General features: G+C 58.0%; 60 protein-coding genes and 4 pseudogenes (1 of these 64 running past the window's edge). 26 read left to right on the forward strand and 38 right to left on the reverse strand.

Annotated features, from left to right (window positions below; translation table 11 throughout):
* From AC245Y_RS33340 to AC245Y_RS33370, 7 genes are all read right to left on the reverse strand, one after another.
* Positions 1–1,457: the 5' portion of an FdhF/YdeP family oxidoreductase gene (locus AC245Y_RS33340; RefSeq protein WP_017997402.1), read on the reverse strand. It extends 946 nt beyond the left edge of the window; 1,457 of the gene's 2,403 nt are visible here — the first part of the coding sequence; its start codon is at positions 1,455–1,457; the stop codon falls past the left edge of the window.
* Positions 1,458–1,584: 127 nt separating this feature from the next.
* Positions 1,585–2,547: an alpha/beta hydrolase gene (locus AC245Y_RS33345; protein WP_017997401.1), complete on the reverse strand. Its 963-nt coding sequence runs from the start codon at positions 2,545–2,547 to the stop codon at positions 1,585–1,587.
* Positions 2,548–2,772: 225 nt separating this feature from the next.
* Positions 2,773–3,948: a zinc-dependent alcohol dehydrogenase gene (locus AC245Y_RS33350; protein WP_003555371.1), complete on the reverse strand. Its 1,176-nt coding sequence runs from the start codon at positions 3,946–3,948 to the stop codon at positions 2,773–2,775.
* A 19-nt stretch (positions 3,949–3,967) separates the two neighbouring features.
* A complete protein-coding gene (locus AC245Y_RS33355) occupies positions 3,968–4,318 on the reverse strand; it encodes an SPW repeat domain-containing protein (protein ID WP_003555372.1) in 351 nt (116 codons plus the stop codon).
* Positions 4,319–4,488: 170 nt separating this feature from the next.
* Entirely contained in the window at positions 4,489–5,016 is a 528-nt protein-coding gene (locus AC245Y_RS33360; RefSeq protein ID WP_017997399.1) for a sigma-70 family RNA polymerase sigma factor, read from the reverse strand.
* Between the two features lie 128 nt (positions 5,017–5,144).
* Positions 5,145–5,528: a succinate dehydrogenase, hydrophobic membrane anchor protein gene (gene sdhD / locus AC245Y_RS33365; protein WP_017997398.1), complete on the reverse strand. Its 384-nt coding sequence runs from the start codon at positions 5,526–5,528 to the stop codon at positions 5,145–5,147.
* A gap of 430 nt (positions 5,529–5,958) precedes the next feature.
* Positions 5,959–6,843: an MBL fold metallo-hydrolase gene (locus AC245Y_RS33370; protein WP_017997396.1), complete on the reverse strand. Its 885-nt coding sequence runs from the start codon at positions 6,841–6,843 to the stop codon at positions 5,959–5,961.
* A gap of 320 nt (positions 6,844–7,163) precedes the next feature.
* On the opposite strand from AC245Y_RS33370, the gene AC245Y_RS33375 reads away from it, so the two are divergent.
* The 5 genes from AC245Y_RS33375 to AC245Y_RS33395 all read left to right on the forward strand — a co-directional run bounded on the left by AC245Y_RS33375 (position 7,164) and on the right by AC245Y_RS33395 (position 8,860).
* Positions 7,164–7,424 carry a DUF982 domain-containing protein gene (locus tag AC245Y_RS33375; RefSeq protein WP_003555376.1) on the forward strand — a complete coding sequence of 87 codons (261 nt, stop codon included), beginning with the start codon at positions 7,164–7,166 and terminating at the stop codon, positions 7,422–7,424.
* Positions 7,421–7,903 (forward strand): DUF2243 domain-containing protein, encoded by a 483-nt coding sequence (locus tag AC245Y_RS33380; RefSeq protein WP_003555378.1) that lies wholly within the window; start codon positions 7,421–7,423, stop codon positions 7,901–7,903. The genes AC245Y_RS33375 and AC245Y_RS33380 overlap by 4 nt, the downstream gene beginning before the upstream one ends.
* Positions 7,896–8,057, forward strand: a complete 162-nt coding sequence (locus AC245Y_RS33385) for a hypothetical protein (protein ID WP_003555379.1) — start codon at positions 7,896–7,898, stop codon at positions 8,055–8,057. Before AC245Y_RS33380 ends, AC245Y_RS33385 begins: the two co-directional genes overlap by 8 nt.
* 49 nt (positions 8,058–8,106) lie before the next feature.
* Positions 8,107–8,472, forward strand: coding sequence for an FAD-dependent oxidoreductase (locus AC245Y_RS33390; RefSeq protein WP_026157728.1), 366 nt, complete (start codon positions 8,107–8,109; stop codon positions 8,470–8,472).
* Positions 8,473–8,641: 169 nt separating this feature from the next.
* Positions 8,642–8,860 (forward strand): hypothetical protein, encoded by a 219-nt coding sequence (locus AC245Y_RS33395; RefSeq protein WP_244432295.1) that lies wholly within the window; start codon positions 8,642–8,644, stop codon positions 8,858–8,860.
* Between the two features lie 717 nt (positions 8,861–9,577).
* Here AC245Y_RS33395 and AC245Y_RS33400 read toward each other — a convergent pair.
* Complete coding sequence (locus AC245Y_RS33400) at positions 9,578–9,919, reverse strand: hypothetical protein (protein ID WP_080518618.1); 342 nt, start codon at positions 9,917–9,919, stop codon at positions 9,578–9,580.
* Between the two features lie 873 nt (positions 9,920–10,792).
* Here AC245Y_RS33400 and AC245Y_RS33405 point away from each other — a divergent pair.
* The 3 genes from AC245Y_RS33405 to AC245Y_RS33415 all read left to right on the forward strand — a co-directional run bounded on the left by AC245Y_RS33405 (position 10,793) and on the right by AC245Y_RS33415 (position 12,585).
* Entirely contained in the window at positions 10,793–11,032 is a 240-nt protein-coding gene (locus AC245Y_RS33405) for a phospholipase D-like domain-containing protein (protein WP_017997392.1), read from the forward strand.
* Between the two features lie 457 nt (positions 11,033–11,489).
* Positions 11,490–12,017 carry a NuoB/complex I 20 kDa subunit family protein gene (locus tag AC245Y_RS33410; protein ID WP_017997391.1) on the forward strand — a complete coding sequence of 176 codons (528 nt, stop codon included), beginning with the start codon at positions 11,490–11,492 and terminating at the stop codon, positions 12,015–12,017.
* A gap of 325 nt (positions 12,018–12,342) precedes the next feature.
* Complete coding sequence (locus AC245Y_RS33415; RefSeq protein ID WP_026157725.1) at positions 12,343–12,585, forward strand: alpha-crystallin domain-containing protein; 243 nt, start codon at positions 12,343–12,345, stop codon at positions 12,583–12,585.
* Positions 12,586–13,094: 509 nt separating this feature from the next.
* Here the strand turns inward: AC245Y_RS33415 and AC245Y_RS33420 are convergent.
* The 4 genes from AC245Y_RS33420 to AC245Y_RS33435 form a co-directional block, all read right to left on the reverse strand.
* A complete protein-coding gene (locus AC245Y_RS33420) occupies positions 13,095–13,922 on the reverse strand; it encodes a manganese catalase family protein (protein WP_017997390.1) in 828 nt (275 codons plus the stop codon).
* A 494-nt stretch (positions 13,923–14,416) separates the two neighbouring features.
* A complete protein-coding gene (locus AC245Y_RS33425) occupies positions 14,417–14,692 on the reverse strand; it encodes a DUF2934 domain-containing protein (protein ID WP_080635505.1) in 276 nt (91 codons plus the stop codon).
* 195 nt (positions 14,693–14,887) lie between these two features.
* Entirely contained in the window at positions 14,888–15,400 is a 513-nt protein-coding gene (locus AC245Y_RS33430) for a ferritin-like domain-containing protein (protein ID WP_017997389.1), read from the reverse strand.
* A gap of 359 nt (positions 15,401–15,759) precedes the next feature.
* On the reverse strand, positions 15,760–16,290 hold the full coding sequence (locus AC245Y_RS33435) for a hypothetical protein (RefSeq protein WP_003555386.1): 531 nt from the start codon (positions 16,288–16,290) through the stop codon (positions 15,760–15,762).
* Positions 16,291–16,590: 300 nt separating this feature from the next.
* Here AC245Y_RS33435 and cphA point away from each other — a divergent pair, with 300 nt between their 5' ends.
* From cphA to AC245Y_RS33450, 3 genes are read left to right on the forward strand one after another with little or no spacing between them, the layout of a single operon-like run.
* A complete protein-coding gene (gene cphA, locus AC245Y_RS33440; protein WP_017997388.1) occupies positions 16,591–19,374 on the forward strand; it encodes a cyanophycin synthetase in 2,784 nt (927 codons plus the stop codon).
* A complete protein-coding gene (locus AC245Y_RS33445) occupies positions 19,374–20,246 on the forward strand; it encodes an isoaspartyl peptidase/L-asparaginase family protein (protein WP_026157723.1) in 873 nt (290 codons plus the stop codon). Before cphA ends, AC245Y_RS33445 begins: the two co-directional genes overlap by 1 nt.
* Positions 20,239–21,084 (forward strand): cyanophycinase, encoded by an 846-nt coding sequence (locus tag AC245Y_RS33450; RefSeq protein ID WP_003555390.1) that lies wholly within the window; start codon positions 20,239–20,241, stop codon positions 21,082–21,084. The genes AC245Y_RS33445 and AC245Y_RS33450 overlap by 8 nt, the downstream gene beginning before the upstream one ends.
* A gap of 222 nt (positions 21,085–21,306) precedes the next feature.
* Here the strand turns inward: AC245Y_RS33450 and AC245Y_RS33455 are convergent.
* A pseudogene (locus AC245Y_RS33455) lies at positions 21,307–22,481 on the reverse strand (NADH-quinone oxidoreductase subunit D).
* Positions 22,482–22,507: 26 nt separating this feature from the next.
* Positions 22,508–23,125: an NADH-quinone oxidoreductase subunit C gene (locus tag AC245Y_RS33460; RefSeq protein ID WP_003555392.1), complete on the reverse strand. Its 618-nt coding sequence runs from the start codon at positions 23,123–23,125 to the stop codon at positions 22,508–22,510.
* Between the two features lie 257 nt (positions 23,126–23,382).
* Between AC245Y_RS33460 and AC245Y_RS33465 the strand changes: the two are divergent.
* Together AC245Y_RS33465 and AC245Y_RS33470 are read left to right on the forward strand one after the other, a co-directional pair.
* A pseudogene (locus AC245Y_RS33465) lies at positions 23,383–23,508 on the forward strand (damage-inducible mutagenesis protein); the annotation flags it as partial.
* A gap of 84 nt (positions 23,509–23,592) precedes the next feature.
* A pseudogene (locus tag AC245Y_RS33470) lies at positions 23,593–23,947 on the forward strand (DNA polymerase Y family protein); the annotation flags it as partial.
* Positions 23,948–24,618: 671 nt separating this feature from the next.
* Here AC245Y_RS33470 and AC245Y_RS33475 read toward each other — a convergent pair.
* The 6 genes from AC245Y_RS33475 to AC245Y_RS33500 all read right to left on the reverse strand — a co-directional run bounded on the left by AC245Y_RS33475 (position 24,619) and on the right by AC245Y_RS33500 (position 32,050).
* Positions 24,619–26,418, reverse strand: a complete 1,800-nt coding sequence (locus AC245Y_RS33475; RefSeq protein ID WP_017997384.1) for a hypothetical protein — start codon at positions 26,416–26,418, stop codon at positions 24,619–24,621.
* On the reverse strand, positions 26,415–27,974 hold the full coding sequence (locus AC245Y_RS33480) for a hypothetical protein (protein ID WP_003555396.1): 1,560 nt from the start codon (positions 27,972–27,974) through the stop codon (positions 26,415–26,417). The genes AC245Y_RS33475 and AC245Y_RS33480 overlap by 4 nt, the downstream gene beginning before the upstream one ends.
* A 103-nt stretch (positions 27,975–28,077) precedes the next feature.
* Entirely contained in the window at positions 28,078–28,827 is a 750-nt protein-coding gene (locus tag AC245Y_RS33485) for an SDR family oxidoreductase (RefSeq protein ID WP_003555398.1), read from the reverse strand.
* Positions 28,824–30,146, reverse strand: coding sequence for an FAD-binding oxidoreductase (locus AC245Y_RS33490; protein WP_026157722.1), 1,323 nt, complete (start codon positions 30,144–30,146; stop codon positions 28,824–28,826). Before AC245Y_RS33490 ends, AC245Y_RS33485 begins: the two co-directional genes overlap by 4 nt.
* Positions 30,147–30,153: 7 nt before the next feature.
* Entirely contained in the window at positions 30,154–30,585 is a 432-nt protein-coding gene (locus AC245Y_RS33495) for a GtrA family protein (RefSeq protein WP_003555401.1), read from the reverse strand.
* A 10-nt stretch (positions 30,586–30,595) separates the two neighbouring features.
* A complete protein-coding gene (locus AC245Y_RS33500; RefSeq protein ID WP_017997382.1) occupies positions 30,596–32,050 on the reverse strand; it encodes a UbiA family prenyltransferase in 1,455 nt (484 codons plus the stop codon).
* 382 nt (positions 32,051–32,432) lie between these two features.
* Between AC245Y_RS33500 and AC245Y_RS33505 the strand changes: the two genes are divergently transcribed.
* A complete protein-coding gene (locus AC245Y_RS33505) occupies positions 32,433–32,636 on the forward strand; it encodes a hypothetical protein (RefSeq protein ID WP_003555403.1) in 204 nt (67 codons plus the stop codon).
* A gap of 152 nt (positions 32,637–32,788) precedes the next feature.
* Here the strand turns inward: AC245Y_RS33505 and AC245Y_RS33510 are convergent, their stop codons facing one another.
* The 4 genes and pseudogenes from AC245Y_RS33510 to AC245Y_RS33525 all read right to left on the reverse strand — a co-directional run bounded on the left by AC245Y_RS33510 (position 32,789) and on the right by AC245Y_RS33525 (position 35,579).
* Positions 32,789–33,244 carry a hypothetical protein gene (locus AC245Y_RS33510; protein ID WP_012760451.1) on the reverse strand — a complete coding sequence of 152 codons (456 nt, stop codon included), beginning with the start codon at positions 33,242–33,244 and terminating at the stop codon, positions 32,789–32,791.
* A gap of 349 nt (positions 33,245–33,593) precedes the next feature.
* Positions 33,594–34,404, reverse strand: a pseudogene (locus AC245Y_RS33515) (mechanosensitive ion channel family protein).
* A 309-nt stretch (positions 34,405–34,713) separates the two neighbouring features.
* The gene (locus AC245Y_RS33520; protein WP_017997379.1) at positions 34,714–34,962 is read right to left on the reverse strand and encodes a hypothetical protein; all 249 of its coding nucleotides are present in this window, start codon (positions 34,960–34,962) and stop codon (positions 34,714–34,716) included.
* Positions 34,963–35,330: 368 nt separating this feature from the next.
* The gene (locus AC245Y_RS33525) at positions 35,331–35,579 is read right to left on the reverse strand and encodes a hypothetical protein (protein ID WP_003555407.1); all 249 of its coding nucleotides are present in this window, start codon (positions 35,577–35,579) and stop codon (positions 35,331–35,333) included.
* Between the two features lie 504 nt (positions 35,580–36,083).
* On the opposite strand from AC245Y_RS33525, the gene AC245Y_RS33530 reads away from it, so the two are divergent.
* Positions 36,084–36,398: a DUF6894 family protein gene (locus AC245Y_RS33530; RefSeq protein ID WP_409934801.1), complete on the forward strand. Its 315-nt coding sequence runs from the start codon at positions 36,084–36,086 to the stop codon at positions 36,396–36,398.
* 417 nt (positions 36,399–36,815) lie between these two features.
* On the opposite strand, the gene AC245Y_RS33535 is transcribed toward AC245Y_RS33530, so the two are convergent.
* From AC245Y_RS33535 to AC245Y_RS33545, 3 genes are read right to left on the reverse strand one after another with little or no spacing between them, the layout of a single operon-like run.
* Entirely contained in the window at positions 36,816–37,004 is a 189-nt protein-coding gene (locus tag AC245Y_RS33535; RefSeq protein ID WP_080635504.1) for a hypothetical protein, read from the reverse strand.
* An 11-nt stretch (positions 37,005–37,015) separates the two neighbouring features.
* Entirely contained in the window at positions 37,016–37,195 is a 180-nt protein-coding gene (locus tag AC245Y_RS33540; protein ID WP_003555411.1) for a hypothetical protein, read from the reverse strand.
* A gap of 9 nt (positions 37,196–37,204) precedes the next feature.
* Positions 37,205–37,420, reverse strand: a complete 216-nt coding sequence (locus AC245Y_RS33545; RefSeq protein ID WP_003555412.1) for a hypothetical protein — start codon at positions 37,418–37,420, stop codon at positions 37,205–37,207.
* 345 nt (positions 37,421–37,765) lie between these two features.
* On the opposite strand from AC245Y_RS33545, the gene AC245Y_RS33550 reads away from it, so the two are divergent.
* Positions 37,766–37,960 (forward strand): hypothetical protein, encoded by a 195-nt coding sequence (locus tag AC245Y_RS33550; RefSeq protein WP_003555413.1) that lies wholly within the window; start codon positions 37,766–37,768, stop codon positions 37,958–37,960.
* Between the two features lie 270 nt (positions 37,961–38,230).
* On the opposite strand, the gene AC245Y_RS33555 is transcribed toward AC245Y_RS33550, so the two are convergent.
* A complete protein-coding gene (locus AC245Y_RS33555; RefSeq protein ID WP_012760448.1) occupies positions 38,231–39,238 on the reverse strand; it encodes an SDR family oxidoreductase in 1,008 nt (335 codons plus the stop codon).
* Positions 39,239–39,556: 318 nt separating this feature from the next.
* On the opposite strand from AC245Y_RS33555, the gene AC245Y_RS33560 reads away from it, so the two are divergent.
* The 5 genes from AC245Y_RS33560 to AC245Y_RS33580 all read left to right on the forward strand — a co-directional run bounded on the left by AC245Y_RS33560 (position 39,557) and on the right by AC245Y_RS33580 (position 42,885).
* Positions 39,557–40,543, forward strand: coding sequence for an SIR2 family protein (locus tag AC245Y_RS33560; RefSeq protein ID WP_012760447.1), 987 nt, complete (start codon positions 39,557–39,559; stop codon positions 40,541–40,543).
* Between the two features lie 141 nt (positions 40,544–40,684).
* On the forward strand, positions 40,685–40,978 hold the full coding sequence (locus AC245Y_RS33565) for a DUF4267 domain-containing protein (protein WP_017997376.1): 294 nt from the start codon (positions 40,685–40,687) through the stop codon (positions 40,976–40,978).
* A gap of 91 nt (positions 40,979–41,069) precedes the next feature.
* The gene (locus AC245Y_RS33570; protein WP_003555418.1) at positions 41,070–41,468 is read left to right on the forward strand and encodes an alpha-amylase family glycosyl hydrolase; all 399 of its coding nucleotides are present in this window, start codon (positions 41,070–41,072) and stop codon (positions 41,466–41,468) included.
* Complete coding sequence (locus AC245Y_RS33575; protein ID WP_003555419.1) at positions 41,455–41,718, forward strand: hypothetical protein; 264 nt, start codon at positions 41,455–41,457, stop codon at positions 41,716–41,718. The genes AC245Y_RS33570 and AC245Y_RS33575 overlap by 14 nt, the downstream gene beginning before the upstream one ends.
* Before the next feature lie 750 nt (positions 41,719–42,468).
* Positions 42,469–42,885: a response regulator gene (locus tag AC245Y_RS33580; protein ID WP_003555420.1), complete on the forward strand. Its 417-nt coding sequence runs from the start codon at positions 42,469–42,471 to the stop codon at positions 42,883–42,885.
* 131 nt (positions 42,886–43,016) lie between these two features.
* On the opposite strand, the gene AC245Y_RS33585 is transcribed toward AC245Y_RS33580, so the two are convergent.
* The 3 genes from AC245Y_RS33585 to AC245Y_RS33595 all read right to left on the reverse strand — a co-directional run bounded on the left by AC245Y_RS33585 (position 43,017) and on the right by AC245Y_RS33595 (position 43,980).
* Positions 43,017–43,148 (reverse strand): hypothetical protein, encoded by a 132-nt coding sequence (locus AC245Y_RS33585; RefSeq protein ID WP_017997374.1) that lies wholly within the window; start codon positions 43,146–43,148, stop codon positions 43,017–43,019.
* A gap of 79 nt (positions 43,149–43,227) precedes the next feature.
* Positions 43,228–43,515, reverse strand: a complete 288-nt coding sequence (locus tag AC245Y_RS33590; protein ID WP_041935868.1) for a patatin-like phospholipase family protein — start codon at positions 43,513–43,515, stop codon at positions 43,228–43,230.
* Positions 43,516–43,638: 123 nt separating this feature from the next.
* Entirely contained in the window at positions 43,639–43,980 is a 342-nt protein-coding gene (locus AC245Y_RS33595) for a patatin-like phospholipase family protein (RefSeq protein WP_210162551.1), read from the reverse strand.
* A 341-nt stretch (positions 43,981–44,321) separates the two neighbouring features.
* On the opposite strand from AC245Y_RS33595, the gene AC245Y_RS33600 reads away from it, so the two are divergent.
* The 4 genes from AC245Y_RS33600 (at position 44,322) to AC245Y_RS33615 (ending at position 46,353) form a co-directional block, all read left to right on the forward strand.
* On the forward strand, positions 44,322–44,630 hold the full coding sequence (locus AC245Y_RS33600; RefSeq protein WP_017997371.1) for a DUF2934 domain-containing protein: 309 nt from the start codon (positions 44,322–44,324) through the stop codon (positions 44,628–44,630).
* 14 nt (positions 44,631–44,644) lie between these two features.
* On the forward strand, positions 44,645–44,884 hold the full coding sequence (locus tag AC245Y_RS33605; protein WP_080635502.1) for an SDR family NAD(P)-dependent oxidoreductase: 240 nt from the start codon (positions 44,645–44,647) through the stop codon (positions 44,882–44,884).
* The gene (locus AC245Y_RS33610) at positions 44,871–45,287 is read left to right on the forward strand and encodes an SDR family NAD(P)-dependent oxidoreductase (protein WP_080635501.1); all 417 of its coding nucleotides are present in this window, start codon (positions 44,871–44,873) and stop codon (positions 45,285–45,287) included. The genes AC245Y_RS33605 and AC245Y_RS33610 overlap by 14 nt, the downstream gene beginning before the upstream one ends.
* Before the next feature lie 220 nt (positions 45,288–45,507).
* Entirely contained in the window at positions 45,508–46,353 is an 846-nt protein-coding gene (locus AC245Y_RS33615) for an alpha/beta fold hydrolase (protein WP_245274077.1), read from the forward strand.
* 17 nt (positions 46,354–46,370) lie between these two features.
* On the opposite strand, the gene AC245Y_RS33620 is transcribed toward AC245Y_RS33615, so the two are convergent.
* Together AC245Y_RS33620 and AC245Y_RS33625 are read right to left on the reverse strand one after the other, a co-directional pair.
* Positions 46,371–46,592 carry a hypothetical protein gene (locus AC245Y_RS33620; protein ID WP_012760442.1) on the reverse strand — a complete coding sequence of 74 codons (222 nt, stop codon included), beginning with the start codon at positions 46,590–46,592 and terminating at the stop codon, positions 46,371–46,373.
* The gene (locus AC245Y_RS33625; RefSeq protein ID WP_020487162.1) at positions 46,589–47,302 is read right to left on the reverse strand and encodes a Crp/Fnr family transcriptional regulator; all 714 of its coding nucleotides are present in this window, start codon (positions 47,300–47,302) and stop codon (positions 46,589–46,591) included. The genes AC245Y_RS33620 and AC245Y_RS33625 overlap by 4 nt, the downstream gene beginning before the upstream one ends.
* 214 nt (positions 47,303–47,516) lie before the next feature.
* Here AC245Y_RS33625 and AC245Y_RS33630 point away from each other — a divergent pair, with 214 nt between their 5' ends.
* Positions 47,517–47,756: a DUF6894 family protein gene (locus AC245Y_RS33630; protein WP_003555424.1), complete on the forward strand. Its 240-nt coding sequence runs from the start codon at positions 47,517–47,519 to the stop codon at positions 47,754–47,756.
* 30 nt (positions 47,757–47,786) lie between these two features.
* On the opposite strand, the gene AC245Y_RS33635 is transcribed toward AC245Y_RS33630, so the two are convergent.
* The 5 genes from AC245Y_RS33635 to AC245Y_RS33655 all read right to left on the reverse strand — a co-directional run bounded on the left by AC245Y_RS33635 (position 47,787) and on the right by AC245Y_RS33655 (position 54,657).
* Positions 47,787–48,512, reverse strand: a complete 726-nt coding sequence (locus AC245Y_RS33635; protein WP_017997367.1) for a Crp/Fnr family transcriptional regulator — start codon at positions 48,510–48,512, stop codon at positions 47,787–47,789.
* 31 nt (positions 48,513–48,543) lie between these two features.
* A complete protein-coding gene (locus AC245Y_RS33640; protein ID WP_003555426.1) occupies positions 48,544–48,840 on the reverse strand; it encodes a DUF6894 family protein in 297 nt (98 codons plus the stop codon).
* A gap of 227 nt (positions 48,841–49,067) precedes the next feature.
* Positions 49,068–51,194 carry an ATP-binding protein gene (locus AC245Y_RS33645; RefSeq protein WP_017997366.1) on the reverse strand — a complete coding sequence of 709 codons (2,127 nt, stop codon included), beginning with the start codon at positions 51,192–51,194 and terminating at the stop codon, positions 49,068–49,070.
* Positions 51,187–52,677, reverse strand: a complete 1,491-nt coding sequence (locus tag AC245Y_RS33650; protein WP_017997365.1) for an ATPase domain-containing protein — start codon at positions 52,675–52,677, stop codon at positions 51,187–51,189. The genes AC245Y_RS33645 and AC245Y_RS33650 overlap by 8 nt, the downstream gene beginning before the upstream one ends.
* A 420-nt stretch (positions 52,678–53,097) precedes the next feature.
* Positions 53,098–54,657, reverse strand: coding sequence for a phospholipase D family protein (locus AC245Y_RS33655; protein WP_003555431.1), 1,560 nt, complete (start codon positions 54,655–54,657; stop codon positions 53,098–53,100).
* Between the last annotated feature and the right edge of the window lie 5 nt (positions 54,658–54,662).

Genomic DNA, 54,662 nt, shown 5'->3' on the forward strand with positions numbered 1-54,662 from the left:
ATTGCTTTGCAGGTGTCCACCGTCGATCGGCCCGTCCAACGCGGCGGTTCGAATTTGTACAGCTCGGACAGCTTGTCCAGGGGCACGAGCCCCGGCTTTTCGGTAATACCGACCGTTCGTTGTCCCTGGACGTTGGAGTGGCCCCGAATGGAGCAGATATTGGCGCCTGGTTTACCGATGTTGCCACGCAGGAGCGCGAGGTTGGCGATCATATGGATGTTGTCGACGCCCATCACGTGCTGCGTGACACCCATCCCATAGGCTATCAAGACTGCCTTGGCTTTTGCATAAGTCTGTGCCGCATGTGTCATCTGCTCCCGTGTGAGACCGGAAACTCGCTCAAGCTCCGCCCAGCTATAGGACCGGGCCGCATCGGCAAACTGTTCGAAACCGGTTGTGTGCTCCTGGATGAAGTCGTGGTCGAGGACATGCTTCTTGTCGGCAGCTGCAATCGACGCGGCAAATGCGATCGTTCCGGCCTCAGATGGGTCATCTGGGATGTCGTCGTTCCCAGCGATTTTACTTGTTCCTGACGCTTTGAGCGCATCGTCGGCCTCGATCAACGCCTTGCACACGCCAAAAAGCGCCGCGATATCGCCACCATTCTTCACCTGATAGTATTCCGACGAGATCAGTGTTTCCTTCGAGGACAACATCTCGGTTGGCGCCTGCGGGTTCTTGAAACGTTCAAGGCCCCGTTCCCGCAGCAAATTGAATGTAACGATCGGAACGCCGCGGTGTACGGCATCCTGCAGGTCATGCAACAGCCGGGGCGAGGACGTCCCGACATTCTGGGCGATATAAAATATGCAGTCGGTGTTCTCAAAGTCCGAGAGGACCGCCGTTCCGACCGATGCTCCGATACTTTCGGGCAAAGCCACCGAGGTGCTCTCGTGACACATGTTGGAACAGTCGGGGAGATTGTTGCTGCCGAACAGTCGTGCGAAAAGTTGATACATATAAGCCGCCTCCAGAGAGGCGCGACCGGACGTATAAAAGTCGACTTGTTGGGGCGTGAGGGCTCGAAGTTCTTTGCCGATTTCGGCGAATGCCACGTCCCACTCGACCGGCTCATACTTATCAGTTTCTGCGTTCCACCGCATCGGCTGCGTCAACCGACCCTGTTCCTCAAGATCATGGTCGCGCCAGGCTTCTAGCTCCCTCAGCGTATGCGCGGCAAAGAAGCCGGCATCCGCCCTGCGGTTTGTTACCTCCCAGGCGGTAGCCTTGGCGCCGTTCTCGCAAAATTCCAGCGGATGCGTCTTGGCGGGCTTCGCCCACGCGCAGCTGACGCACATATAGCCTTCGGGCTTGTTTTGCTTGTCCAGCAAGGCGGCGCCGCTCGCCGGGATATGCTCACGGAGCAGGATCCCGGCAACTGATTTTGCGGACCCCCATCCACCGGCCGGGCCAGTGTATGGCTTGATCGAGGGTTTGTCTTTCGGATGTGCTGTCATGATCGCTCCCAAACTATCTAAAGCTCTCTGAAAACGACAAGTTCCTTAGTGGGTGCTTTTTTCGCTTCCGGCCGGCTATTTCGCCAAATATTGATCCAGCGCTCGGTGTCCGCGCCCGGAAAGGGCGTCAATGTAAGCCCGAACATCTATCGATCAGCCATTCTCGCGCGTAGGCGTTGGTGATTTTAGCGATAGCCGTCGGAAGCCGGTTGAAACCATGCGGCCCGGCCGGAACGATGCTTAGCGATGCGTTTCCGTTTGCGTCTTGCCAAGTGCGGAACATCTGAATGCTGTCATCGACGATGGGATCGAGCTCGCCCGCGATGAACAGAGCCGGCGGGAGGCCTTCGAGCTGCGCATGTAACGGCCCATCCCGTTCATTCCAGGGCAAACTGGAACGTAATCTTTGAAGATTTCGAAGAGCAGCGGGAGCGTCCACGATGAGGGAGGCGCTATCGGCGCTCCTGAGGCTGCGCGATCCCTTGAAATCAAACGCGCCGCATGTCGAGATAAATCCCCAGAATGCTTCGACCATTCCCCGGTCCCGCAGACGCAGCAAGGCCTGGGCGGCAAGGTGAGCCCCAGATGACTCACCGCCCAGAACAATCCGTCCGACGCCGAGATCTGACAGGTTCCGGACCACCCAGTTCAGAGCGATTTCACAGTCGTCTATGGCAAGGTCGACGCGATCATCGAGGGCGTTACGAAAATCGACAGCGACGGCGATGAGTTGGCACTCTTTAGCGACACGTGACGTGATGCCATCATCGAGGCGGGCATTGCCGAGCACCCACGCGCCACCGTGAAAGTGCACATAAACACCTCTTGGCGCTCCATCGGGCAGGAGAAACCGCAAGCCGACGCTACGTTCGCCGGCCGCGATGCTTCTGCTGAAAACGCGGCAGTCGTGAAACAGGCGCGATGGAAAGACGGATTGCAGCCCCAAGACTATGGCGTTGGCGACTTTCGCATTCCACCTGCGATCGGTGTAGTATCGTGGAAGTAAATGCAGAAGCGCGTTCAGCCGCTGAGCGCGGGTGACATGTTTTTCTTCAAGGCGGCCGATCAAGTCGCAGGCGCGTGAGCTCATCCGGCTGCGCCTTCTTCATGCATCGGCGGTCCGACTTCGTCGAGGTCTACCGGTTGGGGAGGTGGCGCGCCTGCATCACAGCCTTGGAATTGTACAGCGAGGCTATGGTCGCCAAGGCGGTCCTGCATCATGCCGGCCATCACGTTGAGAGAAGCCTCGACTCCATGCCTGGCCTCGAAACTGCGACACGCTTCCTTGAGTGCTCTGGCATCAGCGTTCATAATCTCATGCCGTCAGGACGACCTTGATGCAGTTGTCCTTCTTGTCCCTGAAAGTCTCGTAGAGAGCCGGGCCGTCTTCGAGCTTCGCCCGATGCGTGATGATAAAGCTCGGATCGATCTCGCCTTCCTCGATGCGGCGAAGCAAATCGAGTGAATAGCGGTTGACATGGGTCTGACCGGTGCGGATCGTCAGTCCCTTGTTCATTGCGGCGCCAAAAGGAATCTTGTCGAGGAAACCGCCATAGACCCCAGGAACCGAGACGATCCCGGCGGGTCGGCAAGCCATGATCGCGGTTCGTAGCGCATGCGGGCGGTCAGTTCCAAGCAGGGTGGCGGCCTTGACCTTGTCGACGACGGCATCAAATGATGCTGTAGCATGGGATTCCGCACCAACAGCGTCGATGCACTTGTCGGCGCCATGACCCCCGGTCATCTCCTTGATGCGGTCCGGGATTGTGCCGTCCACTTCGTCGAAATTGATGATCTCGGCTCCAGCCGACTGCGCCAGCGCCAGACGCTCCGGAACATTGTCGATGGCAATGATCCGCGCGGCACCCTGCATCAGCGCGCTTTTGATGCAAAACTGACCGACCGGACCGCAGCCCCAGACGGCGACGATATCGGTGGGTTCGATCTCGCAGTTGGCCGCGGCCATCCACCCCGTCGGAAAAATGTCGCCTAAAAACAGCGCCTGCTCATCGGTCATTCCATCGGGAATGACGATTGGAGAAACGTCTGCATAGGGAACACGCACATACTCCGCCTGACCGCCGGCGTAGGCGCCCGTCAGATGCGAGTATCCGAACAAGCCGGCGGTTGGATAGCCAAACGCCTTGGTGGCGTTATCGGCATTGCGGTTGGTGCGTTCACAAACCGACCAGTTGCCTCTGAGGCATTGCTGACATTCCCCACAGCAGATGGTGAACGGCACCACCACCCTGTCACCAACCTTCAGCTTCTTGTTGTCACGTCCGACCTCAACGACCTCGCCCATGAATTCGTGGCCGAGCACGTCGCCCTTTTCCATAAAGGGAATGTAGCCATCCATCAGGTGCAGATCTGAGCCGCAGATGGCGCAGGCGGTCATCTTGATGATGGCGTCGCGCCCATCTTCGATCTTGGGATCCGGAACGCTGTCGCAGCGGATGTCGCCCTTGCCATGCCAGCACAGTGCCTTCATCGATAAGCTCCTTGTAAGTTCAATTGATCGCGGCCGTTCCTTCAGCACGGATTTGCGTGGTGATAGCAAGAATGAGCGCAACAACCCCGATTGCGTAGACCGGCCAGCGCGTATCCATGGGAAAGGGAAAAAGCCAGGGTGAGAGCAGCATTGCTACGCCAAAGATGGCATCAAGCAACGAACGGATCCGTAGGAACCGCACAGCGTCAATTTCATGGTCGGTCAGGAGCCTGTAGAGCACCATAATGATGCCGAGCGCGATAAGCACCATTCGAGGAGTGCCATTGAGTTCGAGAAAAAACGGCAGGCCGATCACAAAGGACCCGACGACATAAGCAATTCCATGAAGCATGGTCGGTACGAAGCGCATTGTTCCCCCTATCCTTTCTGGCCTTCAAACTTCCAAATGAGGCGCTGGTTCCCGTTTTTCAGGGAGCTTACGGATCCGCAAAAACTCAGCTACGCGTGGTCCCCCGATGGCGGGAAGTGGCTTGGGCAGTTTTTGTAGGATTGTAATCTGCTGTCCACCATGATCGTATATCACCTTGCAGCGACGGCTCCTGACGCGGTGGTTTCACCGAGCGCCGAAATTACGGCGGCCCTTGCACGCGAGATACGGCTTTTGATCGTGCCGAGTTCGCACCCGCACACCCCGGCGATATCCTCGTAGCTGTCGCCATTTGCCGCCATCAGCAACACCTGGCGCTTGTCGGCGTCGAGAGCTGAAATGGCTTTATCGACTTCTCCCGTGCGCAAAGACCATTCCTGGGTCGATTGTACCGCCTGCCCGGATGTAGCGACTTCCATGTCCGCACAGAGGGTAAATCTCTGGCGGATCTTGTATTTCGTGCAATAGGTGTTGCGGGCAATCGTGAACAACCAGGATTTTACGCTGGTCCCGGGCCGAAATTGATCAATGTGAGCGAGCGCCTTGAGCATGGTATCCTGCGTGAGATCGTCCGCATCTGTCACAGATCGTTCGAACCGCATCGCGAAGCGGTGCACCGCCGGCATTAAGGCAACGATTTCCTTTTTGATCTCCGCACCCGTTCCACCCAGTCCGCTCATGTTTTCTCTCCTCGTGGTCGAAGAAGAATGAGGATGGAAGCTACGCGTTCCCGCTCGTTCGGGAACAGTGCGGAACCGTACGGGCGATTCTAGCGGCGGGAAGGCGTAACGTTTCACCACGACCTAGACTATTGCTGTGCAGCTTCAAACATCATCCTGAGGATGGCGAAGACACAGAGTAGACAGACCAGCCAGGTGAAGGCCGAGTTCAGAAACAGAAGGAGGAGCTTTCTCATGTGTCCATGGACGTAGTCTTCGATGATCGTCCGCATGCCGATATCCATGTGGACGGCGCTGAGAAGAATGAAGGCGAGGAGGGCGGGGCCAATCCAGAAGCTGCCGATCGAAACAACGACAAAGTCGCGATCTCTTCCAAGCAGATAGATCCCGATCCCGATCAAATAAGGGGTCAAGATGCCCAATGCCAAACCCGATGCTTGTTTGAGAACGTAAGGCCGGGTGCCTCCCTTCGCGGATCCCAAACCCCGAACGCGTCCGAGCGGTGTCGTCATCGTGGTCCTCCCAATTCGCAAGCGTCCTCTCGCGTCGGCTCGCTGTTGAACCAATTCACCTTTCAAGCAAAGCGAACTTACTTGACCGAAGGCCTTCGCCGTATTCGCTCACCTGCCTTGCTCACGAAGGTCGCGGCCCCTGTTTTTACGACCTGAAGGTCGGGCCGGTCTTCAGGATGAGCAATGGCATGCTCATCAAACTCTAGCTCGCGCTGGCTATCACCATGGTCAGAAATGACTGGGGGTGCAGCTAAGGTTTCAGAGGGTCCCGCGCTGGGCCGTTCCTCCGCCGCCCGACAGTGCTCAGACTGCTTTCCGGCCGGTCGGCCCGCTGCTCCCCGGATCCGATTAGCGCGTCGGCCGATGACATCATCTTGACTTGCCATTCCTTCTTTCTCCCCTGGTCGATCATCAACGTGAGACTATCGGTCTACCGGTAGGCGTCGTTTCCGCTCTTGCCAGGCTTTGCCGGGTCGAGCGCATACGGTCGTCCGTCAGGCACGGCAATTGCTGAAAAATTCGCGGCAAGCTCGTGGAGACGCGCACGCGTGTGTTCGCCCCGAACCGGCTGGCCGTGCCCCGTGATGACCAGTTCCGGTTCCAGACTAGCCAGCATGACGACCGAGCGTTCGGCCTCGTCCCAATCGGGTGTCAGGTAGCGCGGTGGCCCGTGCATCTCCGGTTTTTGCGTCAGGACCTCGTAGACGGATTCCTGGCCTGTCGTGACGATCGCGTCGCCGGCTATCAAGGTGCGGTCACTTTCCCGCCACAACGAGATGTGACCGGGCGTGTGCCCTGGCGTATGCAGCCACTTCCATCCCGGCATGGCTGGTACACTCCGATCCGGCGGCAGCATCTTCAGCCACCGACCCACATCGACGGGGGAGCGTGGAAAGAGGGGTGACAACAGCGCCATCGCGCCACCGCCGACAAAGGCATCGGCCGGCGGATAAGAAGCTTGTCCGTTTAAATATGGAAACTCGAGAGGATGCGCGTAGACTGGAACGTCCCAATGCTCCGCGAGCCCCTCCAGGGAGCCGGCGTGGTCGAAATGGGCATGCGTCATGACGATCGCAGACGGGCGTGTATTTCGTCCGAACCGGGCTTCCGCCGTCTCGACGATTGTATTCTTCGACGTCGGCAGACCGGTGTCGATCAACACCCAGTCATTACCCTTTGCAGGGTCGCCGTGGAAAATCACATTGACGATCGACATCAGGCGGTATGCCAGATCAGGTGCAAAGACCCGTGCTCCAGACGCGCTTTCCGCAGTCGGCGCAATATCGTCGGTCTCAAGTGAAAGCTGAACAACCATCAAAATCTCCTTCGTGAGCGCAACGAACTCCGCTCCGAGGGAGAAGTTCCCTCTGCTCATTCTTCGGAAGGCGCAAACAGGAGGGAACCTGATCGGCTGTCGCTTGTTTGCGGGCTTCACAACGAAGGAGAGTTCCATGTTCGACACTGACGGTAAGCTGCAATATCCTGTGGCGGACGCCGGCGGATTGCCGGCGTCCGCCACAGGAGAGCGATGAGCAACGCGGCACCTCCGCGCTCGTTTGGTGGGCACTAAGCGTCAAGCGCGGGAACTCGCAAGCCCGACAGAGGTTCGTGGGGAAAATATACATGAGGTCTCCCATGAATGAGATTATCGACGCCGATTTCTGCGTCACCTGGCAATCGCCTGTCTTCGTCCGGATCGGTAACGGCATGCGGGAACGTCTCGACAGCCCCGATGCGGCATTGGCGGCGCTTCTCCATCGCTGGCCATCAAGCTATGGTTCCGAATACGAAGTTGCTAAGCGCCGATGTGTCGATGCGATTGCAAGTCACGGCAGCCCGGAGCTTGCCCGCAGAGCGTTCGTAGAAGCGGCGGTCGCTGCCAAGTTGCTCGCATGACGGGCTTGGAGAGGCGACCCACGCGAAGCTTCCCTCTGTCCGCTGGCCTGCTTCTGGGCTTGGGACTCGGAGGTTTCTTTGATGGAATTGTCCTCCACCAGCTTCTGCAATGGCATCATATGCTCAGCTCATGGTATCCAATCACCACGATCGAGAACCTCGAACTGAACACCTTCTGGGACGGCGTCTTCCATTCCGGTACATACGTCTTCGTGCTCGCCGGGCTTTTTATTTTGTGGCGGTGCGGCCGCCTCAGCCATTTCCGCTGGTCGACGGGCGATCTTGTCGCCACCATGCTCATCGGCTTCGGAGCGTTCAACCTCATCGAAGGCGTCATCGACCACCATGTCCTCGGCCTGCATCACGTCAATGAGATGGCTCCCCGCGGGCAGTGGCTATTCTGGGACCTCGGTTTCCTTGCCTGGGGTGGGGCGATGATAGGCGTTGGGTTGTTGATCATGAGGCGGCTCCATGACTGAGATGCTGCGCGAACTCCGCACAGCGGCGATCTGGGCGGCCTTCGGTCTTGGCCTCCTCTTCGCGACGCGACCAGTGTGGTCGTTTCTCCTGTTCGGCCCCCTGATTACCCTGGAAGACCTGCTTTCATTGCGCTGCCTCGGGCTCCCGACATAAAGAGTCGGTTGAATAAGCGATATCGGCGAAGCAGTCGAAAATTTTTTCGATGAACGTAAATGAAGATCGAGCTACCATCGGTGCAGAATGCCGCTCCTCCCGCCGTGTCGTCATCATCGGCGGCGGTTTCGGCGGTCTCGCGTGCGCAACCGAACTCGGTGCCGCTGGGGATATCAGGGTCACGCTCGTTGACCGACGCAACCATAATCTCTTTCAGCCGCTCCTTTATCAGATCGCCACTGCAGCCTTGTCGCCGGCCGACATCGCCGAGCCCATTCCTAAGACGCTCGCGCGTCTCAAAAACTTCAACAAGATCATGGCTGAGGTGTCGGCTCCATCCTCGCGTAGCGTATCACTGTCCGATGGCGACTCGCTCTCCTATAATAAGCTCGTCCTTGCGACAGGTTCTGACTAGAACTATTTTGGACACGATGTTTGGCGGACGTTCGCGCCCAGCCTCAAGAGCATCCATGAGGCGCGCCAGATCCGCCATCGGCTGCTTCTGGCTTTCGAGCGAGCGGAGCGGGCGAAGAGCGAGGCTGAGGAGCAGGCCAGTTATTGGCGGGGGACCCACAGGCGTCCAAATGGCGGTCGCGATTTTTGAGCTCGCTCACTTCATGATCAGCCGCGACTTCCAAAACTTGCAGCCCGACGATATGCGAGTGATCCTGGTTGGGGCCGGACCACGTTTGACGAAACGGCAGGGGAGACCGGCGCCGGCCATCATCTCGCAGCGGCTGATGGCGCTAGCAACAGGCCAGTTGATCGCGTACGACCATAATCTTAATATTCGCCGAGTCTAAGTTCGCGATCCGCGATGTTGAGGGCGCATACCGGGCGATGGCCGCGGGGTGTGCTGATGCAAAGCGAGCGGAGCTCGCTGGCGAGGCTATTCCCATCATCGCAGCGCTTTATGAGGTCGAGGCCACTTTGATATCCCCCCGGCGATCAATGACGTCGACGACTTGCCGCCCCGACCGGCGCAGCGCGACATCGACCGAGCAATTCGAAAGCCGAGGTTCCGCGGCGTGATGCGCCGACCTTTTTCGGAATCTTCAGTTTTGCCATGACGGGCTCCTTTCGAGCGGGAGACTCCAGCAACGCACCTCAAGTTCCTGCGCTAAGTTCAATGGTAGCTAAACTGCTGTCGGTTCCGCTTGAAATCCACGCATTTCATAACCAGGTCGCTCGCCGGCTGCATCGCCGAAGAACTTCTGGGGGCCACGCCAGCCAGAGCCGATATCATGATAGAGCCCTACTGCTCATTTAGCGAAATCACTTGCCGGACGTAGGGCGATTTAATGACGCGTTGCCCGATGCAAACCGCTAAGACATGCGTTGAAGCACTCGTTCGGGCAACGCTGATCCGGAAGGGGATCAAGCAGCATTATGCAAATTTTTGCAACTGGACGGCAGCGCATGATCCCTCCGAGGATGTAAAGTGGTGGAAATGCCGCTTTCAAGGAGCATTTATGGTGATCCTGGCGAGAGAGCAGCGGCATTTCCTGTCGCGAGAGACATCAGCAAGCGTTGGCCGCACCGGATTGCGCCGAGCTGGTGGGAGCAGGATTACCGGTGCCAGTTCCCGCTGCGCGCTGGCAGTCATTCGGATCGCCGCCGGAGGCACCTGAATTGCTGGTGCTGTCCGTGGGATTGCCAGCGTCGGCTCCAGTGCCAGTAGAATTGCCGCCGCTGTTGCCGCTCCCGGATGCGGCGCCGCCAGACGACGAGCTATTGCCCGAGGTCCCGCCGTTAGCAGCCCCCGAGTTTCCCGAGTTTCCCGAGCTTCCCGACGACTGGGCGATGGCGGATGTCGCGAGTGTGAGTGCGAGCGCCGACGTTGCGAGGATCTTTATGATCATGAGTATCACCTTTGGGTTAGGACATCGTTACTATGGTCCAACCTCAAAAACACGACCGGGTTCCTGCGAGAGAGCCCGCGTTCCGGATATGTCCGTCAACGTACAGAGGAAGGCTCGATCAGGCTTTTATCGGCGGGTGGTGATAGGCAGCCATTGATCTGACTTCGGGATGAAAACTGGCCAACGCCACTCATGCGCTTTGGCCGCCGCGCTGGCCAAATTTGGCCGAATGGAGGAAGCAAGAGTGGCCGCAGATCGCGTGCTCCAGCTTTCGTTTCGACCGCCAGTTTGTCGGTGTAAACTAAGGCTCCAGCTCTGACATCGGTGTTCTGTAGCGTCCCGCGGAACGAAGAATGCCGGAATAAGCCGCCGTTGCCCTTGGCGATACCCGACGCAAATCAACGCACCGCAAGCTAGCACACTGTGGATCGTTTGCGGATCGCGCGCTTCTGCAATGCCATCAGCATTCTTAGAGCCCGTTTACTTGCGTAGGTCGGCTGCCTTTTGATCCAAACCGACGGCGGCGCGCGAGAAAGTTCGGCAGGATGTCGTGGCTGCCAGTTCGGATAACTGGTACTGGTGCCCGGAAATATTGGTCGGACTTGTTTCGTCGGTGAGGTCAGCATGCCAAGCGGCGGAACTTCCATATTTCGTCTATGTTTTATGGACATGAGCAACACAGAGCAAAGAGCCACGAAAGGCATGGTCAAACTCGGTCTGACTATCTTCGTCGTCGCGGTAATTATTGCGGTGGCGTGTTTGGCTTTCTTCACGCCGGGAAAAGTCTAGTCCGACGCTGCGACAGCGGCCAACAACAGCAGCACTGACCCGGCGCCGGCGGAAATGGATTTGCCCCCTACTGGAGCAGGCGAGATGAGCGATAACTTCAGCGCGAAAGAGACCTTGGCCATATATGGCGCGTGCGCGACCACGATCACACTCGTCCGGGATGGCTTTTTCACCGAGGAAAAGACGCCGACTATGCAAGATGCAATCGACTACCTTGAGGCATTGGACGCTGCCCCACTTGGCGTCGTTCTCCACATCCGCGTCCACGGGCGCAACATTCCATTCGGCCGGGATAACGTATCGAAGCTGATGGGGGAGCTTTGAGTAGATGCCGGTCCTTTTTCCGATAGGACATGATCCGGGGTGGCTGCCTGCGCAACTCGTTTCGCTGCTTAACTGTTGAAGGCGGGGTTCGGCTTCACGCGCTCTTTCTCGTGCGGTCCACTACTCCGAAGACGAGGAATGCAAGCTCGCTGCCAGCCAAAATAGCTGAAATCGCGACGGCGAAATCTACTCGCCGATCGCATCTGCGAGATCTCCGTTGCGCTGCTAATCCGCCCTAGCTCGACTTCCGCGACTGGAACGATGGACGTCCGACAGAATTCGCCCTGCTAGCGACAGCTATTCCACCTGGAGCGATCCCGCGAGAGCCCGGTCACTACTGGTTTCGGTACGGTTTTGGACCGTGCGGTTGGGTTTTGGAACGCAGTCACCATTCGGTTGTTGAGTTCAACGCTACATGGAGATCCTCATGTCTCAATCTGATCACCCACGCAGCCCAATGAACTTCCAGTATCCTGGTGAGCAGACCCGCGGCGATCCTACCATGGGCATGATCAATGCCGAACTGGCCGACAAAGGCTTTCTCGTCACTAGTACGGATGAGTTGATCACCTGGGCCAGAACCGGCTCGTTGATGTGGATGACGTTCGGCCTTGCATGCTGCGCCATCGAGATGATGCAAATGTCAATGCCGCGCTACGACGTGGAGAGGTTTGGTGTTGCTCCGCGCGGCAGCCCCAGGCAGTCCGATTTGATGATCGTTGCGGGGACGCTCTGCAACAAGATGGCACCAGCGCTTCGCAAGGTTTACGATCAGATGCCCGAGCCGCGATACGTAATCTCGATGGGCTCTTGTGCCAATGGCGGCGGATACTATCACTACTCCTATTCCGTAGTGCGTGGCTGCGACCGTGTCGTTCCCGTGGATATCTACGTTCCAGGCTGCCCACCAACGGCTGAAGCATTGCTCTATGGCATCTTGCTCCTGCAGAGGAAAATCAGGCGTAACGGCACGATCGAGCGATAGATACGACCGTTCCTATTGCCGCACCTCTCGGTTTGCCGCGGCGGCCGAGGCCGACCCGAAACTACTCCAAATTCGAAGTCATTCGCTTTCCAGCTCTGGGCGACTTTCAACGAGTTCGCGGTCGAGGATCTGGAAGAATTCTGAGCAGGGAGGAATGCAAGACTCGCCGCCGCCGGCGTCTCCTGGACTTTGCGAGTCCCAATTGTACCAGCACAGCAGGGATCGACACCTTCGACAACAGGCCGCCCTACGACATCCTCAAGACGGTCGAGGATGAACGCCACGTCGAAATGGCGGTGCGGGATTCCCCCAGGACGAACTGACGATGACGCAGGAGCAGAACCTGCTCGTGGTCGCGGGAAGCAATGCGGACAGCGATGACGACGTGCAATATCTACATCGTAGCGTCGCTCGGCTAAGCTTCCAGCGCCGCTTTGAGCTTGCCAACGACATCAAGGCGGTTTCGAACATCATCATCAGATTGCAAACGCACACAGTAGGCAACCGACCAGCTGAACGCAGCATTCAAAAACAGCAAGGCCAGCTTTTCATGGGACTGTCAACGTAGTACTCAATGATGATCCTCATCCCGATGTCCATGTAATGGCGCTCAGGATAACGAAAGCCAGCGGGGGCGCGCCCCAAAAGCTCCCGGTGGCATCACGGTCGCGACCGAGCAATATATCCCAAGGGCAACCAGGTAGGGCGTGTCAGAATGCCTGGCGCGATGCCAGATACCTGCTTTCGAACATAAGATCTCGTCCCCCCCTTTGGCTGACCCAAGGCCACGAACTCGTCCCAACGGTGTAGCCATAACTTCTCCAAATATAGGCTGTTCGGCATCATCAGTCGATTGTTACGTACCGTCGGTCAACCGGACCGGCAGCAGGGACAAGCCGCGCCCGGTTGCTCGTGGTGGAGCGTGTCCAGGGAACCGGACAAAGCTACGGAGCTGGCAAACCGATTTGGTTTATTTTCATCGCGGGGACCCAGCAATGACCAGTAGGCGTTTGGGCTTCTCGAATGCGAGTCGTAAGTTTGGGTAAGACGCCGGCGATATCGCCGACGTCTGTCACCTCAGAGCTGCTCCGTCTGCGCACCGCTGTTCGGTTTTGCCGGACCGAGCACCGGTTTCTGTCCAAGCGCTGCCGTCATAGGCATGGAGGTGAACTCGCCCTTTCCATCAACAGAGGAACCCTGTGACCACCGGCCGGGGACCGGATCGCTGGCGTCGGCTTGAAAGCCGAGGAAGGTATAGCTGAATTCCTGCTTTTCCTGCTCTTGCGGAAAGCTGTTTGGGATTGGGAATACACTCGATGTCCCGCCCAATTCCTCGAGAGCGGCTAGCCACTGGTTCTGGTGCATGGTATCGCGGGCGATCAGAAAGGATAACATATCCTTCATGCCAGGATCGTTCGTCATGTTGAACAGGCGGACAGCTAGCACCCGCCCGGTCGATTCGGCAGTTACGTTCGCGGTCATATCCGCGGCAATGTTTCCGCTTGCATAGATATGCGACATGTCGAATGGCACGCCGTCGGAATCGACGGGCATCGCCGAAAGTCCGGCAGAAAGCAGGTTCTTGAGGTTGATGCCGCCAAGGACGGCTCCCCCGATCGGATCGGCGGCAATTTGCTCTTTGAGTTTGAGCGGCGCGCCCTCGAGGTTCATGGCAACCGCGGTCGCGAGCATTTCGATATGTCCGAGTTCTTCCGCAGCGGTGTTCATCAACAGGTCGCGGAACTTAGGGTCCCCGCGAGCGCCGCATGCCTGAAAGAAATATTGCATCGCCACGCGGATCTCGCCCTCGACGCCGCCGATCGCCTGCTGCAAGGCGCGCGCGAACAGGGGATCGGGGTTCTCAACCCGGACAGGATATTGCAGCTTACCGTCGGTATAAAACATGGAGACTCTCCTCTGATGTGAAGCCACACGAACAACTCATGGCGGTTTCGGTTCCATGCCACCCACGAATTTCACCAATTAAAGGCTGCAGGCGTGTCGTTCGAGCCAAAATCTCGCTGACGATCAAAGCTGCATCGGAAAAATTCCCGTACGTTACCGCGCGGTTCTCGAACCGTTCGGAACGCGCAGACGCCATGCCCATTCCTGTTCCAGCACAGTAGGAGAGGGATATGAGTGGACCGGGTTCAGCAGGTGCCGAAATGGAAAGGGAAATTGTTCGTTGATGCCGACAGTGCGCCGGTTTGTAAAGCAGCTCGAGCGATCTGCACAGATGCAGACGGATCTCACGCAGGATACGATGTTAAAGGCGCTCGCCCACCGGATAGCGCCCCGGCGCAATCGGAAGAATCGCCGTTGGGGGAGAAACCTCTCGCTGCCAAGCGATGGGATTGGGCGACAACAGACACCGGTGGCGCCGCAGCAAGCTTCCCGAACTACAGCGAGGAGATGCACTGGGGCAGTCGCCATGGCCTCGTCGCCGCCTCGGGCTGCTGGCCTAACTCTTCCATGGACATTTCCGCTAAAGCCGGCGGTTGGCATGCCACCGCGCGCAATTCTTCAGAAGCGCGCTCCCATTGTTCTCGGTCCCATCCAGCGGGTGAGCCCTCCCTTATCCAAACGTCATAAGCTCGAGGGCGGATTTCTACTTCGGAATCTTTCGGCATCCAAGTGCCTCCTCTGTGCTCGCAATGGCTTGGAAAATCAGACATCACCGCCGGGCTCGCGTTGGTCCGTACAAATTGGTTCGTGCCAACTTTTTATCTGGCCCGCGTCAATCCCGCGTTCTGTCGGCATCCACCCGATGTCTTTGATCACCTACGGAGACGAGGTTCATTCCAGTGCCTCCGTCGAGTGGGCAAACGCGACCCGGTGCTGGTCGTGCTAATCGGAAACACCTATTGCAGTTAGACCTTGGCAGTCCGCCCATCTTCCTTGAGGCTTGCGAACCTGGTAGTGACAGCAGCCACGTTCTCGTCCAGCCACTGGGCCATTGCCTGTTCTTCTTTCAAGTTCGCCAGGAGCGCGGAGGTTACATTTCCGTGACCGCCAAGCTCAGCAAGGATGAGGAGCGATTTATAAGCTGCGATTTCAAAATTCTCGAATGCAAAGTTGGCGAACGAGTTCTTGAGGATTTCGTCACCTGCTATCGTATGCCCCATCGCCGCCATGCTTCCGGAGAAGGAGAGGGCAAAATCCTTCAACGTAGAACTGTCAGCGCCGAACTGATCTAGCAACTCGTCAATGCGTCCAATCTGACCCTCCGTCTCGGTGATGTGCTGCTCAAGACGGCGGGCGACCTCGGGATAGCTTTCGATGCGAGCGACCTGAGGACGCATGATCGACAGAGCTTGGTTTTCCATGGCGTGTGCGTTCTTTAGGCCTGTGACGATAAGGGTTTCGTGTCGTGCGTCGGGCATGTTTCTCTCCTGAGTTGAAGGCGATCTAACTTTCAGGGTGTCCCGCGGTTCCCCTGTCCAGCTTTGAAGATTGGAGGAACTAACCGTCAGCAGGCGGCGCTCCAAGGCGTTGCTTTCCGCAATGGCCGTCGTAGCGATTCATCATCCTGAGCAGCGGGGAAGGCAAAAGCTCGGGTCAATGGGCGTATCAGCGCAACCTTTGTGTCGGAGGTGTTGATGACGGGAACGTTCGCGCGGCGCTTCTTGGAAACGAATTTGAGCACGGCGCGTCACCAAGCGAGCTGCGGTTTTCTGCCCGGCCGACGAGTGGGATTTGAGGGAACCCATCCATCGATCTATAACCAGCCGCAAAGCAGCAGCTACAGCAACATGTATCTGTCATGACACCAGTAGGGATGAAGGAGATGATCCACGCACAAATGACATGACTTGTCTCGTGGTGACGATCCTGCGGTGCCCTGCTCGAATCCGACCAAGGCAAGACGAGTTAAGGACGCACGTGCGGGCCTGTCATCGGCTAGAATGGTTTCGAGCTCGACGAGGAGGACCTCCGGCATGGTCGCAACTATTGTCAAGAGCTCGGTTGTGATTGCGCCGGTCTGGAACTCTTCTCCCACATAAAAAGCTATGAGGGCGTTGTCTTCGAAGGCATCGATAGCCGTTACTACTGCGTTCCCTGGAAAGGCGCTGATCGTGCCGCCAATCATGTTGATACGGTAACCGGCGAGATCGGCGAGCCCGCTGCAGCTCCGACCCCGAAACTGATAGCAGATCCGACCTCTTTTCAGATACTCGACGGAGAACCGGAACGAGAACCCGCTGTCACACGGGTAGGTTAAGGCCGTGAGCTGGGCGAGCGTATCTTGAAAGGCTGTCCGGGCATCAGTCATCGGCTTTCAAACTAGGCCTGCCCCCGGATGTTCCAGGAAGGCAGCAAGCTAGCGAGTTCCAACTGTGATTGGCCACATAGCTGCCTGTTATTCAAGAGGGCATATCCGAGGGAGCGATACCGCCGCCTCGAAATCGCCTGAAGTCAAAAGTCTTTTTACATCACGTTCAAGCTAGCCTCCCACTTGCAGCGTCCGCAATCGTACCGGAACTAGCTGCCCCCTGCACGGTTTCAGAGGGCAGCCGCGTCTAAGGACGCAGGCGAAGGAATAGGCGAGAGTACAAGAGCCCCAGGGAACCCAATGTACAATCTGGAAATCGAGCTGGGCATGCAACCGGCGCAGAAACTTCGCGTGCAAGAGGTCGGCGTCTACCGTGGCCCGAACCTTCACAGTCGAACCAAAATGGTCCGCATCCAGTTGGACCTTGGGAAGTTGGAACAGTATCCGACAAATCTTCTGCCTGGCTTCGTTGATGCCCTTCTGAAACATGTCCCCGGATTGCGCGAGCATGGTTGCAGCTATGGTGAACCCGGAGGGCTGGTTCTGCGGATGGAAGAGGGCACGTGGCTCGGACATGTCGCCGAGCACGTCGCCATCGAACTGCAGAACATGGCGGGCGCCGATGTTGCCCGCGGCAAGACCCGTTCGGTGACCAACATGCCCGGCGTCTACAACGTCATGTTCGAATATGAAAATGAGGATGTCGGCCTGTTGGCCGGACGCTTCGCGTTAGAGCTCGTCAACTTGCTATTGCCCATCGAATTGCAGGGGCTTGCTGGCGCCGACATGATCGCACCGTCCCCTCTTGCGCTGTTTGCCATGCCTGAAGCCCTGCGCGTTCTGCGCGCGATGCATTCTGAAATTGCCTTCGGCCCCACGACCGCATCGATCGTTCGTGAAGCTGAAGCGCGCTCCATCCCCTGGCGAAGACTGGACAACAGCAGTCTTGTCCAGCTCGGCTATGGCAAACACATCAAGCGCATCAGAGCAAGCTGCAGCTCCCTTACCTCCGAGATCGCAGCGGAAATAGCCAGCGACAAGGAACTCACCAATCGCCTGCTGATCGAGGCTGGCCTACCGGCGCCGCTGGGCACCGTTGTCAGTAGCGCGGAAGAAGCGGTCGAGGCAGCACGGACGATAGGCCTTCCGGTCGTCATCAAGCCCGTGGACGGCAACCATGGTAGAGGTGTCAATATCGGTCTTTCGACCCATAGCGAGGTGGAGTGGGGTTTCGAGCAGGCGCGAGCGCATAGCAGCCTGGTCCTTGTGGAACAGCAGTTTGTCGGCGGGGATCACCGCATCCTTGTTATCGGCGGCAGGCTCGTTGCCGCTGCAAAACGTGTCCCCGCCCACGTCGTCGGGGACGGCAGGGCGACGATCGAGCAGTTGATCGACCGCGAGAACGAAGATCCTCGCCGTGGCGAGGGGCATGAGGCGGCACTTACCCGGATCTCGATCGACGAATGCCTCATCCACTACATCGCCCGTTCCGGATATACGCTGGCTAGCGTTCCCGAATGGGGAAAACCGGTCATGCTCCTGCCAACTGCGAACCTGTCAACCGGTGGCACCGCCATCGACTGCACCGAAGACATTCATCCGGACAATGCACTGATTGCCTGTCGCGCGGCGCAGATTATCGGCCTCGACATAGCCGGCATAGACTTCGTCGCGCCGGACATCAGACGCTCGGTTCTTCAGACGGGCGGGGGCATCATCGAGGTCAATGCGGGACCGGGGTTTCGCATGCATCTTTATCCCTCCCAGGGCAAGCGGCGTGACGTTGCAGGTCCGGTTTTGGATCTTCTTTATCCGCCAGGCGCGCCCAGCCGAGTGCCGGTACTGGCCGTGACAGGCACGAACGGCAAAACGACAACGACCCGGATGCTGGCTCATATCCTCGCCGCCGATGGCCAGATAGTCGGAATGACGTCTAGCAACGGCGTCTACATCGACGGCCGGCGTATCATGGAGGGCGACTGCACCGGTCCAATGAGCGCGCGTGTTGTGCTGGGCGAACCGACCATAGACGTCGCTGTTCTCGAAACGGCGCGCGGTGGACTGCTTCGTGAGGGACTGGCATTCAACGCTTGTGACATAGGCTGCGTGACGAATGTGACGGCTGATCACCTTGGCCTTCGGGGTGTCCATTCGGTGGAAGACCTCGCCGCTGTAAAGTCGGTGGTGGTTGAAGCCGTTCATGAAGATGGCTGGAGCATCCTCAACGCCGATGACCCACTGGTCGCCGCCATGCGCGAGGAAGCCGGTGGCCATATCTGCTACTTCTCCACGAAAGCACCCAAGCAGTGGCCGGACTTTTTGAAGGACCACGTTCTCCACGGCGGCCGAGCCCTGGGATGCGACCTGGCTTCCGGCCTGTTCGACATGATACTCTACGACAAGGCACAGAAAATGCTGATCTGCCGCGTCGACGAGATCCCCGCCACCATGAACGGAATGGCTGCCTTTAATGTCGAGAATGCGCTGGCAGCGTCAGCGATGGCCGTATGCAACGGTGTTCCTTTGCCCGTCATCCGTGAGGCGTTGCGTTCATTTGGAACATCCTACGAGCAGTCGGCTGGACGTCTTAACATGGTCGAGCGCGAGGGGGTCCGTATAATCGTGGATTATGCCCATAATCCGGGAGGTCTTCGCGCCCTTGGGAGGCTGGTCGGAAAGCTTAGGACCGGGAATAGCAGCTGCATTGGCGTCGTCGGCATCGGCGGTGACAGACGCGACCAGGATATTTATGAAATGGGCGAGATTGCGGCTAGCGTTTTTGACCGCTTGATTCTGAAGGAGGACTATGATTTGCGGGGAAGATCGGCTGGCGAGGTTGTTGCCATTCTTCGTCAAGGCGCGCTCAAAGCGGGCTTCGACGCTTCCAAACTCGAGGTCGTGCTCCGCGAACACGAGGCGGTCGAGCGCGCGCTGGGCTCAGCCCTAAATGACGACTTAATAGTCGTCACCGCTGACGACATCGCCCGTGTTTGGAAGCGGGTCTCTGCCCCGCCGGCCAACGAACTCGATCCTCTCCCATACAAGGGCTCTATTCCACTGCAATCAGAAATTCGGGTTTTCTGATGTGGTCAATCATTCTCCATGGCGGAGCTAAAACAATTGCAATGAAGGATATGGCTGCCAACCGTTCCGGCTGCAGAAAGGCTTTGGAGGCGGGTGCTGCGATCCTCAGGAATGGCGGCACGAGCATTGACGCCGCAGAGGCGGCAGTGCGCGTTCTTGAAGACGATCCGACCTTCAATGCGGGTTACGGCAGTGTTCAGAACGAAGATGGCGAAGTCGAATGTTGCGCGGCGATGATGGAGGGGGAACGCTTCAACGTTGGCGCGATCGCGGCGGCGAAAGGTGTTCGCAATCCGGTTGCGGCAGCAAAAGCAATGTTATTCGATAAGCCCGTGCTGATCGCAGGCGACGGAGCAAGAGCGTTCGCCGCGCAAGCCGGCCTCAGGCTCTGCGATCCGGATGCGCTCATCGCTATGCATGAAGCCAAGCAACCGGATGCCGAAGAACGTCACGACACCGTTGGCTGCGTTGCACTCGATGAACAAGCACTTTTGGCGACTGCCGTGTCAACCGGTGGATTGCAGGGAACTCCGGCCGGTCGCGTCGGCGATTCCCCTCAGCCAGGTTGCGGTTTCTACTGCGACAACAATATCGGCGGGGCAGTATTTTCGGGTGATGGTGAGGATATCGCCAGGATGATGCTCGCCGCCCGGGTCATGTACGCCCTTCACGACCTCTCGCCGCGAGAGGCGGTAGAGGCCTCGCTCGCTCATCTCGAGCGTATCGGAGGAGAGGCCGGTGGAATTGCTGTGACGCCTGACGGCAAGTTCGGCTGGGCTCACAACAGCGAGCATTTTGCCGTCGCCTATGCGAGCAGCGGTGAGCCGTCTCCAAAGGTTTATTTGAGCAAATCGGAAGAGCAAAATGCTTAAGAAGACCAAGACTGCGAACGGTCGAGATGGCACGCTCATCATCATCGGCGGCCATGAGGACCATGACGGCGAGCGCGTCATTCTCAAGGAGGTTGCAAAGAATGTCAGAGACGGAAAGCTCGTGTTGGCAACCGTCGCGTCGCACGAGCCGGAAGGATATCTCGAAAAATACCAGCGGTCGTTCGGCGATTTGGGCATACCCCATGTGACCGAGCTCTATATCGAGGAGCGGGACCAGGCGACGAGCGAAGACAAGCTTGCAGGACTTCGCGACGTCGGCGCCGTTTTCTTTTCTGGCGGTGATCAGCTCCGCATCACCAGCCTCATCGGCGACACGCCGATCGACGAGCACGTCCATGAAATCTTTGCAAATGGCGGCGTCATCGCCGGCACGTCCGCCGGAGCTTCGGCGATGAGCGATACAATGCTGGTCCGCGGCTCAAATGCTAGCTCGTTCCGGATTGGTGATCTAAGCATGGCTCCCGGGCTGGGTCTGCTCCCGAACGTCATCATCGACCAGCATTTTGCCGAGAGGGGGAGGATCGGCAGGTTGATCGGCGCCGTATCGCAGAATCCACGGGTCTTGGGTATCGGCATCGATGAGGACACCGCGATCGTCGTGCGCGGTCACCGTTTCGAGGTCATTGGCACTGGAGCGGTTTACCTCGTCGACGCTGGAGACATCACCCATACCAACATCGCTGAAGCTTCCCCGGACGAGGCACTATCGATCTATGATCTTAAACTCCATGTCCTAAGCTCCGGTGACGGCTTCAACCTCGAGACCCGTCGGCCGGACCGCGAGACCGTCGCAGTCTCTCTTGAAAAAAGGTGGTAACAGTATGCGGGGGCGCATGGCAACCGCCGTCGCGAGCATTTCAATGTGACCGAGCGCTTATGCAGCCGTGTTCATCAACAGGTCACGGAAATCTCGGATTGCCGCGCGCACCGCATGCTTGAAAGAAGGGTCAATCGCCTGCCGACGAGCCTTCTCAGTAGCCTGGTTCGTAGATGTACATCGCAGACGCGCGCCGCGGCTGACAGCGTTGCCGCTCGTTAATCAGCGATCGACTTCGCCGAAGACGATGTCGAGGGAGCCGAGAACGGCGGAGACGTCGGCAAGCTGATGGCCGCGGCACATGAAATCCATTGCCTGCAGATGGGTAAAACCGGGTGCCCTGATCTTGCAGCGATATGGCGCATTCGTGCCATCGGCGACAAGATAGACGCCGCCTCCACGGCCGCATAGGCCTCCCCCTTCGGCACTCGGAAACCTTCGGTGTAGAGCTTGAAGTGGTGGATGAGCGCCTCCATCGACCGCTTCATATCGCCGCGCTTAGGAGGCACGACCTTGCCGTCGTTCGAGTTCACGGGGCCGGTGGACGCGCTTCCGAGCAGCAGGTCTGCGCACTGGCTCATGATCCGCACCGATTCCCGCATTTCCTGCATACGGATGAGATAACGGTCGTAGCAATCTCCGTTCTTGCCGATCGGAATATCGAATTCGAGGTCGGAATAGCACTCGTATGGATTGGCTCGTCGAAGATCCCACGCAGCCCCCGAACCCCGGATCAGCACACCGGAAAAGCCCCAGGCCCAGGCATCTTCAAGTGAAATGAGGCCGACGTCCACGTTGCGCTGCTTGAAGATCCGGTTGTCGGTGAGAAGGCCGCCGATATCTTCAATAACCTGCGGAAATTTCCGGCACCACTCGCCAATGTCTGCAACCAACTTCGGCGGGAGATCCTGGTGAACCCCGCCCGGCCTGAAATAGGCGGCATGCATGCGAGAGCCGGAGGCGCGCTCATAAAAGACCATCAACTTCTCACGCTCTTCGAAACCCCAAAGGGGCGGCGTCAACGCCCCAACGTCCATCGCTTGAGTGGTGACATTCAGCAGATGAGAGAGAATGCGGCTGATCTCGGCGTAGAGCACGCGGATTAGCTGCGCGCGATAAGGCACCTCAAGGCCGAGCATCTTTTCGATCGCTAAGCAATATGCGTGCTCCTGGCTCATCGGCGCGACATAATCAAGCCGGTCAAAATAGGGCAGCGCCTGAAGATATGTCTTCTTCTCGATGAGCTTCTCGGTGCCGCGATGTAGAAGACCAATATGGGGGTCGATGCGCTCCACGATCTCCCCGTTGAGTTCCAGTACCAGCCGCAATACGCCGTGTGCGGCGGGATGCTGCGGGCCGAAATTGAGGTGGAAGTTTCGTACATCGTGCTCTGCCACTTGGTATTCTCCCTGGATCACCGCCTTTACTGCTTGGATGGGTCGGCAGCTGATTTCTCGTCGCCTGGGAGGACGTAATCGGTTCCTTCCCACGGGGAGAGGAAATCGAAGTGCCGATATTCCTGCTTGAGTTCCACCGGCTCATAAATCACGCGTTTCGCAGCGTCGTCGTAACGAACTTCGACGAACCCGGTCAGCGGGAAATCCTTGCGCAGCGGGTGTCCTTCGAAGCCGTAATCCGTCAGAATTCGGCGCAGGTCCGGATGGCCGGTGAAGAGGATCCCGTACATGTCCCAAGCCTCGCGCTCATACCAGTCCGCGCACGGAAAGAGCTCGCAGGCCGATGGCACCGCTGATTCTTCGTCGGTCTCGAGCTTAACCCGAAGCCTCAGGTTTTGCGTCGGAGATAGCAGATGATAGACAACATCGAAACGCTCGGCCCGGCCCGGCCAGTCGACGCCACAGATGTCGAGTAGGCAGACGAAGCGGCAGTTTTCATCGTTCCTCAGGAAACCTAGCAGCTCAATGATGTGCTCCCGGCCGGTGTGTAGCGTAAGTTCTCCCAGCTTGAACTGATGGTCCGAGATTGCCTGCGGCACCTTGTTGACAAGGTATGATGCGAGTTCGGGAAGATTTCCGCTCAAAGGTGGCTCCATGCGCGCGTTGAAGGCAGTCGAACCCACAAGCGCCCGTTGGGTTCCCGCTTCGGCGAGAATTCGGTGGCGGCGGGTTCGTCTTACGTCGAGGGCGCCGCACCCTCGGCTGGCCGTCAGCAGAGGGTAGGGTAGCTATTGCTGGACTTATGAGACCTCGCGATGGCCGGAAATAGAGGGCCGAGATTGACCGCTGGCAGTCAAGGTTGGCTTGGCTCTGACTACTGAACAAGAGCATCATGAGGTCGGCGGACCGAACCGGCACCATGGTGCTTGCCGTGCGACGCTGGCGACGGCAGGCGGAGGCTGCTGATGTCGCGCAGCCGACGGCGTCGACCACGCGGTGGCGGGTGAGTGTCATGCCTTCGGGGGAGCGGTCGATGGGATCGTCATGGACACAGAGGGTGCCGATCACCTGCAGGGCGGCGAATTCGCCATGGTGGCGAAGATCGCCATGTGTCGGCCGGCTGGTCCTGCAACTGATCGAAGAGCTGCAGAGGCGCGGCCTTGGCGTCCGCCGAGCGCACCTGATTTCGAAGAGGTCGACGGTACGCGGCCGGCGATCCGTCCAGCACGGTGAAGCCAGTGCGCGATGTCGCGTGGCTGACGAAGCTGTTTTGTGGAGAAGATCGAGCCCGGGATCGGGATCGGAAGCTGACCCTGTTCGCGGCGATGACCGAGCCGCTGGAGGAGCGCCAGGGATCGTCATCGCTGGTCGAGGAGGATGTTACCGACGTTACGCCGCTGATCGATATTTACGGCAGCCGAAGCCAGCTTGTGTATCGGGTGATACGACGGCTTCATGAAATTCCCTCTTGTTTGATTCTGCAGCTCGCAAACTTCGGAGCGAATTGTTTCATCGGACCTGTCTAAACCACACGCGCAAGCAGCCGCCAGTGGCAGAAATCACCAAAGCTGGTGGCTAGAAGCCCAAACGTCCGCTTGCGCCCTAAACAGCTACACGCCGGAGAAACTCCGGTCTCGGGCTGGGCGCAGATGCGATGGGGCGTCTTTGATGTCGGCAAGTATGCCGCGCTTCTTTAGGAACCGGCGAAAATTGTCTGCGACAGCCTGAGCCGGAAGTTGGCCGCTTGCTGCCTTCCTGCATGCGTCCAACATCACCTCGTAGACGATGTCGCGGTTGTTTTGCGGCCATTCGTCCAGGAGATCAAGACGTCGTCGAGACCATTGATCTCCTGTATGAAACGCTTCCGCTGCGCGTAAATCGGGCGGCCGCCGCGAGGGCAATGGATAGGGCAGCCGTTGGCGGCGAATCATTACCATGCAGATGATGCCAGGCGGCAAACGGTGTGGAGCTGACGAAGGAGATTCGCTCGCGCCGCAAGGATCTACCCAAGACCAACGGTTATCCGGAGGCGGCGAAACAGGCGGCGGAGAACGAGAGCATCAAGATCCCGCGGAAGCCCAACTGTCGGGACTCGCGGATCGCTTCGGCGAACTAGGACTGTGTGTCCTTTCACCAGTCATTTGTATGGGAGCGCAGAGACGCCGATTGCGCGCCATCTTTCGGCCTCGCTGCGGGCGCTGTGGAGGCCGGGTGCTCTGGGCGTATCCGAATAGAATGCCGTCATGAGCATTGAAGAAGTGTCGAGCCATATCCGTTGCTCCTGAACAGGCAAGAGCAATAAGATTCTCCCAGTCATCCGGCGGCCTGACCGCTGCTGAGCGCGCAAGGCCATGCGCTGTCCAGTGTTCCTGCGGTAGATGCGCCAATTCGTTGTTTCCCGCACTTTGTCGTAATGGCGGGCGATATAGTGAGCAAAAATGTCGCGCATGCCATTCGCCGTCCAGATTTCGATGGGCCACTTGGGATCGAGGATCAGGTCGACGTGTGCGAACATCTCCTCCGCGGGTGGATGGTATTCGGGACCGAGCGTCCGTCCCCAGTGATACCAGACGCTGTCGCCAATAGGCGGCGGAAGCGCCAAGCCGGCCGAGAAGGGATTGACGAAGTCCAATACGGCGACAGTCGCTTGGCGAGCGCCCAACTGGGACAGCACGTCCGACGCCTCAGCCAGAGTGCGATTATACTGCACAAAGTAGTCGTACTGACCAATACTCCATGTCTCGACGAGCCGAATTCTCGAGAATTCCGGCAGCGGCATAGGCTCGCCCTGCCCGGCGATGGCGTAACGGGCATGAATGGCGACAGCCGAGGCATTGCTTATCGCCGCTGGCACAAGCAGAAATGCCAGCAGAAGCGATAGGACGAGGCGAGCCTTCCGGTGCAGTCGGGAAAGCTCGCCATTCAAAAGAGATTGAGTGATGACAGCAGCGCTCGGCCCCAGCGTCAGGATGCCCGCGCGTTGAAAGTTTTGTTCAATCAGCAGCACACCGGTTAAGACGCAAAAACCGATAAAAAAAAGACGGCGGTAGCTTGGTGCGAGGACAAGAAAGATGCCGGCGGCAATCGCGTAGACAGTGAGGTCAGCGAAATTGTTCAGGAAAACGTACCCCAGAGCGCCGAGGGCCGGCAGCCCGCCACTATTCTCGCCCGCAAGGCGCAGATCGGCGAGGTAATTGAGGCTGCCGCGCCAGAAAAGTTCGATGGCAATGACGCTTATCGCGATCATCCCGAACGCCAGCGCCGTCCAGCCGATTTGACGTCGGTCGGTTGCCAGGAAGACCAGAAATGCGAGCTCTACAACGCTATAGGTGATCTTCGTGTAGAGCATGAACAATACGAGGAAGCTTGCACAGGCGGCATCCACGGCCTTGCTCCCAGCGCTGGTTAGGCGGGGCAGGTACATGACCAAAAGAAGACCGAGCGAAGACCAGCCCAGCCGATTGTAGAACATCGCAAATGTGAGATCGCCGATCCGTTCTCCAGGATTGGCAGGAGCCGCGACGAGCAAAAGCAGAAAAGCTGCCAACGGCAAACCGAGCGCCTTGTGCATGCGGCTGCCGAGGATCGCCGCGGCAACGGCCGCGAACAGGAGGGTGACTATGGCCATTCCCACTGGCATCGCACCGCCCATACTTCCCGAAAGGCCATAGCCGACAGCGGGAATATAGAAGGTGAGCGCTCCAAGCGACGTATGGAAATCCACGTTCGGAACTTGTCCCGACCAGATGCGATGCGCACCACCGAGAAAAACAAACAGATCGTTGACGTATTTGGAGGTGATCGTCTGGCTGGGCAGAGCGAGAAGAGCTGAAAGCACCAGAGCAAATGGGACGATGGCGGTCCACCAGACGGTTTGGCGGCCCGCCCGTGGCGATGCGCCTTCCTGCTCCGGCATCGACCTCACTGCCTGGGTCATCGCGCCTCGCTTTCCAACGCGGTCTGTGGTCGCTGGTAAATCGTCCATTCCGGCGTTTTCTGCACCATGTCGTAATTCTTCGAAATGAAGGGGCCATACAGCTCCTGCAAAGGCAGGCTATTGATGCCAGTCTTCGGCACCATCACAATCTTCACGTCGGCGAACAGTGCTTCTGGTGGGATGTAAGCCTTCTCATTGATGTTGCGGTTCCAGTGGAACCACGCAGTGTCACCTGTGGGAGGACGTATCCCGAGACCCGCTGAAAAGGGGTTGACGAAATCGAGCACGAACACCCGTTCGAGCGGAATCGGCAGGGCCTGAAGTAGGGCCCCCCCACTTTCGATACTATCGAGGTAGCGCTGTATGAAATCAGGCTCGCCACCGGGCGGGTCGATTTCCCGGACGTCCTCAAAAAGCGGAGGGCCAAGGGGCTTGCCCACATTCTCCGCCGCAAGAGCCGTGTGGAGAGCGATCGCCTCTCCATGATGGACGATGGGCGGCAACAGAAAGAAGATCAGAAGCAGCGGTAGTGCAGCGGCAAGACGAGCAGGCTTCTCCATTTGCGCGCTTGGATCGACAGATTGAAAGCGCCGTGCCTTTTCCACGACGACGGCCGCTCCGCAATAGAGGGTGATGATACCCCAGCTGTGGGCGTTCTGGTTGATGATTGCCAATCCGGCACCCACGCAGAAGCCACTGTAGAGGAGGTCTCGAAGGCTGCGGATGTGCCAGAAGGCAACCAGCGCAAACACCGTGAAAACCACCAGATCCGACAGATTCTCACGGACATTTTTCAGTATGCTGCGAACGTCGTGATCACCGCTGACCCGTGCGGCGGCCCGCAGATCCTCTATATGATGAAGCGTGCCGCGCCAGAAGAACTCGATTACGATCATTGCCAGTACGGTCAGGAGCAGACTGAGCAGGATCCAGGAACGTTGCTGCCGGTCCAACAACAAGAAGATCAAAAAGGCCACGCCGCAGAGTCCGTAGGTTGCTTTCGTGTAGAATTGGACAAGTAGAAGAAAAGCCGTCGCGAGAATGTCTGCAACGTCGTTGCGCGCGGCGTCGGATCTCGGCTTCAGGTACAAAACCAGGATGAGCCCGAGAGCGACCCAGCCGATGCGATTGTAGAACATCGCGAAAGAAAGAAGCCGGACCGGACTTCCGAGATTGATAGGGACAGCGAGAATAAGAATCAGGAATATGCCCAAGGCGATGGCTAACGGCGAGCTGAGGCGCGAAAGAAGGACACGGATCATCGCAGGCATGAACGCGACGATCAGGAGCGCCATTCCTATCGGTATCGCGGCGCCGAAATTTCCGGACAGGAAGTAGCCAAGGGCAGGGATATAGAAGACCAATGGTCCGAGCGCCGTGTGAAAATCACGGTTTGGCACCTGCCCAACAGCAATACGATGCGCTCCATCAATGAATACCAAAACGTCGTTGATGAAAGCGGTGTTAATGGTCCGTCCAGGAAGGGCAAGCATCGCGGAACAAATAACCGCGACCACCAGGAGCGCAACTTGTGCGGAAAAAAGGCGGCGCTTCATCTAGACCCCATCCTTCCCGGGTGCAGGTCTCGATCCGCATCGAAGCGCGGAAAAAACCGACAAGACGGACAGCGCAATCTACCTCTTGTTCCGCCGGCTTCGATCACAGCCGCAACCTTTTGAAGATCGGTTCCGGGACGCCTCGGATTATCGCCATGAGTGGATACCAAATCCGTCTGACATAGACGACGTCCCCTCCCTTGCTGCCATCGGCAACGGCGAAAATCCTTTGAGCGACCTCTGCAGGCTCGGCCGTAAGCATTGGTGGAAGCTTCATTCCATCAGTCATCCCCGTTCGGACAAAACCGGGTTTAATGGTGAGGACGCGTACCCCGGCTGTGAATAGTCTGTTCCTGAGACCGGACAAGAACGCCGTTAGGCCAGCTTTCGCGGCGCCATACACATAGTTTGATCCTCTCCCGCGGTCGCCGGCGACCGAACTTATGCCGACGATGGTGCCGGACCCACGCGCGGCAAACCGGCTTGCCAGGAGGCCGAGCATCAAAGCCGGTCCTTCGAAATTCGTCCGCATCACCATAGCGGCGTGTTCGAGTTCCCTTTCGGCGCGGGCCTGCTCGCCGAGTTCGCCGACGACACAAATGGCCGTGTCAGGCAATGGCGACACGGTGCTCAGGAACTCTTCGAAGCGGCCGGTATCAAGAATATCCAGTTCATGGGCTGCGACGGAGGCGCCGGTGCGCGTGACGATGTCATCGGCCTCGCGTTGAACAAGCTCACGCCTGCGTCCGACCAAATGAACGTCCCAGCCCGCCTCGGCATAGACCAGGGCAGTCGCACGACCAATATCCGACGTCGCGCCAATCAGGAGCAATGTCTTGCCGATGGCTTTCATATTCCAAGCCTTTTTCCCAGCTGGGAACTAAAGTGTCGGTCAGCCCCCGTTGTTCGTCGCACCTCCTTGAACGCCTGCAGTTGGGGGTAACCGGCTTCGAATGTGTGGCGGGATTGCCTCGCATCCTTGGCGAGATAGAGCCGTCCTCCCGCCGCGACAACCAGCTTGTCAATTTCGTCTAACAGCTGGAACACGTCGGGCGCGACCGGCAGGTCGAGCGCGAGGGTATACCCTGGCGCCGGAAATGACAGAAGGCCTGCGCCACCCCTCAGCCTTTTCAGAACGGCCAGGAACGAGGCTTTCCCAGAACGAGCGAAACGATCGAGCATACTGCTCAGAACCGCAAGTGCGTTTTCGTCAGGCACCACGCACTGATGCTGCAGAAAGCCGCGCTTGCCGTAGAGGCGATTCCATTCGAGCAGACCATCAAGCGGGAAGAAGTAGCTGTTCCAGTCGACCAACGAGGCTCGGCCTGCTTTGCGGGCACCCGCCTGATAGTAAAGTTCGTTGAATGCAGAAACACTCGCTTTGTTGAGCGCCCAACCAGGCAGATCGACCGGCAGTGAAAAACGGGCTGCCTTGATGTGAGGCAATAGCGCTGCCTTTGGCATTTGAGCGATGTCGTTTTCGATGGCGTGCTCTCCGACAAAGATCAGCGAGCGGCCGAGCGAAGCGCCCCGCGAAAGGCAATCGACCCAGGCGACGGAATAGGCCGCGTCATCTGTCTGCTTCAAGGCTTTCAGCGTATCGCCAAGGTTTTCCGTCACGACTTGGTTTTGGACAATCCACCCGGTAGTGATGGGCCTCAGCGTAAAAGTAGCTTCAGCGATGATGCCCGTCAGGCCCATACCACCGACCGTTGCGAAAAAAAGCTCGGAATTCTGGGTTCTGCTGCAGGTAAGGATCTCGCCACCGGCAACAACCAGCTTGATTTCGCTAAGGTGCTCTCCAAAGCCACCGTCGCGATGATGGTTCTTCCCGTGCACATCGGATGCGATCATTCCTCCAACCGTGACGAACTTCGTTCCTGGCACCACTGGGGGGAAATAGCCCCGGGGGATGAACGACCTGAGAATCTCTGACAGCATGACGCCACCTTCGACGGTCAGGGAGGCAGTCACCTGATCGAAGCTTTTCATCCGGTTCAATCCGCCGAAGGTCAAAGTGAGATGCTCACCGACAGCGGCATCTCCATACGAGCGGCCGTTGCCGCGAGCAATCAGACCCGCGCGCGATGACACCAGTCCAGGCAGCGTCTCCGGCAGCCTGCAATCAATCACTTCACTTTTATGGCGTGGATAACGTCCCCATCCCTCCATCGGTCTGTCACGCCCCCTCCAACTTGAAAACGAATTTTCGGTCCAGCGCGAATTTTGAGACGTAACCGATCGCCAGACCGATCGCGCCGCCGGCATACTTCGCAACATCCGTTCTCCACACTATCCAGAAGACGATTTCGAATCCCCAGAATATGATTGTCGTCACGACGCTGAACAGGCCGTAAAGGACGATCTTGAGCAATTCGTCGCCGTGCGATTCGTATCGGTCAAAGAAGATCCACCTTTTGTCGAGGAAGTACTTAAGCCCGAATCCAGCCGCAGTGCCCGCGAGCATTGACGGCGCGAGGCTTTGCGACGGGTAGATCTTCACGACAGCCGCCTGAATCGCAAAATTTGCCAAAGTCGAGACGATCGCGAACACGACATAGCGAACTGCGATCCGGGGCGGGATTCCTTCACCCCCATAATGGGAACGCATCTTGCTCACCTCACAGTGCGGCGACAACAAAGGCGCTGGCAACGCCCAGAGTCGCAAGACTCACCTTGTCTTTGATCGCAAATACGACCGGATCGTCATGCATCAGTCCCCTATGGGCCAGCAACAGGATGCGGGCAATCCAACAAGCCAGGATTGGTCCAGCCAGCCATAAAATCCCTGGCCGAGTGTAGAGATCCTGCACGCTGTCGCTTGCAGCGTAGAGCGCATACAATGTGAGCGCGTTCATACCGGCCCCGGCCGCCAACGCGCCGACCATGCCGATGTCACCATTCTTGTAGTCGCGGCTCTTGGAGTCGGGTAGGTTCGCGGCTCGGCGCGAAATGAGCTCAGTGTAACGCTTGACGAGTGCAAGCGATAGGAACCAGCTCATCATGAAGGCGAGCAGCCAAGGAGAAGGCCAAACAGAGATCGCCGCCGACCCTCCTACCACGCGTGCGGTGTAAAGAGCGGCAAGGGTCACGACATCCAGGATCATCTTCCGCTTCAGAACGAACGAATAGGCGGTGGTCAACGCAAAGTATCCGGCGAGCACCAAAATGAAGGCGGGTGTAATCGTCAGGGCGACCATAAACGACAGCAGAAGGAGAACGGGGATTGCCATGAGCGCGTGTGAGAGCGGGATCTCGCCACAAGCGAGCGGTCTGCGGCATTTGCTGCGATGTCCGCGGTCGTCCTGAAGGTCGACCAGGTCGTTCAGCACATAGACGCTCGACGCGCAAAGCGAAAAGGCGATCAAAGCCAGAGCGGCATTGGCGAGACTATGGACGTCGAAGAGCTGATTTGTCAGCAACGGGATAAAGACGAGCCCGTTCTTGACGTATTGATGCGCCCGCAGCAACCGCGCCCAAGTCCGCCAGGTCGGTCTGTCGTGCGCAAGATGTTCGACATTGTCGCATTGGCGCGACAATCGCCGAGCAACCCTGGCGGACGACCGAATTGCGTACGCTTTTCCGGCATGACGCCATACAGGCAGATCTGCCGCGTCGTTGCCGACATAGTCGAAGCCGCCATCGCTAAAGGCCGCGACGAGCTTTTCCGCCTTCACCTCGGCGGCGCAGTTTGTCATCTCGTCGGTTGCAAACCAGCCGTTGAAGACACCTAAATGGTCGGAAATGCGCGAGACAAGGCGCTCGTGAGTCGCGGATGCGAGATAGACCTGACGTCCCTCATGCCGCGCCGTATGGATCAAGTTCAGAACTTCGGGATCAAAGGGCAGGATAGCCGGATCGAAATCCGCCGGTATGGAAAGACGGTGCTTGAGGCATGCCTTTCCCCTGCACGTTGCGAGGACAAGGTCAACGATGGAAAAGGGGCGGCGCCTGAGTTCAGAAAAGGCGGTCTCGATCAGAAGGTCGGATCGAACCAAGGTGCCGTCGAGGTCGATGACCAGCGGCCGCGACGAATCCGAACTTTGCGGTGTCGAAGAGCCACCCACCGATGACATCGTTCGACGAGGCAAAATCCACTCGTTTTCCTGGCCCGTCGGCGGAGAATCTCTTCGAAGTTCAAACTCCTGGCGCAATTCGCTCAAAGGATTTCCCTTTTTTACCTTGGCTCGGTGGAAATCGCCGAACAACGGCCACGCCGCTTAGTTCCATGGCGTCCCAAAAGAGGCGTCGTGACGGCTTGCACGACGTTCCCGCACCTCCACTTTCCAGCAGGCAGCGGATATTCCTGCGCTAAAAAATGATCAATAATCAAGCGAGCACCTGCTCGTTGCCATGTCACGAGCAGGTTGCGCTGAGCGACGTACTCTACCGGACGGAGTTTCGACGGCGGGAACAAAACGGTCATGTACCGGTTTTGTGCCCCATACAAAGGACCGGATGATCGAAGCGATGAACTTGGCTCTTGTTTTTGGGACATTGACACTGACCTGCTGGATGATTGGCGGGGCTATTGCAGTCTTCGGAAATGCGGAGCAATGCCATCCCCACCGTCAGCAGATCAGCGAGTTCGTCACGCTCGGCTTGAACATCCTTGGACTCCTCTGCGCAATCATGATGGGAGCCGTTCTGGTCGCGCAGTAGTGACGATACGGTTGAGCGGCTTTTAATTGCCAGAGGCTCCGCTTGGCGTAAGATCTTTGCCTACCGTTTTGTCAAGCTTGGGGCTCATGTCAGTGGGATGGCCTGCGCAGTCTTTGAAACTGCGCGGCTTCGGCAATCCTACACCTAGCTTGTCAGGTGTAAATCCAGCTCGCGATCGCAACCGCCAGCGCAACAAGAGCCAGTGTGGCGATGAAGATGCGCAGAGGGTTAGAGCGCGTCGTCTGGGGTGTGGTCTCTGCACTCCCCGGTTCACGCATGGCGACATCGTAGTCGCGCTGGCGATCGGCCGCTCCCCTGCTCTGGGTATGAAGCGCCGTTTCGATTTCTTCGTGGCTCATCGGCTGACCGGCGGCCTCAGCATCTGTTTCGAGGGGTGCGGCTGCGGGGTCAAATCCCGACCTGATGTCTCCACTGTCTCCTGATTGGATTCGACCGCGCACCTCGGCAGCGGTCTTGCCATCTTTCTTGGTCATCGCGGTCCTCCGAGTTGGCTTGATGTTGATGCCGCCCGTCACCCCCCACTCAATCTCCGGATCGAGATCGAGCCCCGCGGTGACGATGAGGCCGACAATGATGCCAGCGGCCACATAGGATGACAGCTGCCATTTGGGTGAACCTTCTCGATTGTCGGCCCTACTCCTACTCCTGGTAACCCTTCAAAAGAAGGCATATGCCTGCAGATGCCGCTAACAATAAAGGTCGGCAAAGGTTCCAAGGGCGGCTCCTCGATCCGGTAGGCTGCAACAGTCGAGTGCGCCTCCGAGCGCTTGAGAACGACTTATCAACGCTCTCGGACGCGCTGACGACGGAACGCCGCTGCTCCACGGGCACGGGCGCTTCGCAACTGGCACGGTTGACGCAAGGCACCGAGGTTCGGAAGTTAAGGGCGCGTCAGGACGCGACGAAGCGATGACAAGTACTCGTCACAATGATCTCCTACTTGATAGGAATCCCTTTTTCAGCGAACCCGTCTTTCAACCTGTCGATGAGGTCGTACCGGGTATCCGTCCACTCGCTGGTCGAAGTCCAGTACTCGATCTTGAGCGTCGTCTTGTCGGCCGTCAGGTCATCGGAAAGAACGCGAGGCGAGGGATTTTGTTTGACGCGATGATCGGCTGAGACGATATCGAGGATGATTTTTTTGACAGACCCTACATCGACATCATTGCCGATGGCGATGGAAAGCTCCTGTAGCCGGTCCGGTTCGCGGCTGTGATTGAGGATCGGCGTGTTCCAGAGGTTCGAATTCGGAGCCATCAAGTATAGTCCGTTCGCCGTTCTCAGTTCAGTCGCAAACAAGCCAACTTCAACAATTTTGCCCTTGACGCTGGACGTCTCGATGTATTCCCCAGTCCGAAACGGCCGAAGCACCAAAAGCATGATGCCGGCGGCGATATTCTGCAATGTTCCTTGCAAAGCAAGTCCGATTGCCAGGCCGGCTGCACCCAGGGCTGCGACAATCGATGCGGTCTGAACGCCAAACTGTCCAAGGACCATGACGAAGACCAGGACCAACAGACCATAGTGCAACACATTTTCGAAGAAGCGAGCAAGCATCTCGTCAATGCCGTGGATCCGGGACAAGCCCTTGTAGGCCCACCTGCTGACGAAGCTCGACAAAATCCACCCCCCCCACGAGGAGAACAACGGCCCCGGCGAGCGAAAGGCCGTAATGAACTGCTAAGGTGCCGATTTGAGCAAGAGCAGTCGGGGTTTTGAGAATGGCATCAGTCGTTTGGTTTTCCATGCTGTTTCGACACTCGGATGAATTACAGTTGGGTTCCGCAGCGACGATCGTCACAAGCGAAGCGAGCGAGATGTCTGAAGGAATGACGGCAGGTGCGTCCTCGGCAAGAACCGTCGTCTTGTTGGTCAGCTCGGCCTCGAGAATCTGATAGAAATCGTGCTCTTCGGCGTTATCACGCTCTTCGATCTTTGCTCCCCATTTTCCTCACCCGTTTCGAGAACTTCTGAACTGGGGTTCACTGCTTTCGGAAGATGTCCTTTCAGGCATCGAGGAGCGCGAAAAGCAGCGGCAGTACTGCGGTCGCCTGAATCAGTCCCACAGAAAATCTGGGCCCGTGACCTGATAAGTGAGTTTGAGAGTGCCATCTGGCTGAACCTGATATCGCTCAAAGACCCGGTAGCCGAATTGATCGAGGAAGGTGTTCTTCACGATCGTTCCTGGCTTATACCGGGAGTAGACCACCTTGCCGTAGGTCAGACTGCCTGGCATTGGCCGCTGCGGGTCTGTCAGTGAACAACCGCTGACCGCGATGAGCAGTCCGAGCACCAGGTACCTCATTGTTCCTTGTACGATTGCAATCGCTCGCTCCCACAGCCTGTGCCACAGAGAATGTCTCGCTTAACCACTTTGTGCTGGGGATGTTCCCGACATATTGTTGGAAGGAGGTGTATGAAGGAACGGAAACTGGCGCTGATTGCAAAACCTAGGCTGAAACAGCTTTGGCTGAAAAGGGATTTCACCTCGGCGGCGCGGTGGGCAAGACCAAACGCACCGGCTGCTAGTCAATATCTGCCGTTCGGGTGGAGAGATCGGTAAGACGCGGTTCAAGGAAGGGTTCGCCAAGAAGTGGAACCGAAACGGAGGAACGACGGGCTCATGACCTATTGACGAAAGCCGGCGTTCCGCATCGATGGCCGATATCACTGTCAATGATGAGACGCGGACGATGGCGCGTTTACCTGCAGCGAGTGAAGGCTATCAAACTTCATGATCAGTAGCGTGACCAGTTCCTCGCGCGTCCTATGTCCTTCATTATAGAGGTCGACCGCCGCGCTGCAAAGCAGCTGCATTGATTGTTCCGTCGGCGCAGCGTGATTGTGCCGGTACCAAGTCTGGACGGCATCGGAAAGCACGTTTACGTCGTCCATCTGAAGTGAGAGATTGAAGTCCGTCATCTCATGCTCCTTGAGCGTCGCAACAATTCGCCCGGACCGCGATAGGAAATCTGGTACTGCATTAACCTCCCAAGGACAACCATCAGTACGGTGGCGCACGGTTGCCGCGAGCCTCCGCCAAGTCACCGCGATCCGCTTCTCCAACGATTTGTACGGAACCGCGCAGGAACCGGTATCGCACGCGCCCGGTTAGAAAGGCGGATCGCGGGAGGGGAAGCCATGTTTACTTGCACAACGCCCTTTGCACTCTCCGCGATCCACCCTCCCAGGGGATTGGCCGCGCGGAGGCAGGGTTGTTTGGTGTTTCCATCCAATGCCTTCGGTAACGCTCTGCGCGGCCTCCTGTTTTAAATCTGCCGACGAAGGAACAAGAGTGGCCGCCGAGAGTAAGGCCGATGGGCCACGCATCCGTTTCCTTTTACGCGGCCTACTCCTCCAAACTTCCCCAACTAGCCCCGCCTTTTACGCGGGGCTTTTTTCTGAGTCTCATGCGGCTAGGTTTGAATGTGGTCGATCGACAGCCCGGGTGGAACAACTTTGCTATCGAGAGGTTCGGTGGGATTCTCGTTGGTGGAGCAAACCATGCCGAAGTATTTTTTCCACATCCGCCGGAACGATGTCTTCGAGGAAGATTTAGAAGGCATCGACTTGGCTTCGCCTGAACAGGCACGGGAGGAAGCGGTCGCGGCCGCTCGTGAAATAGTGGCGGAGGGGATCCGGAGGGGCGATCCGGCAGACGGAGCGACTTTCGAGATCATGACCGAAGAAGGCTCGCTGGTCGCAACCGTTCCTTTCCGGTCGGCTGTCGGCCTGGAATAGCGCCCTCGCGGAAGCCGGGCTTAGCTCTCCACCGTTCAAAGATGGATGGATTGACGGCGTTGTTTGGAACTGTGGCATCTCCAGTGCGTGAGCGTTCGACATTTCTATCCTTCATCTTTGCAGCCAATAAGTTCGCATTTTGGCTTCCGGCCCCTGCTCACGAAGTTTTTTATTCGCAAGGCTACCACTGAACGCACTTCCCGCAATCACTCTCCGTCAACGTAACTGTCAGCAGGCGACGCGAATTTGCTGAGGGCTTTTGCAATGGCAAGCACCAGTCCTGCGGCCGCTTCTGTCCGTCCTTCCTCAGTTGTTGCGTTGACGAGCACGAAGCCGTGCCGGCGAACAATGCCTAGTGCTTGGTCCACAGCCCAGGAAGGAAGAGTGTGGGCGGGACGGGACATGCCGCCAGCCCCTTCATTTGCGCGCATCATCATGAGTATGGTGGCTGTCGCGTTCGCCACCTCCTCCCGATACGTCGCTTCGCGCTTTGTTATCCGATACCGCCGGGGGCTTTTTTACCTCCAGCGGCGCTCTGCTGCTTTCGTGCGACGCACCAGGGCCGCCCTGACGAACTGTGGATGGATGCTTCGATGATGTCGACATGGCTCCTCGCTTTATCGATCCTGCTGGTAACCCTGATGGGTCGTGTTGACCTTGCTGTTGCCTTGCTGTCCGACCTTGTCTGGGTTCTTGGCGGCAGCTACCAGCCTGCCGTCATTATCCGCGTGGGAAGTTTCGCCGGAACCCTTGTCGGAACGGTTGGCCTCCGGCGTCGGCGGCACTTTGCTGCTCATGATATCCTCCTAATCTGGCTCTCTGTTGGCGGCATGGTCTTGATACTGCTCTGTCTGCACGGTTTTGCCATCGAGACCGCGCTCGCGTGAGTGCTGCGCCTTGTCTCTGTTGGACAGGACCATGTTGGGCGGCAGAGTGTCCGGGTCGAGATCAGTCATTGCGCCTGACCCGTCACCTTTGCCTTTGGCGCCGGCGCCGATGTGCTTTCGATCCGCATTGGGCATGAAGCTCCTCCTTCTTGGCTTGCTTCGTGGGCTCTCAACAACGAAAGGCTCCTGAAGTTCCCGACGGAGTGATTATTGGAAATCAGAGCTTACTTCGAAGGGCTCAACCGATTTTGCCGCACGAAGCTTCGAGACGGATGTGCTGGAATAGTGGTCCTCATGTCGAGGAGCCGGTGATTGCCGAAAGCACCCCTTGGTGGTTTAAGCCTCGGCTCATTGAGCCGACCCAAACCTGGATCCACGACGTGCCGCCAGCGGACGACAAACTAAAAAATCATTGGCATAGTCCGCTGCAGATGGAACTTGACCAATGCTGCTCGGTTCGCGGGTCACAGGAGGCAACACATGTCAAACAAAGCGGATAACGGAAGCAAGCCATTGGCAGCACCGATGGTGGCCAAGATAGAGCCGGAGGATCAGCGGTCGCTCAACCTGGAGGACGTCGACATGAGCCGGGCGTGCGTCCAAGGAGACGTGCTGGTTTCCAAAGGCCAGTCGAGCACCTTCGTCTCGAAGCTCAGAAAGCCGAAGGATGGCTGACGCAGCTTACATTCCTGAAGCCGGCTTCTTCCACTCGTTGCAGGTCAGCGCAGCTTGAATTGGACCGTGAATACTGTCGACCGTTGGACGTTCGGCTGCTTTGGCGGGTGACTGGATGGTCGTGGCATATCCCCTTTCGGGATTCGGTGATCGACATCACCCCGGGATGGGGCGCCATCAGCCAAAGTGGTGAGATCGATCTTATGAAGGGATTGGAGGGACTGCAGGCCGTCAATAGTGTGGTGCTGTCCCTCCTTCGCACAAAGCCCGTCAAGGTTCCGGATCGCGCCACCGCACCCGATGGCGGTGCCGGTGCCCATTCAGGCCATAGATGAGAACGGCTCCGGTCAAGGCGATGGCGACAGCTGTGATCGTTTTTGCAGACGGCACACGCTTTCTCACGCGCCAGCCGCCGCTGGTCCCGGTTCCAGCAGCATTTGGTGACATCACGCTGCCGTCGGTGTTAGGCACTGGTTTGGCTTTCTTCCGGATCGCTGCAGCAGTGGCGCCGACGAGACGCTCGACGGGACCGCGTGCAACCGTATAGGCCACCTGACCGGCACGGGCCGGCCACCCAACGGCGACCTCGTCGCGCGGTATAAGAGCAACGCCGACGATGGCCTCGGCCACATCCTCAGGATCGTACAGGAAAGGGGGCGGCTCCAAAGCATGGCCAGTGTAGTTCGCACCGTGCTCGATAATCGGCGTGTCGATGACGGCGGGAAATACTCCGCAGACATGAATGTGGGGCATGCCTACCAGCTCCTGTCTCAGGCTGGCGGCAAAACCTCTCAGCCCGAATTTGCTGGCCGTGTAGGACGCGGCAAAGGGGTTCGGCACCCACGCTGCCATGGAGACGACATTGATCAGGGTTCCTCGGTTCTGTCGCATGAAGATCGGCAACACGGCGTAAGCACCGGACATCGCGCCAAGCAGATTTACCTCGATCGTCTTGCGATGCAGTTCGAGTGGCGCGTCGTGGTATGAGCCTGCGACGCCAGTGCCAGCATTGTTGATCCACACGTCAATCCCGCCGAACGCGACTTCGGCGGCATCGGCCAGCGCTGCCACTGCGTCAGCATCCGTGACATCCATCGGTACTACGATTGCTTGAACACCCAGCGACTGACATTCGCGAGCCACTTGCTGCAAGACATCTGCGCGGCGCGCTGCAAGGCAGACACGAGCGCCACGTCTGGCGAAGGCGAGCGCTGTCGCACGACCAATCCCGCTCGATGCGCCGGTGATGACGACCGATGATCCGCGAAGATCCTGCACGCTTTTGGCTCCCACTTATTTTACAGTATTCGACTGTTTCCAAGAACCCTGTCGCCGGGCTGTGGTTCCGATCTTCGACTACGCGCTGCCGAAGGTCTTCCATTGGCCGATCATCCGGAAGAAAAATGTGTAGTGCCACTCCGCGAATTCGTCGGGATGGCGACTACCTTGTCCCTCACTGTGCTCGTTCCCGTTCGATGGCGAGACGTCGCCGGAGCCAATCAAAGCCACAACGTCGCGAGCTAAAGACCGCGGCTGCGTGCGTTATCGTACTGGAACGGCTGTTACCTGGCTTGGTTCGGCTGCCGAGGAGGATGCATGCAGTACCAAGAGGCAATTCGATCACTGACAGATGCGGTGGCGAGACGGCAGGCGATCCTATTCGTTGGAGCCGGGGTTTCCATGAGCGTTGGTCTTCCATCATGGGAAAGCCTGATTGCTCATATCCAGTCAGACCTTGGAATTGACTGTTCGACCAACGATTGTCATCGAAGCTCGTACCAGGAGATTGCGGAGTTCTATCGTCTCAAGCATGGCTCGATTTGTCCGCTCGTCGAGTGGATGAGCCAAGAGTGGCGAGTCGATCCTGATTGTCTGCGGAAATCGCATCTGCACCGCCTGATAGTGGATGCCGATTTCCCGTTTATTTACACCACCAACTACGATGCTAATCTTGAAGCGGCCTATGAGGCGTTCGGCAAACCATACGTTAAGATAACGGGGGCCGCGGATCTGGCCGCAGCTTTGCCGGGCCTCACGCAGATCATCAAGTTCCACGGGGACTTTTCCAATCCCGAGGGTCTCGTCATCACTGAATCCGATTATTTCGACCGGCTGTCATTCGACGCTCCGATGGACATAAAGTTCAGGGGTGACGCATTTGCCTCGACGCTTCTTTTCGTCGGCTACAGCATGACGGATCTGAACATCCGCTTCCTGCTCCACCGGTTATGGAAGACGTGGCGCGATACCGGCCAGGAGCGGGCCCGACCCCCACTCTACATCGTGATGCACGACGCCGACGATGTGCAGAAGCATGTTCTTGACCGATGGGGCGTTACAGTGATCGAAGGAAGGGGTGGAAACGCTGAAGAGTCTCTTTTGCTGTTTCTACAGGAGTTGAAAAACTCTCTTGCGGCTCAGAGGGCGTCCTGTGGATCAGCGGACGCTTTGACTTTCAGCCGAGCCTCGCGACAAACGAAATCCGACAAACTGGTCTCCGATGAACCTCGTTCCTGTTCGACGACAGCCTCTTCGTTGCAAGGAACATCTGTCGCGGCTTTCGATGAGGCTTCGAAAACATGATTGGCGAGCTGGAAATCGATCTCGCCGCGATAGCGTTCCCCATCGCATCGGTTCTTCATGAGGTCAGCACTTGAGGGCGAGCCGGATGTGGAAGACCGCGGTGCGTCTGGTCGGGTGCGGCGGTCTGGGAATCGTATCATCATGACGCCCGAATTGGCCGCGCCTCTATTTGCGACGAGCAATTCATCCGGTGCCAGTGCTACATACATCCGCGCAATCGCAATTCGCGATATTGTCATCGGCCTCTGCTTGGTGGTTGGTCCTTATTTTTCGATTGCCGGCACAACCATGTCGATCGCTGCAATCAGCGTCATTCCCTGCGGCGATCTTGTTCTTGTCTGGCTCGCGGGTGGCGGGCTGCTTTCGCTTCTCCCTCATGTCGGGAGCGTGGTGTCGCTACTGGCGCTTGCTGCGTGGAGAAGCCGCGTTGCCTGACCCCCAGACGCTTGATCATAGTACGATGTCGTACAGGAACAGCAACGACAAAAGTGACGTTCGGCAGCACGATATTTGAGGTTCCCCAAGCATGATCGAATGGTGGCAACGTGCCGCGATCTACCGGACTTTCCCTCGATCATTCCAGGACAGCGACGGCGATGGAGAGGGGGACATTCAAGGTATCATCCGGCGCTTGGATTACCTCCCCTGGCTCGGCATAGACGCGATATGGCCAGGGCCGACCTACAGGTCGCCGCTCCTCGATAGCGGTTATGATGTCAGCGACTTCCGCTCCGTCGATCCTGTCTTCGGCAGCATGCAGGATTTCGATGCGCTGATCAGTGAAGCTCACGCCCATGGCCTAAAAAGTCATTCTCGTTCAGCTAAAGTGAAGAAGATTGAAGACAGGCAGGAACCTCCAGGCGCGATCAAAGTTCGCGTTGACATAAATGAGAACCCACTTGGAGAAAGCAATGAGCAGCTCTGACACGACAAACGATCACGGCACCATTCAAAAATGGGCAGAAGCGCGCGACGGTCGGCCCTCCGTTGTTCGTACTGGCGGAAAGGGTGGCGTCCTTCGGATCGATTTCGGCGAAAAGGAAGCGGATTTCGAGGAGGTCAGTTGGGAGGAGTTCTTCAAGATCTTCGAGGAGAACAAGCTGAGCTTCCTTTACCAGGACAAGACAAAGGACGGGAAGACGAGCCGCTTCAACAAGTTTGTCGAACGTGAGTGACGTTTGTTTGCCCTTCATGAAGTCGCCGTCACCGGTGATAATGCGCGTGCCTGCAGATGCCCTGCGAGGATACCAGATAATGCTTGTTCGATCTTCGCCGGGCTGTCTTGGAGCAGCCGAACGACAAAGACGTGCCCCCTATGCTTTTGGGCTACGATTAGATCCATGGCGGCGTTCTCCGCCCCGCCCACCGCGCAATCGTCGAGCTGATGCCAGCGCAAGAGGGACGCGTTCTCGAGGTGGGAGTCGGGCCCCGGCTGTTGCTGCTTCAATACCCGGCGCACCTGCAGGTGACCGGTCTCACATGCTCGCCAAAGCACGCCAAAGAATACAGGATCACCGGCTTGAACATGTCGTCCTGCAGGTGGGTGACGCGCAAAAGCTTGATTTCTCACCCGCGAGCTTCGGCGTTTTGGTGCTGCCGTTCGTGTGCAGGGAGCGATAGAGCGAGCAATCGCTCCGGCGTTCGAGCGGATCTGCTGGAGTGCGACATTTTGGTCTCAGCGTCTTTTGCGATGGATCGAGGGCCGAGGCGATTTCGAAGTCAGCGAATGGCGGCCTGTTTCCCCGCTTGGACTGTTCAAGGTGATCAAGTTGACACGGGTGGCGCGAGGTAGGCGAAGCCTGATACATTCTCTGCTTTCACCCAGCTTCATAGCGCGAGGGATCGCACGGTGCGAATTCCGACAATGCCGGACGAGGTCGCCAGGACGGTGTATAACTGTGGCGCTTGCACAGAAGGAGCTGAAAATGACGCTTTTGCCGACGGTGTTGCTGTTAGAGGACGAAGCTTTGATCGCGCTCGACATCCAACAGACTTTGCTGGGCGCCGGTGCGAAAGACATCGTACATCTCACGTCGTGCAGCGCCGCAACTGACTGGCTAGGGATTTACATGCCTGATCTTGTGATCCTCGATATATTCTTGCTCGACGGCGAAAGCACGGACATTGCGAGCCACCTCGTCGAGCACGGCATTCCCTTTGTGGTCCATACGGCTCGTCGGAAGGTGACGCAGGAGAGCCATCAGGTGTTGCTCAATGGAGAATGGGTTTGCAAACCGGCACGACCTGACGAACTAATCCGGGCAATCGGTCGGTGCCTCGAACAACGGCGCGACAAAGGCGGGCTTGGCTGCCGCGATCTGAATACACGTCACGCGGCTTGATTGTGGCTAGTCGCGACAGTTGAGTCGTAGTTAGACCAAGGCGGCTGTGCCGGCATAGCCTGCGTTGCTGGCGACGGCCTCGAGGCGCTGCGGAACGACTTACAGCAGGTTTTTCAAGTGTTTTTTTGTGGTCAGCTTGTAGATGTCCAGCCGATTTCGCCGTGGCGGCATCTGATCGAGAGCACGATCAGCCGTGTTCCGTCCTGGTAGCCCCGGCCCCAACGCGCACCGATCGACTTCCGGGAGTAATCGAACGTCTTCATCCCGATTTCGCCTGCGGCGTTTTCGTAAGCCAGGGGGATGATCTCGATCTCGGGACCATCCTACCGGCGAACCGGCTTTTCAGCGCGGCAAGCCCATGCTCGCGCTCTTGGCAAAGAGGGGGTCGGTTGTCCGGCCTAGCGCTCCATCAAGCGAGGCCGGGACAGCGCCTTCTGTCGAAAAGAGATCGACGCGAATACACGTCACCGGATCGGTGGGTTCTTCCGATAGCAGGCAAGCTATTGGGAGGTTGGCTGACACTCCAACAAGTTCCCGACCGCCAATTTCGACCGGCGGGTAGAAGATTGGCAGCGCAGTACCTTTCATGATGTGATCGACGTTCAAAGCCACGATATCGCTGTCGAACACGATGTCCTCGCCCTTCATCCAAGGTGGTAACGACCAGAGAGATGCCGCCGCTGCCGATCCGGTCGAACTCGATCAGGCGTTCCAAGGTTTTGCGCTGGGGCTGGGTGTCGAATAGGCTGTCGTCTACGCCCATGAAGGGAAGCGTCGACCACAGCCGGGGAAGCCCGGCTTGTACAGCGCGGGTCGCCCCGTCAGCAATTCCCGCACGGTCACGGTCGAGCAGCTTTTACCAGGCGGCATGAACATCGCCGGACCGTCGTCGCTAACAAGCTGCCAGAACTCCCGCAGTCGCGCCATCCGCTGGTCGAGGGCGTTTCCGGCGATCAAGGCGCCAGTGACTGCTCCTATCGACGCGCCTGCGATCCGCGATGGTTCGACCCGAGCGTGCAGCGCCTGGTAGACTCCGGCATGGTAAGAGCCGAGAGCATTGCCACCGGAAAGACAGAGGCAAGGGCCGATCGTCATTTCGATGCCCCCAGAATGAACGGGAGGTCGCATCAGCCGCCATGGGCGTCATGCCTTGCTGGCCGCGCCTAACATTGTAGACGTGATCAAGCGTCATGATGGTTTGAAGACCTAGGCTTCGAATGGCCTCGATGTAATGAGCAGCGTGCGGCGAAAATGACCCTGAGGATGGATCGGTACCAAGTCATCGTCGTCATTCCCCTGGGCCGTCAAAAACTGCAGACAAACTTGATTTTGCCATTGTGGTTCCAACGAGGGCAGCCTTCGCTGAGCGGGAACATTGGGGCTCCGCAGAAGTTCGCGACCGATCATGAAACGTCACCGCTGTTCAGGAGGATAAGATGGGACAGGAAGGCAGAGAAGATCTCATACGGGATCGCGCCCAGCAGATATGGGAGCGAGAAGGTAAAAAGGATGGTGATCACGAACGCCACTGGAGGCAGGCTGAGCAGGAGATCAGAGAAGAGCAAGTCGGCGAGGAGGGGGCCAGTGATACCGGAAGCCAAACCGGCCGCAAAGCGGGTGGCGCGAAAGGCATCGCCAGCGGCGTGCAGCCAGGCAGGATGTCTCCAGGAGGAGGACCGGCAGCCGGCGCCGATAGCATGGGCGTCAAGAATAAAGGCGGCAAAGGCATCTCCGGTCCGAATTAACAAGGCATACTGATATGAATGATGTTACCGAGAACGATGCTGAATTTCTCGAACCAGGTCCAGGCCGGCGGGTCGAGGCGCTCGCCGGTCGCGTCGCTGTGGTCACCGGCTCCGATTCCGGAATAGGCCGCGCAATTGCCGAAGCCTTCGCGCTGGAGGGTGCCGACGTTGCAGTTACCTATCACAGAGGAAGGCGCCTGAGCGACTGCGGCGCAAGTGGAAGCCGCCGGTCCACCCGCGATGGTACAAAGTAGCGACGTGCGCGACGAGGCGAGCGTGATGATGTTCATGGGTTCATTCCAAGAAACGCTTGGGTTGACCGATATTCTCGTCAACTGCGCCGGCATCGGCTGCTCCAAGCCCTTTGTAGAAACAAGGTTCGAGGACTTCGACAATGTCGTCAAGACGGATCTCTACGAAACGTTCTTCTTCTGCCGCGAGTTCGTGCGCCGCGGTCAGGGAAAGCTTGGCGGCAAGATCATCAACATCACCTCTGTCCACCAGGCGATCCCCATTCGGGGAAACCCCAGCTTGCGCACGGACGATCCGCAAGCGCGGGCTAAGGAGATGCCACGCATCCCGTGGCGCGACTTGCCGTTTACCCTGCTTCTGACCATATGTCACCTGGCAAAGCTTCACTATCGACAGCAGGCTTGAGATGAACTAGGGCCAGGGCGCAAGCGGATCGGTTGAAATTTGGATGTACCCGCGGCTAGGCCGCCTGGATTTTACCTGCGATGGTTCTTGGGTCTCCGGCTGCTGTCCGCTTTCGCACAAAGGCGGAACCGGCGACTAGCAGCCCAGTTTGCTAGTAATGAAACCAAGGCAGCCACACGCCCCGCTTCGGGGCTTCGACCGAGTCGTCAACGGACGCAACGTGCATCTCCTGAACGTCGGCGATGACGCTTATCCGCCCGTCGTCCTGCTGCATGGCTGCGGCAGCCTCGCTCAGGAAGTTCTGGCGCCTTTCAGGAAAACGGGGCTGCACATCGTCGCGCCCGATCGGCCTGGCTACGGTTTGAGCGACCCGCTACCACAAAGGCTGCGAGGGCCGCTGGCCCAGTCCCTATGGCTCGAGGACTTTGTCGACGCCCTTGGGTTCTCCAGCCTGACAATCGCTGGCCATTCCATCGGCTGCGCGCCGGCTATTCTTCTGGCGCGGCGGCGGCCCGATCTGGTGAAGTCTCTGGTGCTGATCGCGCCGTTTTGTCGCCCGACACCGGAGCAGGCAATGTTGCTGCTTCGGCTGGCCATCGCTCCTTGGATCGGCGGCATGTTCTCACAACACCTCCTGTATCGCTTTGCCGACTATTTTGGCGAACGAGTGATGCGCAAGGCACATCATCCCAATCCTGTTCCGGACACACTGGCCGATTTCCCCTATCGACACGCGGCGAGCCCGCAGTCGCTGCGGATGATGGCCGACGAGCTGCTGCAGTTCAATGCCGATATGGCAGCCGTCGGCGATGAACCGATACCATGCGTTACGCATATCATCTACGGAATGGAAGATGCCGTCCTCGATCCGCATTGGCACCTCGACTGGCTTGTCCAGAGAGTGCCTCAAGCGAGAATCCGGTTGCTGCAAGGTGTAGGCCACAATCCTCACCATGCAGCATCCGCCGTCGTTCGCTCCGCTCTGCAAGATGCCGTATGGGCTGGAGCGATACCGGGGCGCTGCGAACGCCCGCCGGTTGCTGAGGGTCTTGTACGGACATCGTAACTCGGCTCAATTGCCGTTCATTCACCCGCAATCACGATGTCCGTCAGGTAAGCGCTTCCACCCACTGTCAGGCGGTAGCTTCTTGCTCTGAGGTCATCACCCTTGGCCTCGATCAGGCCAAGCTCCTCGGCAACGAGCGCTGTTTTCAAACCGACCTGTTTCGGAAGCTTGCGCCACCGGCCTTTTCGCAGATGGTCGAGGAGCAGCTTGAGGCGGACCTGCTTCGCCCCTGATGTCACTTGCTTCCAATCAAGCGTTCGTATTCTTTCTCGGGCGCTCCGTAACAACCGCCGGCAATCTCTTCCAGCTTGGCCCGGTCGCGCACGCGTATCCGACCGCGCGTCGCCTTGATCGCCAGCATGCCTTCGAGAATATGCAAGTGGTCTGTCACACCGGAGCGGCGCACGCCCAGCATCAGGGAGAGGAATTCGTGCGTGAGCGCCATGTCGTCATCGCGGATGCGGTCGTGGCACATCAGCAGCCAGCGCGACAGTCGCTCCGCCATATTATACCTGCCGTTTGCCAGCGCCGAATGGGCAAGCTGCAGTTCACAGGTGTGGATGTAATGAAGAAACAGATCTCGGGATCGGGCATCTTCGTCGATCAGCCGGTAGACGAGTTCAACTGGAACCCTGATGCCGCTTCCATCGATCTGCATGAAGGTGCGATTGGGGGTCGTGTCGAGTCGCAGCAGCCGATGTGTGCCACACAATCCTTCCCAGCCGATATGGCCGACCTCAATGGCCTCGTCATCTACGGTCCTTGCAACGATCGACGCCAATCCCCTTTCGAGAAAGAACACGTGATGGGTTGGCTGATCACTTTCGATCAGCACGGTCCGTACGGGCAGATCGACCCGCTCCATTCCGGGCTGCAGTGCGTCGAATGCTTCCCGGCCAAGGGCGGCAAGCAGCCGGTTCTGAACGTCTAATTTTTGAATCTGAGGCATCTTTGGGCTCCAGCGGGGAGGAGCCCGCACTCGAACCCATCAAGTGACAAGAGAGGCATAGAAAGATTATGGCGCAGATTGCCGAAATAGCCTAGCGTCGTCCGATAACCGTGCGGTTTTGACATAACTTAGGATTCGCAACCCGCAGCGTATCTGTTCTCACCAGCCGGCACAGGTCCTGACTGACGTTGGCACATTCCGCGAAAGGCGGTCGATGCCAAGATTCTTTTTCCACATTTTGACGCGAACGAACATCATCAGGGACGAGGAGGGCACCGATCTTACGGACTTGGGCGCGGCGCGAAGCGAAGCGATCAAGGATGCCAGGGGTATGATGAGCACGGCGATCCGGGAGGGCAAGGACATCTCGCACCGCCAGATCGAGATCTGCAATGCAGATGGCAACATGCTGCTGAAGGTACCGTTTTCTGAGGCGTACGAACCAGGCGACTGACCGTCCTGAGCAGCCTCCTCTCGCCCGAGGTTACAATCTCTTGATCGGAAACCCGATATAGTCCGCATATTCCTGCTCGGGAACGCCGTAGGAGCCTCCGGCAATGTCCTCCAGCTTTTTCCGGTTCACAATCCTGACGTTCCCGCGCGTGGCCTTAATCGCATGCACGCCTTCCAGAATGTGGATCTCGTTGGTAACGCCCGAGCGGCGAACGCCGAGCATGATCGATAGAAACTCGTGGGTGAGCGGCAAATCGTCGGTCAGTAGCCTGTCATGGCACATCAGAAGCCAGCGCGCCAACCGTTCCGGCATGTTGTAGCGGGCATTGGCAAGGGCGGAATGGGCCAGCTGCAACTCAGAACAATGCACGTAGCGCAGCAGCAGGTCGTTGGCTGCCGGCACCTGTTCGACCATATTGAGGAAGACAGAGGTCGGTACGGATATTCCGCTCCCCTCGGCCTGCATAAATGTCCTGTTGGGGGTTTTCGGCACTTTCAGCAGGGCGTGCGCGCCCGACATGCCCTCATAGCCGATGTGCCCAACTTCGACGATTTCGTCGTCGCTGCTTGTGGCAACGACAGATCCGAGCCCGCGCTCCAGGAAGTACACCCGGTCGTTCGCCACACCAGGGGTCACCAACTCATACTTCAATGGAAGATCGACCTGCTGCATCGCCGGTCTCAGAAGCTCGAATGCTTCGAGAGGCAAAGCCCGCAACAGCAAATTTGAAACGGTCGATTGCGAACAGTCGGGCATCGCCCAGCCTCCGGCGGGAATGAGCCCGATCTCATGTCGACGAAAAACGAGGCGTCAGCACTGGATAGCTTATGCCGCAAACTGCCGCCCCAGGCCAAGAGCGCTCGCCGCTCTGTGCGGTTTTGACATTTGTCCATTGTGGCGGTCCTTGGAGCAGAGACACCAGGTTGGTCGATGACTTTGACTCCCCGCTCAACGACGGGACGACACGGCGTTCAACTATAGTCTCTACCGCTTCGCTACGGGCGCTTTCGATGTCGGTATGCTCAGTGCCTACCAAGTCCGGCATAGAGATGCCGTCGTGAACGTTGAAGAAATGGCCAGCCATCGATCCTCGCTCCTGTGCAGGGAAGAGCAAAAAAGACTCTCAGCCAGCCTCGCCTGTGATAAATGCCGGATGATCATCCCATATCGCATGTCACAAAGTTCTGAAGAAGATCCGACTCTCGGTCACCCCTCAACTCGGCTTGGACCAGAACGACTGCTGCCATCTCGATGATGTTCAAGCGCCCCGGAAGATTACGCGACGATGCCGCGATTCACGTCAAACGCAGTTTACCTAGGCGCTGCCAGTTTTTCGTTTGAGATCATATCGGAGATCTTCTCGGCGAGGACCTCGACCGCAAACGGCTTACCGATCATCGCCATATTGGAACCGAGAAACTCGGCCTTCGCTGTGGCATTCTGCGCATATCCCGTCACGAAAATCACGGGGAGCTCAGGACGGTGCTGACGTGCGACCTCGGCAAGTTGACGCCCGTTCATCCCGGGCAAGCCGACATCGGAGATCAATAGGTCAATCGCGCGTGGGGAGGCAATGATCGGTATCGCTGCGTCCGCATTCGAGGCTTCTACCGCTTCGTAAGAGAGATCGGCGAGAACCTCGCAGATCAGCAGGCGGACTGAATCGTCGTCTTCGACGACGAGCACTGTCTGCCCCTGACCCGCTTCGACGGCCAGGCTCTCACGGCTTTGATCCTGATCACCATTATCCGTTGCAGGAAGGAGCAGCCTGATCGTCGTGCCCTCACCAACCCGGCTGTCGATCTCGACCTGACCGCCTGACTGTTGCGCAAAGCCATAGATCATTGAAAGGCCAAGGCCCGTCCCCTGACCAATCGGTTTGGTGGTGAAAAAAGGTTCAAACGCTCTTGCGACAATCTCCGGCGGCATGCCCACCCCCGTATCGCTGACACCGATGGCAACGAACGCTCCGGGCTTCAGACCTGGCAGGGATCGCGCCTCGATTTCATCAATTCTTCTGGTCGCAGTGGAGATCGTCAGACTGCCTCCGTCCGGCATCGCGTCGCGGGCGTTGATCGCCAGGTTCAGCAGAGCGCTTTCCAGCTGATTGGCATCTGCAACGATCCAACCGGCCTCGGGATCAGCCTCGATGTCGATTGCTATGTTCTCAGGCAAGGTCCGCCGCAGCAATTCCCGCGTCGCAACGAGATGGTCGTTGACATCAAGGGGTTTGGCATCAAGCGTTTGGCGACGGGAAAAGGCCAACAACCGGGCGATCAGCGCTGCTGCGCGGTTAGCCGCGTCCGCAGCGGCATCCATGAATCGATCAACATCGTCCAGTCGGCCGCCGGCAATGCGACGCTTGGCAACGTTGATCCCGCCGATGATCCCTGTCAGCATATTGTTGAAGTCGTGTGCAATACCGCCGGTGAGCTGACCGACGGCCTCCATTTTCTGAGACTGCCGAAGCGCTTCTTCTGCCCGATTGCGCGCCGACATTTCCTCTTCGAGTTCGGCCGTGCGCTGCGCGACCCGCTCCTCGAGCGTCCGATTGAGGTCGTCAAGCGCTTGCCGCTCGATCCTCAACGCTGCTTCCGATGCCGCAAGGGCTTCCTCGGTCTTCCTTCGCTGCGTGATGTCGATGACCGTCCCAATGAAGCGAACTGGTTTACCGCCGGCAAACATCGCCCCACCCTTGGCCGCGACCCAGCGCTCGATGCCGTCTTCGATCCCGATCGTTCGAAATTCGATATCATAGATCCCGCTGCTACCAGGCTGGAGGGCTTTGGCGACAGCGTCGTCTGCCATTTGCCGGTCATCGGGGTGAAGGCCCGCGAGGAAGCTGTCTTCATAGGAGATCGCGCCGTCCGCAAAGATACCGAACATTGCCTTGCACCGGTCGTCCCAGCTCAGCCGGCCGGTGACCGGGTCGAAGTCCCACGTTCCAATCTCTGCAGCGTTTGTCGCCAGCCGCAGCCGGGTCTCACTCTCATCCAGTTCCAGGAGCCGATCGCGCATCAGGAACTGTTTCTGGCGAAGGCGCATTGCGGACGCGACAGCGCTGTGGAGCGAGGCTCGGCCGAGCGGGCGTTCGAGCACGACGCTGTTGATGGCGATGTCAAAGAGCTTTAGGTTCGTCAACTGCGCGTTGGTCGTTCGTCCGGAGCGAGGGGCGGCAAGCAGCACAAACGGCACATCCGACCACGTTGGTTGCTTTGCCAACGCGTCTTTTAAAGGAGTTAGGTCGCCGGACAGAGTCTCGTCAGTCAGGAGAATGACGCCGATATCGTCGCAGATCTCGCTGGACAACTCTTTTAGGTCACGGCAGACATCGACCTCGAACTGCTGTTCCCGCAAAAGCGCTGCTAGCGTGTCACCGTCGCGGCCGAACGGTGCGCTGACGAGAACACGCTGCCCCTCCTGCTGACGTTCAAGCATCGCTGCGGCGGTCTTCCAGTAGGGGATCCCTGGACCCGAGATATTCCGGCGTCCCGGTCAGCACACCCCGGAACTGCGACAAGGGTTCGCCGATACGCAGACCTCCACGATCGACCCGCAGCTCGCGGATCGCATCCTCATGCATGCCACCGCGGTTCTTCAGCACAGAGATCGCCTTGCGCACACGGCCTTCAGCCTCGAAGAAGCGCAGCAGTACGACCGTGTCGGCAACATAGGAAATGTTGAGGCTTGTCGACATTGTCCCGACGAGTCCGTGCTGTGGATTGAGCAGGAAAGTCACCACGCCCTTGTGGCTTAGATAGGACAGGAGCTCATGCATCTGCAGGATCAGTTGTTGTTCCTGCGGCATCGCCGCCATGTAACCATTGAGACTGTCGATAACGATCAGCCGTGAGCCGCGGTCTTCAACTTCGCGACGTACCCGAGCTGCGAACTCACCGGGGGAGATTTCCGCGGGATCGATCTGCTGCACGACGAGAGTTCCGTCGTCGATGAAAGCCTGGAGATCGAGGCTGAACGCCTTCGCGCGGGTGAGAAGCGTGCCGATGCGCTCATCGAACTCGTAGACTGTACAACGCTCACCGCGAGCACAAGCTGCATAGAGATACTGCAGCGCCACTGTCGTCTTGCCGCTTCCGGCTGGTCCGGTCACCAATGTGCAAGTTCCGCGCGTCGGGCCGCCGCCGAAGAGATCGTCCAGTTCTCCGATTCCGCTTGCGATCGTTTCGCCAGTGAACTCTGTATGGTGCGTCGCGGCGATCAAGCGCGGATAAACGTGCAGCCCGCCTTTGCGAATGTTGAAATCATGGTAACCGGCGGCGAAATCCACACCCCGTAGCTTCTGGACCTGCAGGCGACGGCGCGCAGCACCGAAATCGAGCGTCAGGCGCTCCAGAGTAATGACCCCGTGACAGAGGCTATGAAGGTGCGAATCCCGCTCACTGGCATTGCCTGACATGTCGTCGACCAGAATGACGGTCGTGTCGCGACCGGAGAAGAACTGCTTCAGGGCAAGAACCTGTCGTCGATAGCGCAGGGGATCCTGGGATAGAAGACGCATTTCGGATAGGCTGTCGAAGACGACCCGTTTTGGCTGGACCTTCTCGACCTCCTCTTGGATCAGCCGGATCGTTTCGCCAAGCTCCATCTCCCAAGGATGCAGGATAGACTGTTCGCGCCCGTCTCCGAAGACGTCGGATGCCGAACTGAATTCAAAAACGTCAAATTCGCTGATGTCGAAACCGTGCGAGGCCGCGACCTCGGACAGCTCCTCCTTTGTTTCCGACAAGGTGATGTAGAGCGCCTTTTCGCCCTGCCTCACCCCCTCGCGTAGAAACTGTAGAGCGAGGGTGGTTTTGCCGGATCCTGGCGCCCCTTCGAGCAGATAAAGCCGGCGAGCCGGCAGCCCACCGGCCAGGATTAGATCAAGACCTTCATTCCCAGTAGATATAGTGGCAGACAAGTTTCGATCCCGGCCTCTGCGACCTCGGTCGCGTTTTTTGATAAAATGTATGCAATTGTTATCCGGCGACAAGATGCAACGCAATATTTCCGCGAGTACAACGAAGCCTCAGCGATTGCCCTGTTCATCGCTTGACCCAATAGCTTCGCAACCAAGAGTGGCAAGGCGGTTCGCGCAACCACGCAGGAAAACTTGTGCTGATAAATCTGCATTTCTTATAGCTCCGCATTTTTCTTATGCGGGCGAACCCTGATCGGATTGCTACCCGCGGAGCAATTTTGATGCCTGCGTCAGTGTGGAAGCCAATACCTCGAATTGATGGCTGGCGAACTGGTAGGCCAATTTGGCATCCGTTGTGCCGCGACACGTTTAGGGTCGCCATGGAGCTCAGGGTTGCCTCCTCGCGAGAATTCGGCACGATTACAGCTGAGATTCGAGAGGCAGCCATTTTATGAGCCACGCTGTCGCGCGCCTCGCGATACCGGCATCCGGCTCGTCGCGGACGAGGGTACGTTTCCCATCGACAACTTTCAGCCACCGCAGGGATCCGTTTTCGAGCCTTAAGGGATAGCTCAGGTCTGTTTCGGTTTCCTTGGCAAAGATCGCGTCCATTTGCGCGACAAGATCCGATGACTTAAACAGCACGCCCATCTCCGTGTTCAAGGAAACGGACCTAGGATCGAGGTTGAGAGATCCTATGAAGCCATACCTGCCATCCCTGGCAAAGGCTTTCGTGTGCAGGCTGGCTTGTTTGGAACCGCGCAAGGAGAAGGATCCCACGTCGGCGATCGATTTCAGCTCGTAGAGCTCAATGCCGGCTTTCAGCAGGGCGGGGCGGTAGCGCGAATACCCCGCGTGTACTGCAGCAACGTCGGTAGCTGCGAGCGAGTTTGTCAGGACGGAAACCTTCACCCCTTTGTCGCGGAGCTTCGTCAGGGCCCTGACACCGCGTTCGCCGGGAATGAAGTACGGCGAGGTGATATGGATGAACTCGGCTGTGCCGGTGATCACAGGAAGAAGCGTTTCCATCAGCACGTTTTGCCCGGTGCGCAGCTTCCCCGCAGCTTTTTCCGGGGGATCGGCAAGAACATCGACTTTATCGACCCAAATGTAATGGTTTTCGGCGACAGCGTCTTCCAGTGATGTTCTGTCTTGAACCCGATCAAGATAAGGCCGGGCACGCTGTTCGAAATCGAGGCGGTCCATGTTGCGTCGAAGCTTCCTCAACTTGTTGGGGCGGCGCGACAGCAACGAGCGTACAGGCACGGCAACAGAACTGTTCCAGTAGTCGTCGAAAAGACGCTCGGTTTTCGCAACGGCTTGACCGACCATCACCAGATCGAAGTCCCTGAAGTTTGCGTCCTCGCCGGCATCGAAATACGGGTCGCCGATATTGCGTCCCCCGACCATCGCGATCCGGCCGTCGGCAATCCATGCCTTGTTGTGCATGCGACGGTTGACGCTTCGAAACCGCAAGACCATCTCGAGGCCGCGGCGCAGGACATTCTCTCGCGCCTTCGTTGGATTGAAGAGCCGCAGCTCGATATTCGGATGGCAGTCAATCGCATAGAAGATCTTGTCGGACATGGAGACGCCGAGATCGTCGAGAAGGATCCTCACGCGTATGCCACGGTCAGCGGCAGCGACGACTTCCCGCATGATCAGCATTCCGGTCAGGTCCGCATTCCACATATAATACATGAGGTCGAGGCTGCGGCCGGCGGAACGGGCAGCTAAAAGGCGGGCTGCGAACGCTTCCAGGTTAGAGGTGATCAAAACGAGCCCGCTTGCCGCCTCCCGCTCGTAGCAAAGCCTGGCGCCATATCGATCAAGCTCGGTGTCTGCAGCGGCTATCTTGAGGGCTTGAGAATCCACTTGCTGGACCCGCTTCAGAAACCCGGGATCGCCTGATGCTGCCAAAACCACCCACAGGGCTAGCAGCGCGACAACCGCGATGATGGCAATGCTGAACCAACTCACACGAT

This window comes from Rhizobium sp. SRDI943 (assembly GCF_057653695.1).

Excerpts from the sequence above, each read along its gene's own strand:
- AC245Y_RS33345 (WP_017997401.1), bottom strand. The coding sequence starts at position 2,547 with ATGAGCTCACGCGCCTGCGACTTGATCGGCCGCCTTGAAGAAAAACAT.
- AC245Y_RS33350 (WP_003555371.1), bottom strand. The coding sequence starts at position 3,948 with ATGAAGGCACTGTGCTGGCATGGCAAGGGCGACATCCGCTGCGACAGC.
- AC245Y_RS33355 (WP_003555372.1), bottom strand. The coding sequence starts at position 4,318 with ATGCGCTTCGTACCGACCATGCTTCATGGAATTGCTTATGTCGTCGGG.
- AC245Y_RS33360 (WP_017997399.1), bottom strand. The coding sequence starts at position 5,016 with ATGAGCGGACTGGGTGGAACGGGTGCGGAGATCAAAAAGGAAATCGTT.
- sdhD (WP_017997398.1), bottom strand. The coding sequence starts at position 5,528 with ATGACGACACCGCTCGGACGCGTTCGGGGTTTGGGATCCGCGAAGGGA.
- AC245Y_RS33370 (WP_017997396.1), bottom strand. The coding sequence starts at position 6,843 with ATGGTTGTTCAGCTTTCACTTGAGACCGACGATATTGCGCCGACTGCG.
- AC245Y_RS33375 (WP_003555376.1), top strand. The coding sequence starts at position 7,164 with ATGAATGAGATTATCGACGCCGATTTCTGCGTCACCTGGCAATCGCCT.
- AC245Y_RS33380 (WP_003555378.1), top strand. The coding sequence starts at position 7,421 with ATGACGGGCTTGGAGAGGCGACCCACGCGAAGCTTCCCTCTGTCCGCT.
- AC245Y_RS33385 (WP_003555379.1), top strand. The coding sequence starts at position 7,896 with ATGACTGAGATGCTGCGCGAACTCCGCACAGCGGCGATCTGGGCGGCC.
- AC245Y_RS33390 (WP_026157728.1), top strand. The coding sequence starts at position 8,107 with ATGAACGTAAATGAAGATCGAGCTACCATCGGTGCAGAATGCCGCTCC.
- AC245Y_RS33395 (WP_244432295.1), top strand. The coding sequence starts at position 8,642 with ATGGCGGTCGCGATTTTTGAGCTCGCTCACTTCATGATCAGCCGCGAC.
- AC245Y_RS33400 (WP_080518618.1), bottom strand. The coding sequence starts at position 9,919 with ATGATCATAAAGATCCTCGCAACGTCGGCGCTCGCACTCACACTCGCG.
- AC245Y_RS33405 (WP_017997392.1), top strand. The coding sequence starts at position 10,793 with ATGAGCGATAACTTCAGCGCGAAAGAGACCTTGGCCATATATGGCGCG.
- AC245Y_RS33410 (WP_017997391.1), top strand. The coding sequence starts at position 11,490 with ATGAACTTCCAGTATCCTGGTGAGCAGACCCGCGGCGATCCTACCATG.
- AC245Y_RS33415 (WP_026157725.1), top strand. The coding sequence starts at position 12,343 with ATGACGCAGGAGCAGAACCTGCTCGTGGTCGCGGGAAGCAATGCGGAC.
- AC245Y_RS33420 (WP_017997390.1), bottom strand. The coding sequence starts at position 13,922 with ATGTTTTATACCGACGGTAAGCTGCAATATCCTGTCCGGGTTGAGAAC.
- AC245Y_RS33425 (WP_080635505.1), bottom strand. The coding sequence starts at position 14,692 with ATGTCTGATTTTCCAAGCCATTGCGAGCACAGAGGAGGCACTTGGATG.
- AC245Y_RS33430 (WP_017997389.1), bottom strand. The coding sequence starts at position 15,400 with ATGCCCGACGCACGACACGAAACCCTTATCGTCACAGGCCTAAAGAAC.
- AC245Y_RS33435 (WP_003555386.1), bottom strand. The coding sequence starts at position 16,290 with ATGACTGATGCCCGGACAGCCTTTCAAGATACGCTCGCCCAGCTCACG.
- cphA (WP_017997388.1), top strand. The coding sequence starts at position 16,591 with ATGTACAATCTGGAAATCGAGCTGGGCATGCAACCGGCGCAGAAACTT.
- AC245Y_RS33445 (WP_026157723.1), top strand. The coding sequence starts at position 19,374 with ATGTGGTCAATCATTCTCCATGGCGGAGCTAAAACAATTGCAATGAAG.
- AC245Y_RS33450 (WP_003555390.1), top strand. The coding sequence starts at position 20,239 with ATGCTTAAGAAGACCAAGACTGCGAACGGTCGAGATGGCACGCTCATC.
- AC245Y_RS33475 (WP_017997384.1), bottom strand. The coding sequence starts at position 26,418 with ATGACCCAGGCAGTGAGGTCGATGCCGGAGCAGGAAGGCGCATCGCCA.
- AC245Y_RS33480 (WP_003555396.1), bottom strand. The coding sequence starts at position 27,974 with ATGAAGCGCCGCCTTTTTTCCGCACAAGTTGCGCTCCTGGTGGTCGCG.
- AC245Y_RS33485 (WP_003555398.1), bottom strand. The coding sequence starts at position 28,827 with ATGAAAGCCATCGGCAAGACATTGCTCCTGATTGGCGCGACGTCGGAT.
- AC245Y_RS33490 (WP_026157722.1), bottom strand. The coding sequence starts at position 30,146 with ATGGAGGGATGGGGACGTTATCCACGCCATAAAAGTGAAGTGATTGAT.
- AC245Y_RS33495 (WP_003555401.1), bottom strand. The coding sequence starts at position 30,585 with ATGCGTTCCCATTATGGGGGTGAAGGAATCCCGCCCCGGATCGCAGTT.
- AC245Y_RS33500 (WP_017997382.1), bottom strand. The coding sequence starts at position 32,050 with ATGTCATCGGTGGGTGGCTCTTCGACACCGCAAAGTTCGGATTCGTCG.
- AC245Y_RS33505 (WP_003555403.1), top strand. The coding sequence starts at position 32,433 with ATGATCGAAGCGATGAACTTGGCTCTTGTTTTTGGGACATTGACACTG.
- AC245Y_RS33520 (WP_017997379.1), bottom strand. The coding sequence starts at position 34,962 with ATGAGGTACCTGGTGCTCGGACTGCTCATCGCGGTCAGCGGTTGTTCA.
- AC245Y_RS33525 (WP_003555407.1), bottom strand. The coding sequence starts at position 35,579 with ATGACGGACTTCAATCTCTCACTTCAGATGGACGACGTAAACGTGCTT.
- AC245Y_RS33530 (WP_409934801.1), top strand. The coding sequence starts at position 36,084 with ATGTGGTCGATCGACAGCCCGGGTGGAACAACTTTGCTATCGAGAGGT.
- AC245Y_RS33535 (WP_080635504.1), bottom strand. The coding sequence starts at position 37,004 with ATGTCGACATCATCGAAGCATCCATCCACAGTTCGTCAGGGCGGCCCT.
- AC245Y_RS33540 (WP_003555411.1), bottom strand. The coding sequence starts at position 37,195 with ATGAGCAGCAAAGTGCCGCCGACGCCGGAGGCCAACCGTTCCGACAAG.
- AC245Y_RS33545 (WP_003555412.1), bottom strand. The coding sequence starts at position 37,420 with ATGCCCAATGCGGATCGAAAGCACATCGGCGCCGGCGCCAAAGGCAAA.
- AC245Y_RS33550 (WP_003555413.1), top strand. The coding sequence starts at position 37,766 with ATGTCAAACAAAGCGGATAACGGAAGCAAGCCATTGGCAGCACCGATG.
- AC245Y_RS33560 (WP_012760447.1), top strand. The coding sequence starts at position 39,557 with ATGCAGTACCAAGAGGCAATTCGATCACTGACAGATGCGGTGGCGAGA.
- AC245Y_RS33565 (WP_017997376.1), top strand. The coding sequence starts at position 40,685 with ATGACGCCCGAATTGGCCGCGCCTCTATTTGCGACGAGCAATTCATCC.
- AC245Y_RS33570 (WP_003555418.1), top strand. The coding sequence starts at position 41,070 with ATGATCGAATGGTGGCAACGTGCCGCGATCTACCGGACTTTCCCTCGA.
- AC245Y_RS33575 (WP_003555419.1), top strand. The coding sequence starts at position 41,455 with ATGAGCAGCTCTGACACGACAAACGATCACGGCACCATTCAAAAATGG.
- AC245Y_RS33580 (WP_003555420.1), top strand. The coding sequence starts at position 42,469 with ATGACGCTTTTGCCGACGGTGTTGCTGTTAGAGGACGAAGCTTTGATC.
- AC245Y_RS33585 (WP_017997374.1), bottom strand. The coding sequence starts at position 43,148 with ATGAAGACGTTCGATTACTCCCGGAAGTCGATCGGTGCGCGTTGGGGC.
- AC245Y_RS33595 (WP_210162551.1), bottom strand. The coding sequence starts at position 43,980 with ATGACGATCGGCCCTTGCCTCTGTCTTTCCGGTGGCAATGCTCTCGGC.
- AC245Y_RS33600 (WP_017997371.1), top strand. The coding sequence starts at position 44,322 with ATGGGACAGGAAGGCAGAGAAGATCTCATACGGGATCGCGCCCAGCAG.
- AC245Y_RS33605 (WP_080635502.1), top strand. The coding sequence starts at position 44,645 with ATGAATGATGTTACCGAGAACGATGCTGAATTTCTCGAACCAGGTCCA.
- AC245Y_RS33610 (WP_080635501.1), top strand. The coding sequence starts at position 44,871 with ATGGTACAAAGTAGCGACGTGCGCGACGAGGCGAGCGTGATGATGTTC.
- AC245Y_RS33625 (WP_020487162.1), bottom strand. The coding sequence starts at position 47,302 with ATGCCTCAGATTCAAAAATTAGACGTTCAGAACCGGCTGCTTGCCGCC.
- AC245Y_RS33630 (WP_003555424.1), top strand. The coding sequence starts at position 47,517 with ATGCCAAGATTCTTTTTCCACATTTTGACGCGAACGAACATCATCAGG.
- AC245Y_RS33635 (WP_017997367.1), bottom strand. The coding sequence starts at position 48,512 with ATGCCCGACTGTTCGCAATCGACCGTTTCAAATTTGCTGTTGCGGGCT.
- AC245Y_RS33640 (WP_003555426.1), bottom strand. The coding sequence starts at position 48,840 with ATGGCTGGCCATTTCTTCAACGTTCACGACGGCATCTCTATGCCGGAC.
- AC245Y_RS33645 (WP_017997366.1), bottom strand. The coding sequence starts at position 51,194 with ATGCTTGAACGTCAGCAGGAGGGGCAGCGTGTTCTCGTCAGCGCACCG.